49 protein-coding genes and 2 tRNA genes (1 of these 51 running past the window's edge) are annotated in these 57,671 nt (G+C 40.8%); 33 read left to right on the top strand and 18 right to left on the bottom strand.

The annotated features are described in order from the left end of the window. The 4 genes from glnK to AAEY99_RS05635 all read left to right on the top strand — a co-directional run. A protein-coding gene (gene glnK / locus AAEY99_RS05650; protein WP_011636110.1) for a P-II family nitrogen regulator crosses the window boundary here: on the top strand, positions 1-16 show its 3' end. It extends 323 nt beyond the left edge of the window; the window shows 16 of its 339 coding nt (coding positions 324-339); the start codon falls outside the window, past its left edge; its stop codon occupies positions 14-16. 10 nt (positions 17-26) lie between these two features. Beyond that, positions 27-1,277 carry an ammonium transporter AmtB gene (locus AAEY99_RS05645; RefSeq protein ID WP_101085306.1) on the top strand — a complete coding sequence of 417 codons (1,251 nt, stop codon included), beginning with the start codon at positions 27-29 and terminating at the stop codon, positions 1,275-1,277. Between the two features lie 152 nt (positions 1,278-1,429). Continuing rightward, positions 1,430-1,762 carry a hypothetical protein gene (locus AAEY99_RS05640; protein ID WP_392341409.1) on the top strand — a complete coding sequence of 111 codons (333 nt, stop codon included), beginning with the start codon at positions 1,430-1,432 and terminating at the stop codon, positions 1,760-1,762. 202 nt (positions 1,763-1,964) lie between these two features. Further along, positions 1,965-3,080: a tetratricopeptide repeat protein gene (locus tag AAEY99_RS05635; RefSeq protein ID WP_392341436.1), complete on the top strand. Its 1,116-nt coding sequence runs from the start codon at positions 1,965-1,967 to the stop codon at positions 3,078-3,080. 5 nt (positions 3,081-3,085) lie between these two features. On the opposite strand, the gene AAEY99_RS05630 is transcribed toward AAEY99_RS05635, so the two are convergent. Further along, entirely contained in the window at positions 3,086-3,928 is an 843-nt protein-coding gene (locus AAEY99_RS05630) for a substrate-binding periplasmic protein (RefSeq protein WP_351009586.1), read from the bottom strand. 429 nt (positions 3,929-4,357) lie between these two features. Between AAEY99_RS05630 and aroG the strand changes: the two genes are divergently transcribed. Continuing rightward, complete coding sequence (gene aroG / locus AAEY99_RS05625; protein ID WP_350999047.1) at positions 4,358-5,413, top strand: 3-deoxy-7-phosphoheptulonate synthase AroG; 1,056 nt, start codon at positions 4,358-4,360, stop codon at positions 5,411-5,413. A gap of 44 nt (positions 5,414-5,457) precedes the next feature. Here the strand turns inward: aroG and AAEY99_RS05620 are convergent, their stop codons facing one another. Further along, positions 5,458-5,634, bottom strand: a complete 177-nt coding sequence (locus tag AAEY99_RS05620) for a hypothetical protein (RefSeq protein ID WP_011636116.1) — start codon at positions 5,632-5,634, stop codon at positions 5,458-5,460. A 351-nt stretch (positions 5,635-5,985) separates the two neighbouring features. Here AAEY99_RS05620 and AAEY99_RS05615 point away from each other — a divergent pair, with 351 nt between their 5' ends. Then, entirely contained in the window at positions 5,986-7,779 is a 1,794-nt protein-coding gene (locus AAEY99_RS05615) for an ABCB family ABC transporter ATP-binding protein/permease (protein ID WP_350979028.1), read from the top strand. Between the two features lie 281 nt (positions 7,780-8,060). Next, a complete protein-coding gene (locus AAEY99_RS05610; protein WP_101085312.1) occupies positions 8,061-8,309 on the top strand; it encodes a hypothetical protein in 249 nt (82 codons plus the stop codon). 205 nt (positions 8,310-8,514) lie between these two features. On the opposite strand, the gene AAEY99_RS05605 is transcribed toward AAEY99_RS05610, so the two are convergent. Both AAEY99_RS05605 and AAEY99_RS05600 read right to left on the bottom strand, forming a co-directional pair. Next, positions 8,515-8,706 (bottom strand): hypothetical protein, encoded by a 192-nt coding sequence (locus tag AAEY99_RS05605; RefSeq protein WP_101085370.1) that lies wholly within the window; start codon positions 8,704-8,706, stop codon positions 8,515-8,517. A gap of 171 nt (positions 8,707-8,877) precedes the next feature. Continuing rightward, positions 8,878-10,365 (bottom strand): FMN-binding glutamate synthase family protein, encoded by a 1,488-nt coding sequence (locus AAEY99_RS05600; RefSeq protein WP_351009583.1) that lies wholly within the window; start codon positions 10,363-10,365, stop codon positions 8,878-8,880. A 214-nt stretch (positions 10,366-10,579) separates the two neighbouring features. On the opposite strand from AAEY99_RS05600, the gene AAEY99_RS05595 reads away from it, so the two are divergent. The 6 genes from AAEY99_RS05595 (at position 10,580) to AAEY99_RS05570 (ending at position 17,511) form a co-directional block, all read left to right on the top strand. Next, a complete protein-coding gene (locus AAEY99_RS05595; RefSeq protein ID WP_162023830.1) occupies positions 10,580-11,197 on the top strand; it encodes a DUF5610 domain-containing protein in 618 nt (205 codons plus the stop codon). A 142-nt stretch (positions 11,198-11,339) separates the two neighbouring features. Continuing rightward, complete coding sequence (locus tag AAEY99_RS05590; RefSeq protein WP_335690944.1) at positions 11,340-12,089, top strand: ferredoxin--NADP reductase; 750 nt, start codon at positions 11,340-11,342, stop codon at positions 12,087-12,089. Between the two features lie 215 nt (positions 12,090-12,304). After that, entirely contained in the window at positions 12,305-13,312 is a 1,008-nt protein-coding gene (locus AAEY99_RS05585; protein WP_162023827.1) for a Fe(3+) ABC transporter substrate-binding protein, read from the top strand. Positions 13,313-13,430: 118 nt separating this feature from the next. Further along, the gene (locus tag AAEY99_RS05580; protein WP_351009580.1) at positions 13,431-15,062 is read left to right on the top strand and encodes an ABC transporter permease; all 1,632 of its coding nucleotides are present in this window, start codon (positions 13,431-13,433) and stop codon (positions 15,060-15,062) included. Next, positions 15,062-16,096 carry an ATP-binding cassette domain-containing protein gene (locus AAEY99_RS05575; RefSeq protein WP_192114245.1) on the top strand — a complete coding sequence of 345 codons (1,035 nt, stop codon included), beginning with the start codon at positions 15,062-15,064 and terminating at the stop codon, positions 16,094-16,096. The genes AAEY99_RS05580 and AAEY99_RS05575 overlap by 1 nt, the downstream gene beginning before the upstream one ends. Before the next feature lie 476 nt (positions 16,097-16,572). Next, positions 16,573-17,511, top strand: coding sequence for a Dyp-type peroxidase (locus AAEY99_RS05570; RefSeq protein WP_101085318.1), 939 nt, complete (start codon positions 16,573-16,575; stop codon positions 17,509-17,511). 62 nt (positions 17,512-17,573) lie between these two features. On the opposite strand, the gene argR is transcribed toward AAEY99_RS05570, so the two are convergent. Together argR and AAEY99_RS05560 are read right to left on the bottom strand one after the other, a co-directional pair. Then, positions 17,574-18,044: a transcriptional regulator ArgR gene (gene argR / locus AAEY99_RS05565; RefSeq protein WP_011636127.1), complete on the bottom strand. Its 471-nt coding sequence runs from the start codon at positions 18,042-18,044 to the stop codon at positions 17,574-17,576. Positions 18,045-18,210: 166 nt separating this feature from the next. Continuing rightward, positions 18,211-18,636: an META domain-containing protein gene (locus tag AAEY99_RS05560; RefSeq protein ID WP_101085319.1), complete on the bottom strand. Its 426-nt coding sequence runs from the start codon at positions 18,634-18,636 to the stop codon at positions 18,211-18,213. 122 nt (positions 18,637-18,758) lie between these two features. Between AAEY99_RS05560 and AAEY99_RS05555 the strand changes: the two genes are divergently transcribed. Genes AAEY99_RS05555 through AAEY99_RS05545 form a run of 3 tightly spaced genes read left to right on the top strand, consistent with a single transcriptional unit; the run spans position 18,759 to position 19,934 of the window. Continuing rightward, positions 18,759-18,977 (top strand): hypothetical protein, encoded by a 219-nt coding sequence (locus AAEY99_RS05555; RefSeq protein WP_101085320.1) that lies wholly within the window; start codon positions 18,759-18,761, stop codon positions 18,975-18,977. 3 nt (positions 18,978-18,980) lie between these two features. Continuing rightward, entirely contained in the window at positions 18,981-19,529 is a 549-nt protein-coding gene (locus tag AAEY99_RS05550) for a GNAT family N-acetyltransferase (protein WP_101085321.1), read from the top strand. A 48-nt stretch (positions 19,530-19,577) separates the two neighbouring features. Continuing rightward, positions 19,578-19,934 carry a hypothetical protein gene (locus AAEY99_RS05545; protein ID WP_351009578.1) on the top strand — a complete coding sequence of 119 codons (357 nt, stop codon included), beginning with the start codon at positions 19,578-19,580 and terminating at the stop codon, positions 19,932-19,934. Positions 19,935-20,096: 162 nt separating this feature from the next. Here the strand turns inward: AAEY99_RS05545 and AAEY99_RS05540 are convergent, their stop codons facing one another. Next, entirely contained in the window at positions 20,097-20,684 is a 588-nt protein-coding gene (locus AAEY99_RS05540) for a GNAT family N-acetyltransferase (protein WP_351009576.1), read from the bottom strand. Positions 20,685-20,845: 161 nt separating this feature from the next. Further along, the gene (gene metK / locus AAEY99_RS05535) at positions 20,846-21,997 is read right to left on the bottom strand and encodes a methionine adenosyltransferase (protein WP_162023823.1); all 1,152 of its coding nucleotides are present in this window, start codon (positions 21,995-21,997) and stop codon (positions 20,846-20,848) included. A 532-nt stretch (positions 21,998-22,529) separates the two neighbouring features. Here metK and tkt point away from each other — a divergent pair. The 9 genes from tkt to AAEY99_RS05490 all read left to right on the top strand — a co-directional run bounded on the left by tkt (position 22,530) and on the right by AAEY99_RS05490 (position 34,047). Beyond that, a complete protein-coding gene (gene tkt, locus AAEY99_RS05530; protein ID WP_101085325.1) occupies positions 22,530-24,524 on the top strand; it encodes a transketolase in 1,995 nt (664 codons plus the stop codon). Between the two features lie 189 nt (positions 24,525-24,713). Continuing rightward, the gene (gene epd, locus AAEY99_RS05525) at positions 24,714-25,733 is read left to right on the top strand and encodes an erythrose-4-phosphate dehydrogenase (protein WP_101085326.1); all 1,020 of its coding nucleotides are present in this window, start codon (positions 24,714-24,716) and stop codon (positions 25,731-25,733) included. A 79-nt stretch (positions 25,734-25,812) separates the two neighbouring features. Continuing rightward, positions 25,813-26,988: a phosphoglycerate kinase gene (locus AAEY99_RS05520; RefSeq protein WP_101085327.1), complete on the top strand. Its 1,176-nt coding sequence runs from the start codon at positions 25,813-25,815 to the stop codon at positions 26,986-26,988. Between the two features lie 155 nt (positions 26,989-27,143). After that, complete coding sequence (fba, locus tag AAEY99_RS05515) at positions 27,144-28,208, top strand: class II fructose-bisphosphate aldolase (protein WP_101085328.1); 1,065 nt, start codon at positions 27,144-27,146, stop codon at positions 28,206-28,208. Between the two features lie 194 nt (positions 28,209-28,402). Further along, on the top strand, positions 28,403-29,743 hold the full coding sequence (locus AAEY99_RS05510; protein WP_162023822.1) for an MATE family efflux transporter: 1,341 nt from the start codon (positions 28,403-28,405) through the stop codon (positions 29,741-29,743). 116 nt (positions 29,744-29,859) lie between these two features. Next, on the top strand, positions 29,860-30,600 hold the full coding sequence (locus tag AAEY99_RS05505) for a DUF481 domain-containing protein (protein ID WP_101085330.1): 741 nt from the start codon (positions 29,860-29,862) through the stop codon (positions 30,598-30,600). Between the two features lie 588 nt (positions 30,601-31,188). Continuing rightward, positions 31,189-31,935 (top strand): hypothetical protein, encoded by a 747-nt coding sequence (locus tag AAEY99_RS05500; RefSeq protein ID WP_351009572.1) that lies wholly within the window; start codon positions 31,189-31,191, stop codon positions 31,933-31,935. Further along, on the top strand, positions 31,928-32,515 hold the full coding sequence (locus AAEY99_RS05495) for a hypothetical protein (RefSeq protein ID WP_350979036.1): 588 nt from the start codon (positions 31,928-31,930) through the stop codon (positions 32,513-32,515). The genes AAEY99_RS05500 and AAEY99_RS05495 overlap by 8 nt, the downstream gene beginning before the upstream one ends. An 89-nt stretch (positions 32,516-32,604) precedes the next feature. Further along, positions 32,605-34,047, top strand: a complete 1,443-nt coding sequence (locus AAEY99_RS05490; protein ID WP_101085333.1) for a hypothetical protein — start codon at positions 32,605-32,607, stop codon at positions 34,045-34,047. 172 nt (positions 34,048-34,219) lie between these two features. Here AAEY99_RS05490 and AAEY99_RS05485 read toward each other — a convergent pair whose 3' ends face one another. The 6 genes from AAEY99_RS05485 to AAEY99_RS05460 form a co-directional block, all read right to left on the bottom strand. After that, positions 34,220-36,469, bottom strand: coding sequence for a PAS domain-containing protein (locus tag AAEY99_RS05485; RefSeq protein ID WP_350979037.1), 2,250 nt, complete (start codon positions 36,467-36,469; stop codon positions 34,220-34,222). Between the two features lie 90 nt (positions 36,470-36,559). After that, a complete protein-coding gene (locus AAEY99_RS05480; protein WP_101085335.1) occupies positions 36,560-37,192 on the bottom strand; it encodes a TatD family nuclease-associated radical SAM protein in 633 nt (210 codons plus the stop codon). A 143-nt stretch (positions 37,193-37,335) separates the two neighbouring features. Continuing rightward, entirely contained in the window at positions 37,336-40,488 is a 3,153-nt protein-coding gene (locus AAEY99_RS05475) for an efflux RND transporter permease subunit (RefSeq protein ID WP_351009569.1), read from the bottom strand. 2 nt (positions 40,489-40,490) lie between these two features. After that, on the bottom strand, positions 40,491-41,690 hold the full coding sequence (locus tag AAEY99_RS05470; RefSeq protein ID WP_101085337.1) for an efflux RND transporter periplasmic adaptor subunit: 1,200 nt from the start codon (positions 41,688-41,690) through the stop codon (positions 40,491-40,493). Positions 41,691-42,143: 453 nt separating this feature from the next. After that, positions 42,144-43,364 (bottom strand): ATP-dependent RNA helicase SrmB, encoded by a 1,221-nt coding sequence (gene srmB / locus AAEY99_RS05465; RefSeq protein ID WP_101085338.1) that lies wholly within the window; start codon positions 43,362-43,364, stop codon positions 42,144-42,146. A 53-nt stretch (positions 43,365-43,417) separates the two neighbouring features. After that, the gene (locus tag AAEY99_RS05460; RefSeq protein ID WP_101085339.1) at positions 43,418-44,173 is read right to left on the bottom strand and encodes a tRNA1(Val) (adenine(37)-N6)-methyltransferase; all 756 of its coding nucleotides are present in this window, start codon (positions 44,171-44,173) and stop codon (positions 43,418-43,420) included. 481 nt (positions 44,174-44,654) lie between these two features. Here AAEY99_RS05460 and brnQ point away from each other — a divergent pair, with 481 nt between their 5' ends. The 4 genes from brnQ to recJ all read left to right on the top strand — a co-directional run bounded on the left by brnQ (position 44,655) and on the right by recJ (position 49,707). Further along, entirely contained in the window at positions 44,655-45,986 is a 1,332-nt protein-coding gene (brnQ, locus tag AAEY99_RS05455; RefSeq protein WP_192114239.1) for a branched-chain amino acid transport system II carrier protein, read from the top strand. A 103-nt stretch (positions 45,987-46,089) separates the two neighbouring features. Continuing rightward, a complete protein-coding gene (gene xerD, locus AAEY99_RS05450; RefSeq protein WP_101085341.1) occupies positions 46,090-46,995 on the top strand; it encodes a site-specific tyrosine recombinase XerD in 906 nt (301 codons plus the stop codon). 144 nt (positions 46,996-47,139) lie between these two features. Then, positions 47,140-47,868: a bifunctional protein-disulfide isomerase/oxidoreductase DsbC gene (gene dsbC / locus AAEY99_RS05445; protein WP_101085342.1), complete on the top strand. Its 729-nt coding sequence runs from the start codon at positions 47,140-47,142 to the stop codon at positions 47,866-47,868. Positions 47,869-47,982: 114 nt separating this feature from the next. Then, positions 47,983-49,707: a single-stranded-DNA-specific exonuclease RecJ gene (gene recJ, locus AAEY99_RS05440; protein WP_162023797.1), complete on the top strand. Its 1,725-nt coding sequence runs from the start codon at positions 47,983-47,985 to the stop codon at positions 49,705-49,707. Between the two features lie 284 nt (positions 49,708-49,991). Here recJ and AAEY99_RS05435 read toward each other — a convergent pair. The 3 genes from AAEY99_RS05435 to AAEY99_RS05425 all read right to left on the bottom strand — a co-directional run bounded on the left by AAEY99_RS05435 (position 49,992) and on the right by AAEY99_RS05425 (position 51,303). Then, a tRNA-Leu gene (locus AAEY99_RS05435) sits at positions 49,992-50,078 on the bottom strand. A gap of 59 nt (positions 50,079-50,137) precedes the next feature. Next, positions 50,138-50,213 (bottom strand) — tRNA-Phe (locus AAEY99_RS05430). 328 nt (positions 50,214-50,541) lie between these two features. Next, on the bottom strand, positions 50,542-51,303 hold the full coding sequence (locus AAEY99_RS05425; protein WP_101085344.1) for an outer membrane protein assembly factor BamD: 762 nt from the start codon (positions 51,301-51,303) through the stop codon (positions 50,542-50,544). 123 nt (positions 51,304-51,426) lie between these two features. Between AAEY99_RS05425 and rluD the strand changes: the two genes are divergently transcribed. The 3 genes from rluD to clpB all read left to right on the top strand — a co-directional run bounded on the left by rluD (position 51,427) and on the right by clpB (position 55,867). After that, the gene (rluD, locus tag AAEY99_RS05420) at positions 51,427-52,401 is read left to right on the top strand and encodes a 23S rRNA pseudouridine(1911/1915/1917) synthase RluD (RefSeq protein ID WP_059746300.1); all 975 of its coding nucleotides are present in this window, start codon (positions 51,427-51,429) and stop codon (positions 52,399-52,401) included. Continuing rightward, positions 52,401-53,129, top strand: a complete 729-nt coding sequence (gene pgeF, locus AAEY99_RS05415) for a peptidoglycan editing factor PgeF (RefSeq protein WP_351009567.1) — start codon at positions 52,401-52,403, stop codon at positions 53,127-53,129. Before rluD ends, pgeF begins: the two co-directional genes overlap by 1 nt. Before the next feature lie 164 nt (positions 53,130-53,293). Further along, on the top strand, positions 53,294-55,867 hold the full coding sequence (gene clpB / locus AAEY99_RS05410; protein WP_101085346.1) for an ATP-dependent chaperone ClpB: 2,574 nt from the start codon (positions 53,294-53,296) through the stop codon (positions 55,865-55,867). A gap of 60 nt (positions 55,868-55,927) precedes the next feature. Here clpB and AAEY99_RS05405 read toward each other — a convergent pair whose 3' ends face one another. Then, positions 55,928-56,371 carry a DUF4124 domain-containing protein gene (locus tag AAEY99_RS05405; protein ID WP_351009565.1) on the bottom strand — a complete coding sequence of 148 codons (444 nt, stop codon included), beginning with the start codon at positions 56,369-56,371 and terminating at the stop codon, positions 55,928-55,930. Positions 56,372-56,470: 99 nt separating this feature from the next. On the opposite strand from AAEY99_RS05405, the gene pssA reads away from it, so the two are divergent. Beyond that, positions 56,471-57,304: a CDP-diacylglycerol--serine O-phosphatidyltransferase gene (gene pssA / locus AAEY99_RS05400; RefSeq protein ID WP_350979042.1), complete on the top strand. Its 834-nt coding sequence runs from the start codon at positions 56,471-56,473 to the stop codon at positions 57,302-57,304. Positions 57,305-57,671 lie beyond the last annotated feature (367 nt).

Raw genomic sequence — 57,671 nt, 5'->3', positions numbered from 1 at the left:
TAACGAAGCATTATAAGGTGGCTGCTATGGAAGAATTAACTCAATTAGGCCTGACGGTAACTGAACTACGTTTTGCATTAGACACGTTCTATTTCCTCATTTCAGGTGCGTTAGTTATGTGGATGGCAGCGGGTTTTGCCATGTTAGAAGCCGGCTTAGTTCGCTCAAAAAACACCACTGAAATATTAACTAAAAACGTGTGTTTATATTCAATTGCATGTGTGATGTTTTTATTCGTCGGATACAACATCATGTATGTCGACAATGTAGAAGGTGGTTTTATTCCTTCTTTTGGTTCGTTAATCGGTTCGCAAGCCGATGGTGCAGACCATGCTTTGGAATCAGACTTTTTCTTCCAAGTCGTGTTTGTTGCTACGGCAATGTCGATAGTATCTGGTGCTGTGGCTGAACGGATGAAGTTATGGTCTTTCTTAGCTTTTTCGGTCGTCATGACCGCGGTCATTTATCCTATTGAAGGTTACTGGACATGGGGTGGTGGATTCCTCTCTGAAGCTGGTTTTGTTGACTTTGCTGGTAGTGGCATTGTGCACATGGCTGGTGCTGCAGCTGCAGTATCTGGTGTGCTGCTTCTTGGTGCTCGTAAAGGTAAATATGGTGAAAATGGCCAAGTTCATCCTATTCCAGGCTCTAACTTACCAATGGCTACTTTAGGTATGTTCATTTTATGGATGGGTTGGTTTGGTTTCAACGGTGGTTCACAGCTGTTGGTTTCTGATGCTGAAAACGCCAGTGCTGTCGCTAAAATCTTTGTAAACACTAACTCTGCCGCCGCATTTGGTGCAATCTCAGCGCTTATTGTGTGTAAAGTTGTTTGGGGTAAAGCTGATTTAACCATGATTTTAAACGGTGCGTTAGCGGGTTTAGTGGCAATTACTGCTGATCCTTTATCACCTTCGTTGTTAATGGCCGGTGTAATTGGTTTGGTTGCTGGTGCAGTTGTTATCTTCTCAGTGATTGCATTTGACCGAATTAAAATTGATGATCCAGTCGGTGCCATTTCGGTGCACGGTGTTGCGGGATTCCTTGGACTAATGTTAGTACCATTATCAAATGCCGATGCTAGTTTTGGCAGTCAGCTATACGGTGCTGCGGTTATCTTCATTTGGGTATTTACCACATCGTTACTGGTATGGTTTGTATTAAAAATGACTATGGGTATCCGTGTGACAGAAGAAGAAGAGTACAACGGTATGGATGCTTCTGACTGTGGAGTAGATGCTTACCCTGAGTTTGTGAGTGTGAAAACCGCTGGCTAATGAGTTAATTAGCTAACATAGAAAACAGAACCTTAGGGTTCTGTTTTTTTTTGTAGATTAATAACGTTATTACTGACTCAATTGAGGTAAATAAAGGGCCATGTGCCAGCTTAACGTATACACTATTAGATGATGAAATCTGTGATGAGGTGATGATGAAACCAATACTGATAAATTTATTAATGGGATCTTTGTTATTAAGCGCAGCAAGCTATGCTGGCACCGTTGTGGTGCGCCAGTCATCAACGCCTTTTGATGCTTTTGCTGTTCGCGACAGTGTATTACAACAGCACGAATGGCAAGAGTTGTTAAGACAGCAACAGCAGATAATGATTTTGCAATCACTGCCTATTGGTTGTTTAGCCGTGACGTCACCATTTCATTATTTTAGCTGTGGCAATCAATTTTATCGTCCCTACGAATATCAAGACACACAACTTTTTATCCAAATAGATCCTCCTGTTAGTGTAAATCCTCCTCAGTAGCTAATAAGCCATTACAAACTTGTAGTGGTTGTTTTGGCCTAATGGGCATCTATTGACTATGCTTTTAGATAGCGTATTCCTATCTGAGGGCTGAATAATGTTTACTCATCACCCAAAAAAGACAGAGGTTAATTCCTTTGCCAAGGATGACCACTTACGACTTCAATGGACCCATCTACTGCTTATTGTTTTACTTTTCAGCATGAGCGCTTGTCAATCAACTCAGCCCCAAAACAAAGCAATCAAGATTACTGACCTATTTCATGATGAAATGTTCATGCCTGTTGAGACTGTGGCTATTGATGATATTTATCGTTTACCTGATAAGTTTGTCGCACAATTTAGGCGACAGTTTCAAGCAGATAGTACTCTTCGCAGTCAAAATATTCTGGCTAATGAATGGTTGGCTCAATATATAGGCGCACAAGATGGTGGTTTTGAGTATCGTGATAATGTTACCCGCTCAGCCAGTGAAACGGTGCTTAATCGTCAAGGTAATTGTATGTCTTTGGTTGTGTTATCGGCGGCGTTGGCTGATGCGTTAAATGTGCCCGTGGAGTTTAATGACATAGATGTAGAACCCGTTTGGGATAGGCGAGGTGGTTTTTATTTAGTTAATGGTCACGTTAATTTACGTTTGTTACCTCCAAGGGCTAATAACACTGTGTTATTTAGAGGTACTGATGTTCTAGTGGACTTTTTGCCTGAACGCTCTGTGCGTGCGTATCATAAAAAAACAGTTAATAAGCGCCAGCTAACCGCGATGTTTTATAATAATATTGCAGCAGAAGCGTTAATTAAAACTGATTTTGATGCGGCTTATGCACTGGTTAAAAAAAGCATTCAATTGGATCCGCAATATGTGGCGGCCATCAATACTCTAGCGGTTATTTATCGACATAAGGGCTACGAAGTTGAGGCTGAATATGCATATCGTTTAGCGTTACAAATTGACTCGCAAGATTTAACCACATTATACAATTTGGCGTTGATTTTAGGTGAACAAGGGCGTTTAGATGAATGGGCGCAAATACATAAAGTGCTTGAACTCGCGAGAATAAATAATCCGTTTTACTATTTTGACATGGCTCAACAAGCGTATTTTGATAAGCAATATCAAGATGCACTCATATGGTATAAACGAGCAGTTGATAAAGCGGATTATCGTCATGAATTTTATTTTGGGTTGTCTAGGGCTTATTGGGCAACAGGTGAAGAGCGTCTGGCTGAGAAAAACCTTAAACGTGCGTTAGCCTTAAGTGATAGCAATAATAAGCAACGTTACCAAATTAAGCTGCAAGCGTTTAAACAAAATTAGTACCTTTAAGGTATTTGATACTGCGGTTGATAATTGTTTTGTTCAGCTAGATCGAGTATCTCTTGGTAGCGATATGACTGTTTGAGTGTAGTAATGGCACTATCTACTCGGTTAGTCGTTTTTTGATCATAACAGGCAATTTTACGTTGAGCAGGGTCAAAGAGTGCCACTTCTGTTACTGGTATGCTGGTATCGAGTTTTGATTTGAGTAAATGACGATAATATTCAAATATTCGTCTTTCTAAAACAATGACCTCCACATATCCATTAAATAACATCACCACTTGGCTTTTCTGATTGGTGATTTCACTGTAGTTAGGGTTGGCATTCGCGATGTCTTTAAACTCATCACCTAAGTATTGTTTTGAATTTTGGAATCCTAAAATAGACAATGCGCTAAGATCGGTAATTTTTTCAATCTTAAGGTTATTTCTAGATAAGTAAAACACGCTATTTTGATATTCAAGCAAGCTCTGTGTATAAAATAGTCCTGCCACGTTATCGGGTGCATTGATCATGCAGTCTATTTTATTGGTTTTGACTAGGCGCTGCGCACGCAAATTAGGCGCATGCACAATCTCTTTTATGTCTATATTTTCACTGTCCAGAGCAGCCTTCAGAAGGTCATACTGCACACCAGTGTTTTCATCGGTAAAGAAGTAGGGTGCAATACTGTTACTGGTAGAGAAACTGATGCTATTAATGATCGGAATCAACGTTGTATGGTAATTTTGCGAGTGGAGTTCGACTAATTCGTGCGTATCATCGATGGGATCTACTGACGTGGCAATCGCAGGATTGCAAAGAGTTAACAATGAACCTAATAAATAAATATTAAAATATTTCAATCTGTTATCCTCCTCTGGATAGCTTGCCAAGTATTAAGTTACTCATCTTCCTTGTGTTGAGTTAATGATGTTAATCATTAAAGTAAAGCATATTAATATCATCAGAGTGTCTTTTTTATAAGACAGTTTATGTTAGTGATATTTGGTGCTAAAAAATCAATGTATAAGTGTATTTCATACTCGGTTTACGGGGTAGCCAAGTGAGCTCAGTTGCTATTGCTTCCTATTACGTATTCCCAATCACATACTGATAGTCACTACTATCGGCACTGATGAATAATACTTGATTGATTTGTCGATAGATACTGGTTAAATTGATGATTCATGTTCATTTTTTCGATGGTTTTTTATCATTTTTAATGAATCGTATCAGCTGATTTATTTTATTGAATCAGACTCATAAGACGTTTTGCCGGAGTTGTAACCACTATGCATTATCAAAATGACGATATTCGTATCGATGAAATAAAAGAATTGCTTCCACCCATTGCGATTCTAGAACGATTTCCGGCAACCGAACATGCATCATCAACTGTTTTCAATGCGCGTAACAGTATTCATCAAATTCTAGCCCGTAAAGATGATCGCTTATTAGTGGTGATTGGCCCTTGTTCAATTCATGATCCTGTTGCCGCCTTAGAGTATGGTCAACGCTTAGTTAAATTGCGGGAACAGTATAAAAATCAGCTTGAAATTGTCATGCGAGTGTATTTTGAAAAGCCGAGAACGACAGTAGGTTGGAAAGGGTTAATTAATGATCCGTATATGGATAACAGTTTTCAATTAAATGATGGTTTACGGACCGCTCGTAAATTACTCGTTGATTTAAATGACTCTGGTATACCAACAGCAGGTGAGTTTTTAGATATGATCACGCCTCAATATGTTGCTGACATGATGTGTTGGGGCGCTATTGGTGCACGTACTACCGAATCTCAAGTACACCGTGAACTATCATCGGGGCTATCTTGTCCAGTAGGATTTAAAAATGGTACCGATGGAACCATTAAAGTGGCTATTGATGCCATTGGAGCTGCGAGCGCTCCACATCATTTCTTGTCGGTCACTAAGTTTGGTCATTCAGCCATAGTGTCAACCAAAGGGAATCCAGATTGTCATATTATTTTACGTGGAGGTCGGGCGCCTAATTATAGTGCCGAACACGTGTCCGATATTGCCAAGCAGCTGGCTAAATCTGGTTTGATAGATAATATTATGATTGATTTTAGCCATGCTAATAGTAGTAAAGATTACAAGAAGCAGATGATGGTTGCCGATGATGTTGCAGGGCAAATATCTCAAGGTAATCATGCTATTTTTGGTGTGATGGTTGAAAGTCATTTAGTTGAAGGACGCCAAGACCTTATTGAAGGTAGTGCATTGTGTTATGGACAGAGCGTAACAGATGCTTGTATCGGCTGGGATGATACAGAGTCACTTTTAGCAACACTAAATAAGAGTGTACTTGACCGTCGTAAAGCTTGATATTTGATTAGTTACACCTAAAAAAATAAGGCGCACAATGCGCCTTATTTTTTTATATGTTGTACTAAGTATTCATTGGCCTTAGCTAAACTGCCAAACGCTGAAATAAGATTATCACGCCCTTTATCTTGCAGTTCAGGGTTACCTGATTCAATCATCATCCATACCCATGTTTGTATTAGTTGTAATGGTGGGTATTGAATTTTCGAGCTATCCAACATAAAGCATCCTTTAAACTAGTAAATCGTTGTTTGTTTATTATCAAACAGGCGTTTATCTGTGCTTGAAGAGTAACAAATTCTGCCAACAGAAATAACTCTATTTAGCTTAAAAAAGCATAAAATGACTAAAAAAATTTAAAAAGTAGTATTTTAGTCTGTGTAATTTTATTCATTGATAGTTCTAAAGTACTATTTGCCTGGCGCTCAAATAGCCCTTTTATGATAAACATGAGTGTGGACTTAATCCATAGTAATGTGACCGATGTCTGATTAGAAAATGACATATAATAAGACAATCAATATTAGGTCGTGGCGAACTGCCTATAGCAGTGGTAATTAATTGGAGCATAAATGAGACCTTCTGCGTATTTCGAAGGCCCGGTAGGGAAGTTAAATTGGCATGTTTTAAGATTATTATGGCCATATTTATTAGAATTTAAAGCACGAGTGTTGTTAGCAATGATTTGCTTAATCGTTGCTAAAATTGCGAGTGTTGCACTGCCATTTATTCTGAAAGAATTAGTCGATACGCTTGATAAGCAATCTTCAGCCCAGCTCATCGCAGTTCCTGTTGGATTGGTGCTAGCTTACGGCATGGTACGTTTGCTGAATGTTATAATTGGCGAGATAAGAGATACGTTATTTGGCCGTGTTACCGAACGCGCTATTCGCCGCCTTGGAAGAGCCGTTTTTGAACATTTACATCGGCTCGATCTTGATTTTCATTTAGATCGCCGTACTGGCGGCCTGTCTCGTGATATTGAACGCGGCACAAGTGGCGTCAGTTTTTTAATGCGCTTTATGGTATTTAATATTGTGCCAACCCTGCTTGAGATTGCCTTAGTGATCGGTATTTTCTTTTATAACTATGGCGCCAGTTTTGCACTGATCACTTTATTTTCTGTGGTGGCCTATATTGGTTATTCAATTGTGGCGACAGAGTGGCGCACGGGTTATGTGCGCGATGCTGCGAGAGCTGACTCGCTGGCTAATACGCGTTCAATCGATAGCTTGTTAAATTATGAAACTGTAAAATATTTTAACAATGAAGAATTTGAGTCACAACGGTATGATTCCGCACTTGAACAATGGGAAGTTGCAAAGCGAAAAAACCGTTTATCATTGTTTGCTCTTAACGGTGGACAAGCATTAATTATTGCTGTTGCGATGACGGCTATGATGGCGCTGGCGGCTTATGAAGTGAGCCAAGGCTCGATGACAATTGGTGACTTTGTTCTCATTAATGCTTTTATGATGCAGCTGTTCATTCCATTAAATTTTTTAGGCTTTGTTTACCGTGAGATCCGTGGAGCATTAGCCAATATTGAGCGTATGTTTGATATTTTAGACAAACAACCACAAGTGTTAGACCGCGTCGATGCTATTGAAGCCAGTCCAACTGTCGGGGCAATAAAGTTTACTGATGTGAGCTTTCATTACGACCAACGCGCTATTTTAAACAGCGTTAGTTTTGATGTGCCAGCAGGGAAAAAAATTGCCGTAGTGGGCGACAGTGGCGCAGGTAAGTCAACTATCATTAAACTGTTATTCCGCTTTTATGATGTTGACCGTGGGTCTATCACTATTGATGGTATTGATGTGCGTCAACTTAGCCAACAGGCCTTACGAAGAGCCATCGCAGTAGTACCGCAAGATACTGTGTTATTTAATGATTCTATTTATGAAAATATTAGGTATGGCCGCTCAAATGCTACCCATGATGAGATTCTCGCGGCGATTAAATTGGCTCATTTGAGTGACTTTATTGAATCATTGCCGGATAAAGGTAACACCAAGGTCGGTGAGCGAGGATTAAAGCTCTCCGGCGGCGAAAAGCAACGAGTTGCTATTGCACGCGCGGTGTTGAAAGGAGCGCCTATTTTAGTGTTCGATGAAGCCACATCTTCATTAGACTCACGCTCAGAGCAAGCCATTTTGAGCGCCTTGCGAGATGCAGCCAAAGGCCATACAAGTTTAGTCGTCGCCCATCGTTTATCGACCATTATTGATGCTGACCAAATCGTTGTATTGAGTAAAGGTAAGATTGTTGAACATGGAACTCATACCAGTTTGTTAGCTCAACAAGGGCTTTATGCTCGGCTTTGGCATATTCAACATGAACAAAAAGATCTGCCAAATGATTAAGGATTGGTCAATGGATATCGCGCTATGATGTTGTCGGGTAAAATACTGTCGTTGCCACAAATAAAAATCTCTATAGCGTAAACACTCAGTATCTGACTACTTTAACAGCGCTGAGTGGTGTTTAAATCGTCTGGATATATTTAACGCGAATGAATCTTTTGACGACAGTGATCAACGCAGTTAATCTATAGCCTAACTTGTGGGTTATTTATTCCAGATAACTTTATTTTTCACTCAATTGGATTTTATCAAAGGTGCGAATTCGTGTATGGAGGTGACTTGTGCATAATATTGCGTTAATTGCGGCGCTAGAAGGCACCCGACATCAAGTGACAACCGATTGGTTTGCTATTATGGCAATGCTTAAAACGCGTAACATGTCTGATGATGCTATTAAAATAGTTTATAATGACTTATGTGCCGGTTTGAGAGTAACGACTCGAGGACTCACTTTAGCTAAAGCAATGAACAAAGACCTTGATAAAAACATTATTAAACAAAGTGATGATCCGCAGGACATGCTTTCTTAGTTTACATCGCGTTAATCAACTTATGTTGGTTCATTGATTTGCATATTATGCAGATAAAGTGATATCAACGGATGTATTTTGACATGTTCAAATGACTTTAGTCGTTAGTATTTGGCTGGTTTACGGTATCAAATACTTGGAAGAAGATAGGAGTTATAGTGAGTTGATTCAATGGTAACGAGTGCTGCTACTAATGATCAAAAGCTTACTTTTTCTGCCAACCAATACAGACCATTTTTATGAGTGCAGCTGGAGAAGGATCTAAAGTTAAGCGTTTGATTTTTCCTTGTTCAAAACACACAAATTCACCTTCGATTTCTGTCATTCGATTACAGTTTTTACAGCTTAAACTTAAGCTTTTGACATTTAGATCTGCTGCATTCGTTTTTATGTTCAACACGAAATCCCCTGAATTGATGCCTCTTTAAAATCACATTAATACTGCTTATTGTGATCGATATCAAAGTATATTGTACACCTATTCTTAAATTCGGCAAAGTAATCCGCTGAGTGCACCTCAGTAATCCGCTCAGCGCACCCCAGTTATTCACTGGGGTTGAGGTTTAATTTATTGCATATGTCGGTAATGTTTATCGAGAGTGACCGCTACACCCGTTGATTGCACTATTCGGGCATGATGGCGAGTTAAGTATCTTGGGTCGGTTACACCACATGAATGTGCGATCATGTTTAAATCGTAATGTAAGAAATGATTGTAGTTTGCGACGCGTGCAGATTTATCTTTTGGATCCAAGCCTTTTTGCAATCGTATATTATGGGTCGTTATACCGGTTGGGCAGGTGTCTCGGTTGCACTGTAACGATTGAATGCAGCCCAAGGCAAACATGTTTCCGCGAGCTGAAGCAATAAAGTCGGCGCCAGTGGCTAATGCCCATGCCACGTATGACGGCATGATCATTTTACCGGTCGCAATCACTTTAATGCGTTGTTTAAAGCCGCGTTCATTAAGTAAATCAACCAGTAACGGTAAACTTTGGCGCAATGGTAAGCCGACATTATCCATTAAGGCTTGTGGTGCCGCGCCCGTACCACCATCTGAACTGTCTAAGGTAAAAAAGTCTGGCGCATATTCAATACCACGACGTTCAATTTCATCTAGAAATTCAGTAACCCATGACATGTCACCTAATACCGCTTTAATACCGGTTGGTTTACCGCTGATATCTCTTACTTGATTGATCATATCGACAATGTCAGCAACATTATGTAATTCAATGTGGCCATTGGGGCTTATGGAGTCTTGTCCTGCTGGGATACCGCGAATAGCTGCGATTTCTTCGGTGACTTTTATCGCCGGTAAAATACCACCTTTGCCAGGCTTAGCACCTTGGCTTAATTTAATTTCGAACATTTTTACTTCAGGATGAGCGGCAATATCGGTCAGTTTTTGTGGGTCTAAATGACCATGCTCGTTACGCACACCATATTTAGCGGTACCTATCTGAAACACTAAATCACAATGTCCTTTTAGATGATAAGGACTTAACCCACCTTCGCCAGTATTGAGCCAACAGCCTGCTTTTGCTGCACCATGGGATAGTGCTGTAATGGCTGGGCGAGACAAGGCACCAAAGCTCATGGCCGAGATATGGCAAATTTTATCGGTTGTGTAAGGGTGTTTACATTCAGGACCAATGATTACCGCGATGTTTTGGTGAGTGTCATGATCACTGACGGGGAATGCTGAGTTCATGAACATTACCGCACCCGGTTTATCCAGAACTTGTGTCGACCCAAACGCAATTGTCCTGTCAACATTTTTAGCTGCGCGATATACCCAACTACGTTCGGCTCGATTAAACGGCAGTTCTTCGCGATCTTGAGAAAAAAAGTATTGTCTAAAAAACTCACCTTGTTTTTCAAATATATATCGAAATCGACCGATAACAGGGTAGTTGTGTCGAATGGCTTGTTTGGTTTGCAATTTATCAGCGATAAACATGTAAATTACAGCGATCAGTAATAACCAAAATAACACTAAGAAAAGACCAGAAAAAATATCTATTCCCCACATGAACCAATGTTGTTGCGGCATGTTGTTATTCCTATTTGGCTATCAATCTGATTACCATATTACCATATTAGCAGATGTTCATTTGGGCAAGTTAAATTGATGATGTTAATCAACAGGCTATTCTTTAGTAAAATTGATATAAATAAATTTCTCTTAATTGTTTTAATTTATGACTTTAGAAATGAGTTTTTTGGTCGATAATTAAGCTATCGGTCATTGTATGCGAGCTAATATCATGGAAATTAAACAATCAAATAGCAGTAATGCCAGTCCACTGCGTGACAATAAAACAGTTAATACATCGCAAACTTCATCAAGCCACCAAGCTGAGAAAAATTCCCCGGTTGAGCCTAAGTTAACCAGCAATCAGCTAAGTCGACAAATGATGAATAATTCGATTTTAGCGGCGCAAGAAGAAGTCAGTATTGCTGCGGGTGATAAGTCTATGGCATTACTTTACCGTGCCGCGATTGAAGCTATTAATGAAGAGCTTGCGCCAACACTGGGGGAGAACTCAGTTCAAAAGAGTATTGAAAGTGGAGTGGATTACTCTCCTGAAGCGACAGCCGATCGTATTGTCAGCTTTGCGACAAATTTCTTCTCGGTACATCAACAACAAAATAAATCCATGGGGTTTGATGAGCAAGTTAGCAGTTTTATGGTGAAAATTGGTGATGCTATTGATCAAGGTTTTAAAGAGGCTAGCGATATCTTATCTGGGCTCAAGGTATTAGAAGGCGATATTGCAGCAGGAGTCGATCAAACCTATGAGCTCATACAGCAAAAACTTGCTCAGTTTCAACAAGACCGCCTAGATGCCCATTCAGCTAAGCAAGATTCATCAACTACGTAAACTTAGCTCTGTTCTTTTAAGTGAGTTAATCGCGTGTGATTATTCACTATAGATATAAATCGGGGAGGCTTTTAATTAAGCAAATATCTGTATAGATTGGTATTATAATAAATACATACGCCAGTCTAAAAGGAACAAAGTCATGTGGATTACCGGTACCGTGCTAAAACGCATTGATTGGAATGATAAATTATTCTCGTTGCGTATCAAAGCCGATGTCGAACCTTTTATCGCAGGTCAGTTTATTAAGCTCAGCCAAATGCGTGATGATAAACGTGTAGCGCGTGCGTATTCGCTTGTAAATCCCCCCGGGACTGATTATGTCGAGGTGCTGGCTGTTGCGGTAGAGGATGGTCAGTTATCTCCAGATCTAAAAGCATTAAGCCCAGGTGATACCATTCAAATCACGCCCAAAGCGACCGGTTTTATGACCTTAGATGAGGTACCTAAAGGGGCATTGCAAGGTAAACACTTATGGCTGTTATCAACAGGCACTGCAGTGGGGCCTTTTATCTCTATGCTTGCAACCGATGAGCCTTGGCAACGCTTTGAAAAAGTCGTGCTAGTTTATGGTGTAAGACTTGGTGAAGATTTAGCTTATTTAGAAACGATTAAACAGTTTATTAGTCAATATCCTCAGCAGTTTGTGTTTATTCCCATTGTGACCCGTGAAGATTATCCCGAAGGCTTATCATGTCGTATTCCTGATGGCATTAGCAGCGGATTAATTGAACAGAAAGCAGGCTTAGGGATTAATGCGGAACATTCTCAAGTGATGATTTGTGGTAACCCAGGAATGATAAATGATGCGCAAACCGCTTTAGTTGAAAAAGGCTTAGTAAAAAATCTTCGACGAACGCCTGGACAAATTACGGTCGAAAAATACTGGTAGTGTTTTGGTCAATCATAATTCCATGATAGTGGCTTAAGCTTGCCATATTGGCTTACAGCATAACAATTTGATGTTTTAGCCTTGGCGTTTTAACCGCTGAATGTGAAACAGCACTTGCTCCTTTTGATATGATCACTTACCCTGTTGCAATTGATAACCATTATCAATTGCGCCGGTGGCGGCGGAATATTGATTCAGTTAAGGAGCGTTGATTAATGAAATTGCTAAAAAGTGTCGCATTATTAGGCTTGGCTTGTGTTGCTTCTTCTGTGAGTGCTGCAGATGCATTAACGGTTTATTCTTATCGCCAAGCTTTCCTGATTGAACCTATTCTAGAAAAGTTTACCGAGCAAAGTGGTGTCGACGTAAAGGTTGTTTTTGCTAAAGATGGCATTGCAGAACGTATGGTGCGTGAAGGTCGCCTATCTCCCGCTGACGTGGTGTTAACATCTGACTTCTCTCGCTTAATGGAATTAGTGGAAAAAGATCTTGTTTCTCCCGTCGACAGTGCGGTGATTAATAGCAATATTCCCCCTCAATATCGGTCACAACAGAACAATTGGTATGCGCTGACGATGCGTGTTCGTAATCTGTATTCTTCAAAAGAGCGTAGCGGTAAAATTGACATCGATTACGAAGACTTAGCTTCAGCAGAATACAAAGGTAAAATTTGTACCCGCAGCGGTAAACACCCTTATAACGTCGCATTAGTGGCGTCGATGATTGCCCATGACGGTGAAGCGAAAACGAAAACCTGGTTAGAAGGGGTAAAAGCTAATTTAGCTCGTAAGCCTCAAGGCAATGATCGTGATCAAGTATTAGCAGTTAAAGAAGGCATGTGTGACATTGCTATCGGTAACAGCTACTACTACGGCAACATGCTGATGGATAAAAATCAGAAAAGCTGGGCTGAAGCGGTTGAAATTAACTTTCCTAATCAACAGAACCGTGGTGCTCATGTAAACGTATCAGGTATGGCATTAGCCAAACATTCACCGCATAAAGATAATGCGATTAAGCTAATGGAATTTCTTACTTCAAACGTTGCACAGAAAATGTATGCTGAAGTTAATATGGAATATCCGGTAAAGGCTGATGTCGAACCGTCTGAATTAGTGGCGTCATGGGGTGATTTTAAAGCCGATAGTTTGCCTATCTATAAGTTGGCTGAATATCATCAAGACGCTGTAAAACTGCTTGATGAAGTGAAATTTGATCTTTAATTGAAGCTTGTTTAAACATTATCAGCGCATTATCGATATGATTGATAGATTGATAGATTGATAGATTGATAGATTGATAGATTTATTGATGGTGCGCTAAGTTAACTCGGTATTATTTATGATTTTAGGTTTAACCAGAAGCTGGTCGCTTGCTGGTTATTTTATTACGGCAATATTAATCTTGCCACTGATTGCCTTAATTGTGCAGTCCACTCTTCCTGATCAAGCTGTATTTAGCCATTTATTCAATACAGTGCTACCGACATACATAGTCAATAGTTTATTGCTCATGTTGTTGGTTGGACTCGGAAGCCTACTTTTAGCGATTCCTGCTGCTTGGTTAATTGCCCGTTGTGACTTTCCCTTTCGCCGTTACTTTCAATGGCTACTCCTTCTCCCGTTAGCGATGCCAGCCTACATTGTGGCTTATGTTTATACCGACATGCTTGATTATGCAGGTCCGGTGCAACGTGTATTGAGGGCTTGGTTTGACTGGCAATCTCCCCACGACTATTACTTTCCCGCGATACGCAGTCTTGGCGGAGCAGCGATAATATTATCGTTAGTATTGTTTCCTTATATTTATTTATTAGCGCGTACTGCGTTTATGGAGCAGTCTTCCAGTTTGTTATACGCATCGCGTGTTATGGGATGTAGTCCGTGGCGCAGTTTTTGGCGTCTTGCGCTGCCAATGGCAAGACCCGCTTTGGCTGTCGGCGTTGCACTTGTGGCAATGGAAACCGCAGCAGACTTTGCCACCGTGAGTTATTTTGCTGTACCGACATTAACCACAGCAGTTTACGACACGTGGCTCGGCTATGGCAGTTTAACCGCGGCAGCAAAGCTGTCAGCCATTATGCTGTTAGTGGTATTTTCTATGATTGGGGTTGAGCGTTTTGCCCGTCGGAAACAACAATTATTTCAAAAACAATCTTCTCTTAATGAAGCTGACAGATATGTGTTGTCACCAAAAATGGCTTGGGTCGCATTAGGCTATTGCTCTGTTTTGTTATTTACAGCCTTTTTATTACCTTTCATTGTGTTGTGTGGATATGCTATCGATTATTTCAATGAAAGTTGGGATGTTCGATTTTGGCAGTATAGCCTAAACAGTTTATATATTGCCGCTATTGTCAGTGGTGTGTGCGTAGTCCTATCATTGATATTAATGTTTGTACGCCGTGTGAGTCCGCGACAAAGTGATCAGCTTCCCGCAAGATTGAGCAGTACTGGTTATGCTTTACCGGGAACGGTGTTGGCGATTGGTGTATTAGTACCTCTGACGCTTATCGACTTTGCGATTAACGATATTTACGATTGGTTTGGCGCCCAAGGCCCAGGTTTATTGCTGACTGGCAGCGTGTTTGCACTGATTTTTGCTTTTTGTGTTCGTTTTATTGCTATATCCATCGGCAGTTTAGAAAACAGTTATAAACGTATTTCCCCTTCTTTAGACATGGCGTGTATTACCTTAGGACGAACGCCTACTCAGCTACTATGGCGAGTACATTTGCCTTTATTACGCAAAGGGATTTTTGCCGGTGCTTTGTTAGTGTTTATTGAAAGCATGAAAGAATTACCCGCAGCGTTATTATTGCGTCCTATAGGATTTGAAAACTTGGCGACTTATGTTTTCCAATTTGTCTCAGATGAAAAACTAGAACATGGCGCATTGGCCGCTATTGTGATTGTGTTAGTTGGGCTTGTACCCTTGATTTATCTTAATCGCTCTTTGGAGCAACAAGGCTAATTATGTCAACCTTAACCATTGAAAATGTTTGCAGCGATTATCACGGTCAAGTGGTGTTGCGCCATTTAGATCTTACCTTGGCGCAAGGTGAAATTGTCGCATTATTAGGCCCCAGTGGCTGCGGCAAGACAACACTGCTGCGCGCGATTGCGGGCTTACAAGCCATTAGCCAAGGTTGCATCAGCATCAATGGGCAAACGCTGAGTGGTGATGGTGTGTTTGTTGCGAGCGAGCAACGTGGTGTGGGAATGATTTTTCAAGACTATGCCTTATTTCCGCACTTAACCGTGGCAGACAATATCTTATTTGGGGTTAACGAACTCAATCGTACTGCGCGGTTAGCTCGATTAGAAGAAATGCTCGAGTTGGTTAAATTAACCGGGTTGGCATCGCGTTACCCGCATGAATTATCAGGCGGTCAACAGCAACGAGTGTCGATTGCACGTGCATTGGCATATCAACCAGAATTATTATTGCTAGATGAACCTTTTTCCAATATCGATGCGCAAGTTCGTAACGATATGATGTTAGAAATTCGCGCCATATTGAAACAACGTAATGTCAGTGCCGTGTTTGTGACTCACAGTAAAGATGAAGCATTTGTGTTTGCAGATAAACTGGCTTTATTTAAGGATGGCGCCATTATTCAGCATGGTAAAGCCGAAACCTTATACAGTGCACCAACTGATCGCTACGTTGCCGACTTTTTAGGCGCAGGTAATTATTTACCTGTTACGGTCACCTCCAGCCATCAAGTGCACTATTCCTTGGGCGATCTTAGCAGCACAGAAGCATTGTCTTTACCTGTTGGCAGCCAAGGGCAATTATTATTGAGACCACAGCAAATTGAGTTACATCCTTGTATCAATGGCCGAGGATGCATTGTCGAAAGGCATTTCCTTGGTACGGTATGTCATTATCAGGTCCAAATTGGCGATGATATTTTGGACGTCAGTAGCCAATCAACGACGTTAATGCCCGGTCAACGAGTGGACATAAATATTACAGCGCATCCACTGGTGATTTTTAATTAACTATCAATGCTGTAATTTTAATTGTCCAGCCTGCAGTGAACCTTAGTTCGGGGAAAGTGGTTATCAAATTACCCTTTGTTTGCTAAAAGTGTTGCTAACAGTACGTTATTAACTTGTAATAACGCTGCTTTAAACACCCCAGCAATAAGATACTTACCTCATGCTTGCAAAATAATTGCTAATTTTACGATGACATAGGCTAAATATCTGATTTAGGGCTTACTTTTTGGCCCTTAACTCTAGTGAGTTCGTTAACAATTGTAATGAATGATCAAGCTGTTATCTGCACGAATATGAATACAATATGTATTACAAACGGGCTAAATGTGAGTACACTTCAAGTAATTTAAATTTGATTAAGTTAATCTAATGATTAGCTTAACTGGTAAGAGATGTTAATCGCCGTCGAATAACATCAAAACGTTAAATTATCACCGTTTAGGCCGACATTTAGTATTAAGATGGATGAAGTTAATATGGGTAACCAAGTTATGCCTCGTGAACAGTTAGGAATTTGCGCAGAAGGGAATTTACACAGTGTGTACTTGATGTTTAATGCCAACGATGGTGTTGAAGATCAGTTACGCCCATCTATTGCTAATGTAGCGCAGTATATTTATGAACTCACGGATCAATATGCCGACAGTGCTTTTAATGGCTTTGTGGGTATTGGGGCTAATTTTTGGGATACCTTTTATCCAGAATCTCGCCCTGCATTATTAAAACCTTTTCCGGCCATGAGTGAAGGTAACCGTGATGCACCTGCAATGGAATATGATCTGTTTATTCATATCCGTTGTGATCGCTATGATATTTTGCATCTTGTCGCCAATGAAATTAACCAAATGTTTGAAGATTTGGTCGAGTTAGTCGATGAGGAACGTGGCTTTCGCTTTATGGACAGTCGTGACTTAACTGGTTTTGTTGATGGTACTGAAAACCCTAAAGGACGCCATCGTCAACAAGTTGCACTTGTCGGTGATGAAGATCAAGAATTTGTCTCTGGTAGTTATGTTCATGTTCAAAAATACATGCATAACTTAAGTAAGTGGCATCGTTTACCGCTTAAAAAACAAGAAGATATTTTTGGTCGTACCAAAGTTGATGATATTGAGTATGAATCAGAAGATAAGCCATTAACCAGCCACACAAAACGAGTTAACTTAAAAGATCCACACGGTAACGCATTAGAAATTTTACGTCAAAGCATGCCATATGGTTCGATTAGAGAACAAGGATTGATGTTTATTTCAGTATGTCGTACACCGGATCACTTCGAACAAATGCTCCGCAGTATGGTGCACGGTGATGGTCACGGGAATCATGATCATTTGATGTTGTTTACTAAAGCGCTGACTGGGTCGTCTTTCTTTGTGCCATCATTGGATTTTTTAACTCAATTTGATGATGCGTAAACGCCAGTTTTAGGTAATAAAAAAGCAATGCCATGGCATTGCTTTTTTATTGAAATGGTTTTTTATTCACTATAGTTGAATAAAGATCTAACCGTTTCTAATGTCTCATCAATGGTTTTAATACTTGCTGGACAGATGAAAATAGTATCATCACCGGCAATAGTACCTAATATCCCTTCTGGTTTGCCTATTGAATCGAGCAAACGAGCGATTAATTGCGCAGCACCAGGGCTAGTTCTTACCACGATCATGGCTTGGTTATGATCGACATCCAATACCAAATTTTTAACTGGGCTACCCGCAGTAGGTACGCCTAGCTCGGCAGGGAGGCAATACACCATCTCTTGCTTAGCGTTGCGAGTGCGTACAGCACCAAATTTGCTGAGCATACGTGATACTTTAGATTGATTAATATTACCGAATCCTTCGGCTTGAAGCGCATTAACAATCTCGCTTTGGCTTCCAAAACGTTCTTCTTTGAGAATCGCTTTAAAAGTGCGTACGAGCTCATCCTGATTTCTTGTCGCTGGCATAGTGATAATTCATCTTATAGTTGTTATTCAAAAATCTAGCACATTTTGAATAGATTGACTTATTAAGTCAAGAAAGAATCAGATTTATTGAATAAAAATTCATTTTTTAATGGAACTTTAAACTGACACTAATAACTAATCCGGCGACTCATTTAAACCATAGGCTTTAGGATAAGGGTAACGATTGTTTTGTCAGTACCAATAGCGTATCACCATTTATAGACAATAGATTGAGTTTTCCTTTAGAGAAATCAACTTGTTCTACCAATGAAATCGCTTGCATCAGTTCAGCTTCTTGGGTGATTAAACTATCGATACAGGCTTTCATAGTCGAACCTGATGGTGCAAGTTGAAGCAAGTGACCTTGTTGGGCGTAACGACCAAAAAATTGATTACAGCTATTATTACCTGTCAGTTCACCGTTTGGAGCAAAAACTAAATTTGCTGGGCTATTATTAATGGTAGGAGTGTCGAGGACGACTTCTACATGCCAAGTACCAATTAATTGTTCATTTGAGACAATTTGAGTGTGGCTTTGACAAGCACTAAGGCCTAAAAATATAACAGTGGCGCCGAGAATATGCTTTATCATGTTGAGAGATTTCCATATACCAAAAAATTGCCGTTATTCTACTACTTGAGTGTGAATAAGAGCGTAAATAATTGTAATGTTTTGGATTAATGAACATTATTTAACGTATTAAAGAGTCGCAAATGATCAAATTAGTTAAAGTGTTACATTTCGTCGGTTTAATCATGTTGTTGGTGGGTGTCGGCTTATATTGGCAAAGTGATATCGGTCAACAAGTCAGTGGGATGTTGGTCATTGCTTCACTCATTGGCGTGGGAACACTAATTATGTCTCCGCTGCCCGTTGCGCTAGTGATAGAATGGGCTAAGAAACAATCTCCCAATTCAGGGTCAAAGGAATAATCATTGTCATTTATTATCCGTAAGGCGTTATTAACCGATGTTGCTGCTATTGTGCAGTTAGAACGAGCCCATGTTGATGATGAGTTGGTAGGTTCAAATAGCCAACTTCATGCTCATTCATTTACCAAAGCAGAGGTGAGCCAGTTGATAAATCAACATTGGTTTATCGTAGCTGAAGAGCAAGGGGTGATCATTGGATATGTGATGGCGGCAAAATGGTCATTTTTTTCCTCGCAACCATTGTACCGACATATTATTCAAAAACTTAAGTTTGCCGATTTAAATGGACAAGCTTTATCGACGACTAACACGTGCCAATATGGACCCGTTTGGATACAAGAATCAAAACGCGGCCAGGGAGTTTTTTCGGCGCTGGTTACCGAATTAAAAAAACAAGTGGCAGATACCTTTCCATTTATGGTGACGTATGTTGCCGCTGACAATGCGCGTTCGTTGGCAGCACATCAACAAAAAGCCGCAATGACAGAGATTGATCAATTTCGTTTTGAACAACGTGATTATTGTTTACTGGCCACAGCTAATATTACGTGATCGTTATACTAAGGGGTGTTGATAAAGTGGTTATTTATGAGGAATATTATGAGTACTAACTTTGAAGCACTCTTTTCACCCTATTTGGATTTAAGATTATCTGCATTTGACAATATGAAGCTAATAGCCGCGGTGTTGGCTGACGCGACAGAGTTGTATGAGTGTGTTGAAGCCGATTTACAAAATCCAGATGATCGGCAATTGCAGCAATCGGGGTATTTTGTGCGCTGGCAAGACATGTGGCTATTTTGTGGCGTAACCAATAATTATCAAGCAGCGATTACGCTATTTACCGATGTCGAGCGGATTAACTTAGCTTCTATCAGTGTTAAAGTAGTGCCCGTAATGACAATGCAACAAGTGTCGTTTATGTGTATTGAAAGTTCACATTTCGATCATTGTTAACGAGTTCGATCACCTTGTACTTATGCTGACTTAGTTTGATTACGCTTAAGTCTATTTGGGCTAAATTTATTGGTGTGCAATAGCCTTGAGAGGCTTTAATACGATCTAGATTTTGTCTGAGTTTGGCTCATTGATCTTATTGAGTTAGATTGTTAATCTAGATTATTTATCGGGATCATTGAGCTGCATCAACACTAGTGGTCGTTGTTCACTGTGATAGCGACGATACAACTGAGTGATGTCTGCTGGTATCGCTGATAAATCATTTTGACCTATCACGTCATTTTGATCTATAACGATAAAGTGCTGCTGTTGATATAAGCCAATTAACCACGGATGAGCAAACAAGAAGCAATTTTTAGCGGTTAATTTGGGCGCGATAAATTTCAATAACTGAGTTGAAAGCTGTTGTCCACGGTAGTCAGGGTGAACCAATAATCCATTGATTAATTGATATTGGCCAATAGGTTTAACTCTTACCGCAGCGATTATTTTTTGCTGGCTTATATCAACTTCATCAGTAGCTGGTGGGCTTAGATGATGAATGACAGCCACAGACTCTTTCTGAGCTAATCGAGCATAAGGCATATGTTGACGATAGAATAACTTGATTGCAGACCACTGTTTAATGGCTGGCAAGTTAATGGCTGGAATGTTAGTAACAGGGCTGTTTATCGCACAGGGGTTAGTTGCCGTTGATGGCTGGTGGTTTGCTGTTATCTTTGTGTTTAGCCAAGTGGGTTGATACATAATCTGAGCCATTGTTGATATTAAATGTTGAGATTAAATGTTGAGATCAAATCATTGTATTGCCAATGATAGATAAAATAAAACCGCCAGTTGGCGGTTTTATTTTTTATCGTGTTAGCTTAATACAGACACTAGCTTAAGACGATAATTATGCTGGCTGATTATAAACCTGCATCTGCACGAAGTGCTTCAGCTTTATCAGTCGCTTCCCAAGGGAAGATATCTCGGCCAAAGTGGCCATAAGCAGCAGTTTGCTGATAGATTGGGCGTGCCAAATCTAGCATTGCTGTTAAGCCGTATGGACGTAATTCGAAGTGTTGACGTATTAATTTAATCAATACTTCTTCTGATACTTTACCGGTACCGAATGTTTCAATACTAATAGACGTTGGCTCTGCAACACCAATAGCATATGACACTTGTAGCTCACAACGGTCAGCTAGACCAGCTGCAACGATATTTTTAGCTACATAACGTGCAGCATAAGCCGCGCTACGGTCTACTTTTGATGGGTCTTTACCAGAGAAAGCACCACCACCGTGACGAGCCATACCGCCGTAGGTATCTACAATAATTTTACGACCTGTTAAACCACAATCACCAACAGGGCCACCAATCACAAAGCGACCAGTAGGGTTGATAAAGTATTTAGTGTCTTTGTTTAACCATTGAGCAGGTAATACCGGCTTGATGATAGTTTCCATTACCGCTTCAATTAAATCAGCTTGACTCACGTCTTCACGATGTTGAGTAGATAATACAATCGCATCAATACCGATGATTTTGCCATCATCATAAGCAAACGTTACCTGGCTTTTAGCATCTGGGCGTAACCAAGGTAGTGTGCCGTCTTTGCGTACTTCAGACTGGCGCTTAACTAATTTGTGCGCGTAAGTAATCGGTGCAGGCATTAATACATCAGTTTCATTGCTGGCATAACCAAACATTAAACCCTGATCACCAGCACCTTGCTCTGCAGGGTCTGAACGATCAACACCTTGATTGATGTCTGGTGACTGTTTGCCTATGGCATTAAGTACCGCACATGAATCAGCATCAAAACCCATATCTGAATTGGTGTAACCGATTTCGCGTACGGTTTTACGGGTAATTTCTTCAATGTCTACCCAAGCAGAAGTGGTGACTTCACCGCCCACTAATACCATACCGGTTTTGACATACGTTTCGCACGCAACACGAGCCTTTGGATCTTGCTCAAGTATTGCGTCTAATACCGCATCAGAAATCTGATCGGCGATTTTATCTGGATGACCTTCTGAGACAGACTCAGAGGTAAACAAGTGCTTTGCCATAATAGGAGAATCTCGTTGGTTGCATTTGAATATACGTCTAGACGTCTATTTTAGTCGAAATCTAATTTGATAACACCCCTTTGTACGAATTTAACTGGAGAATTGTGCAATGGAGCATAATTTTTTTTGTTAATCATAGATATGTTTATACTGGTGAAAAATCAAGTGTTTGATTCATATTGCTTTATTTAAATGCTCATCGACTTGCGCGGTGTATTTATCATAAAAATAGACAATGTTTTTGATAGATTAGAGATTATATTGCCTAATCAGAGCCATAGCTCTGCCAATCACGATACTTTTTATTTATAAGTGGCAATAAATAATTACTCTGTATTTATCTCATGTTATGGTCATGATGACCATTTTGTGCTGTATTTACGATGTTTATTTATTGGCATTGTATGAAATCACCGTTTATTTAACGGTTAAAAAGAAACCCGAAAAATTTTAATTTGCGTCACATCGCCTTGTAGGGGAAAATATGGCTTCACAATTGCCCGTTAGACCTTACAAACAAGCAGGAGAGAGCATGTCATCTCGTAAAGTACTCGCTAACGCTATTCGCGCCCTAAGTATGGATGCGGTTCAAAAAGCTAACTCTGGTCATCCAGGTGCCCCAATGGGGATGGCAGATATCGCCGAAGTGCTATGGAATGATTTTCTAAAGCACAATCCAACTAATCCTAACTGGGTCGATCGCGATCGTTTTGTTCTGTCAAACGGTCATGGCTCTATGCTTATATACTCTTTATTGCATTTAACTGGCTATGAATTGCCTATTGAAGAGCTAAAGCAATTCCGTCAGCTGCATTCAAAAACGCCTGGTCATCCTGAATATGGTTATACCCCTGGTGTTGAAACTACAACCGGTCCTTTAGGCGCTGGTTTGAGTAATGCTGTTGGTATGGCTATTGCGGAAAAAACCTTGGCGGCTCAGTTTAACCGTCCAGGCCACGACATCGTCGATCACTTCACCTACTGTTTCTTAGGTGATGGCTGTTTAATGGAAGGTATTTCTCACGAAGTCAGTTCATTAGCCGGAACATTAGGCCTTGGAAAGTTAGTCGCATTTTGGGATGACAACGGTATTTCTATCGATGGTCATGTTGAAGGCTGGTTCACTGATGACACTCCTAAGCGTTTTGAAGCCTATGGCTGGCACGTTATTGCCGATGTAGATGGTCATAATCCTGATGCTATCCGCGCCGCGATTGAACAAGCTAAATCTGTAACAGATAAGCCATCGATGATTTGCTGTAAAACCATTATTGGTTTTGGTTCGCCTAACAAGTCGGGTAGCCATGATTGTCATGGTGCACCATTAGGTGATGCTGAAATTGCAGCAGCTCGTGAGTTCTTAAACTGGCCACACGCTCCTTTTGAAATCCCATCTGATGTGTATGCTGGTTGGGATGCTAAACATAAAGGTGTTGCTAACGAGTCATTATGGAATGACAAGTTTGCTGCTTACCAAGTTGCGTTCCCTGAACTGGCTGCAGAATATGAACGTCGCGTATTAAAAGGTGACTTACCTGCAGATTTTGAAGCAAAAGCACAAGCCTTTATCCAAGAAAGCCAAGATAAAGCCGAAGGTATTGCGAGTCGTAAAGCGTCTCAAAATTCAATTGGTTTCTTTGGTGCTATGTTGCCTGAATTACTTGGCGGTAGCGCTGACTTAGCCGGTTCTAATTTAACGCTTTGGTCTGGTTCAAAAGGTATTCAAGACGATCCTGCCGGTAACTACATCTATTACGGTGTACGTGAATTCGGTATGAGCGGTATTATGAACGGCGCGTCGTTACATGGTGGTTTTATTAACTATGGCGCAACTTTCATGATGTTCATGGAGTACGCACGTAACGCGGTACGTATGTCAGCATTAATGGGCATTCAAAACATTTTCGTTTATACCCATGATTCAATCGGTCAAGGCGAAGATGGCCCAACTCACCAACCGGTTGAGCAATTAGCTAACTTACGTTTAACGCCTAATATGGCTGTTTGGCGTCCATGTGATGCTGCGGAAACGGCAGTATCTTGGAAGGCGGCGATTGAACGTCGTGATGCACCAACTTCATTAATCTTTAGCCGTCAGGGTCTTAAGGCACAAGCGCGTACTGCTGAGCAATTAGCTAACGTAGCTAAAGGTGGTTATGTACTGTCTGATTGCCAAGGCACTGCTGATGTGATTTTGATTGCCACAGGTTCAGAAGTGCAGTTGGCGATGGATTCTGCCGCAGAGCTCACCAAACTAGGTCAAAAAGTGCGAGTAGTTTCTATGCCTTCTACGACTGAGTTTGATAAGCAAGATGCTGCTTACAAAGAATCTGTACTACCAAAAGGCGTCACTAAACGTGTTGCGGTTGAAGCGGCACATACTGACTTCTGGTACAAATATATTGGTTTTGATGGTGCTGTAGTGGGTATGACCACCTTTGGTGAGTCTGCTCCTGGTGGTGATTTACTTAAACATTTCGGCTTCACTGTTGATAATGTAGTAAAAACTGTCCAATCTTTAGGATAATCATCTGAGATTAAACACTTATCTATTAGGTGTTTAATCTGTATAATAACGGCCTGCAATACTATTGTAGGCCGTTTTTTTATCTCTTTAATTCACGTGAAATAATATATGCTAAGTCACTTATTAATAGATGTTTTTATCATAATTTGTTGAATAATAAGTGCTTCGGATAATTACTCTGGACCCTAAATGATTCGAGTTGCAATTAATGGTTATGGCCGGATTGGCCGCTCAATACTTCGTGCATTGTACGAATCTGGAAAACGTCAACAAATCCAAATTGTGGCGATCAATGAGTTGGCAAAGCCAGAAGCCATATGTCATTTAACTCAATATGACACGACTCATGGTCGTTTCAAGCATACCGTTAAGCTAAATGGTGATCAGTTGCTTATTGGTGATGACAGCATTTTATTACTCAATCAACCCGATGCTAATTTATTGCCTTGGGCTGAACTTGATATCGATATCGTTTATGAAGCCACCGGCAGCTTAATTGATCGTCAAGCTTGCGAAGCACATATTCATGCAGGTGCTAAGCAAGTGCTGATAAGCCATCCTTCTTCTGCAGATGTTGATGAGACCATTGTATATGGTGTTAATCATGATTTGTTGCGCGCAGAGCATACCGTTATTTCTAACGCATCTTGCACTACCAATTGTATTGTTCCGGTTATCGATGTATTGGATAAGCATTTTGAAGTCAAGAGTGGCGCCATTACCACGATTCACTCGGCGATGAACGATCAACAAGTGATCGATGCTTATCATGATGATTTACGTCGAACTCGTGCTGCTGGTCAATCTATTATTCCGGTAGACACAAAATTAGCGCGAGGCATTGAGCGTATTTTGCCGCATATGAAAGATAAGTTTGAAGCGATTTCTGTTAGGGTGCCAACCATAAATGTGACCGCGATCGACTTGTCTGTCACGCTAGAGAAAAAAGTCAATATTGAGCAAATTAACCGTGTGTTACAACTTGCGTCAAACGGCAGTTTTAATGGTATTTTAGGCTATACTGACGAGCCTCTGGTATCGTGTGATTTTAACCACGATCCACGTTCAAGTATTGTAGACGGAACCCAAACGCGTGTCAGTGCTGGCCACTTGGTCAAATTATTATTATGGTGCGACAACGAATGGGGTTTTGCCAACCGCATGCTGGATACTAGCTTAGCGATGATTCAAGCAAAGTTAGATCGATAATATCAACAGATTATGTCGCAATGGGTTAAGCCGGTTGCGCAGCAAGACTTTGTATTAACTTAAAAAGGAACTGCTAATTATGGCAATTATTAACATGACAGATTTAGATCTACAAAATAAGCGTGTGCTTATTCGTGAAGATTTAAACGTACCTGTCAGCGACGGTGTTGTAACAAGTGATGCACGTTTACGCGCATCATTACCTACCATTCAACTCGCATTGAAAAAAGGCGCTGCCGTAATGGTGATGTCTCATTTAGGCCGCCCAACAGAAGGCGAGTTTAACGCTGAATATTCAATGCAGCCGGTAGTCGATTATTTAGCTAAAGCGTTAGACTGCCCAGTGCGCTTAGTGAGTGATTATCTTGATGGCGTTGACGTGAATGTTGGCGAAGTTGTGGTATTTGAAAACGTTCGCTTTAATATTGGCGAAGGTAAAAACGATGAAGCTCTGTCTAAAAAAATGGCAGCATTATGTGATGTGTATGTAATGGACGCATTTGGTACGGCTCATCGTGCCCAAGCATCGACTCATGGTGTAGGTGTTTATGCTCCTATTGCTTGTGCTGGACCATTATTGTCGCAAGAATTAGATGCATTAGGCAAAGCGCTTGATAACCCTGCTCGTCCAATGGTGGCGATAGTAGGTGGTTCTAAAGTGTCGACTAAATTAACTGTGCTTGAAAGCCTATCAACTAAGGTTGACCAGCTTGTTGTGGGTGGCGGTATTGCCAATACCTTTATCGCAGCTGCGGGTTATAACGTCGGTAAATCATTGTATGAAGCTGATTTAGTGGAAGAAGCAAAGCGTCTTGTGGCAAATGCTAGAAGCCGTGGTGGTGATATCCCTGTACCAACAGATGTTGTTGTAGCAAGCGAATTTAGCCCAACTGCAACTGCAACATTAAAGTCAGTAGCAGACGTGACCGACAGCGATATGATTTTTGATATCGGCCCAGATAGCGCAGAAGCACTGGCTAAAATTATTGAACAAGCAGGGACGATCGTCTGGAATGGTCCTGTTGGCGTGTTTGAGTTTGATCAATTCGGCGAAGGTACTAAGCGTATTGCCCAAGCCATTGCTAATTCTAAAGCGTTTTCTATTGCTGGCGGTGGTGACACGCTAGCGGCAGTCGATAAGTATAACATTGCTGACAAAGTGTCTTATATTTCAACCGGCGGTGGTGCTTTCCTTGAGTTTTTAGAAGGTAAAGAATTACCCGCTGTAGCAATGCTTGAAAAGCGTGGCGCTTAGATCACATATCAAGTATTTGTACCGTAAAACCTAATAATAATTATTATAAAAAAATGCTCTGTCATAACCTACAGGATGTAGGTTGTGCCAGAGTTTAAAATCCGTCCAAACGATAGCGACCTAGGTGAGTAATCACCCTATTAATGGAGAACAAAATGGCTCTTATCTCTCTACGACAACTGCTTGATCATGCTGCAGAGCATGGTTATGGCGTCCCTGCATTTAACGTGAACAACCTTGAACAAATGCGTGCAATTATGCAAGCGGCTGAAGCAACTGACAGCCCTGTTATTGTGCAAGCATCTGCTGGTGCACGTAAATATGCTCGCCCACAGTTTTTAAAATATCTTATGGCTGCTGCGCTTGAGCAGTATCCAGATATTCCGGTATGTATTCATCAAGATCACGGTACTGATCCTGACATTTGTCAGCGCTCAATCCAGTTAGGCATGTCATCAGTCATGATGGATGGCTCGTTGATGGCCGATGGTAAAACACCCGCGTCATACGAGTATAACGTGGATGTGACTCGTCGTACTGTGGCTTTTGCTCATGCATGTGGTGTGTCAGTTGAAGGTGAAATCGGTTGTTTAGGCAGTTTAGAAACTGGCCAAGCAGGCGAAGAAGATGGTGTGGGTGCTGCGGGTATTCTCAGCATGGACCAAATGCTAACAACTCCAGAAGAAGCAGCGCGTTTTGTTGCCGATACTCATGTTGATGCATTAGCTATTGCGATTGGTACCAGCCATGGAGCGTACAAGTTTAGCCGTAAACCTACTGGTGATGTATTACGTATAGACCGTATTAAAGAAATTCATGCGCGTATCCCTAACACGCATTTAGTGATGCACGGTTCATCTTCTGTACCGCAAGAGTGGCTGAAAATCATCAACCAGTATGGTGGTGAAATTCCAGAAACTTACGGCGTACCATTAGAAGAAATCGTTGAAGGTATTAAGCACGGTGTGCGTAAAGTGAACATTGATACCGATTTACGTTTGGCATCAACGGGTGCAGTGCGTAAATTCTTAGCTGAACATCCTGCAGAATTTGATCCGCGTAAATTCTTAAAAGCATCAATGGAAGCGATGGCTGACATTTGTACTACTCGTTATGAAGCATTTGGTTGTGCGGGTATGGCCTCTAAAATTAAGCCTAAGTCACTACAAGCAATGTATAAAGCTTATCAATCTGGTGAACTTGACCCTAAAATCATGTAAACCTTTTTTACGTTAAAACAGCAAATCAGCTCATTTTTTGAATGAGCTGATTTTTTTGTAAATTAATAACGAAAAACGTTGTTTTTTTAAACGCTATCTAGCATCATCCTCGCCTTAAAAATTGACGCAAAAACGTCATCATTTATTGATATAACCTTATTCCGTTAGCCATCTTTAATAGTTGAACTCATTATATGCTTGTTAAGCCGAATGCACCTTTATCCTTATTTTCACTGACCTGGCCATTGTTCGTCGACTTTGCTTTGCACTTTTTAACGGCAGCAATTAATACTTTTATGATAAGCCATGTGTCGTATCAAGGTGTAGCGGCGCTGTCGGTTGGTAATATGGTGTTTGAACTGGCCATTACGTTATTTAGTTTCGTCAGTATTGGCGCTAGTGTTGTCATTACTCAGTATTTAGGGGCTAATAATAAAGCTGCAGCCAGTGCCGTAGTGTATTCATCTATCGGATTCAATTTTTTAGTTGGTTTGGTCGCAGCGGTAGGTATTTTAACCGGCTCAACCATGATGTTGAATCTAATGAACTTACCTGCGGAGCTTATGGCCGATGGTAAATTGTATTTACAAATTGTCGGTTTGTGTTTAATTCCCGAAGCGATGGCCATGTGCTTAGCGGCCGGAATGCGGGCTCATGGTTTTACCCAGCAAGCTATGTGGGTAACATTATCGATGAATGTGATCACCTTTATCGGCAACTTATTATTGCTCTATGGTTGGTTTGGTTTGCCACAAATGGGTGTAGCAGGGGTTGCGATTAGTACTGTTGTTGGGCGACTAGTGGGTGTGAGCATTATGATGGTGTTGTTTGTACGCTATACCAAAATACCATTACACATTCCGAGTATTTTGCGTCCAGATAAAGTCATGCTAAAAAAAGTGTTTCACATTGGTTTACCTGCCGCCGGCGAAAACGTCTCGTGGATGCTGCAATTTATGGTCGTCACTTCATTTGTTGGCTTAATGGGTGATAAAGCCTTAGCGGCGCAGTCATTATATTTTCAAATTTGTATGTTTATCTTATTGTTCGGGCTATCGATAGGCATAGGTAACGAAATTATTATTGGTCATATGGTGGGTGCTAAGCAATTAAAAGCTGCAGAGCATCAAATGTATCGCGCATTAAAATTGGGTTTGATTGTTACCAGTGTTGTGGCTTTATTCGTTGCAATATGGGGACCTAACCTTGTCGGTCTGTTTACTGATGAACAGGACATTATTGTCCTTGTGGGGCAATTATTTGTACTCACGTTAGTTATGGAGCCCGGTAGAACTTTTAATTTAGTGGTGATTAATGCGTTAAGAGCTAGCGGCGATGCCAAGTTTCCGTTTTTTATGGGCTTATTTTCAATGTGGTGTATCGCGGTACCAGGTGCTTATTATCTCGGGATCCATTTAGAGTATGGTTTATTGGGTATTTGGGCTGCCTTAGCGCTTGATGAGTGGGTTAGAGGGTTGGCGATGTTGTGGCGTTGGCGCAGTGGCCGTTGGCAGGCTAAGAGCCTTGTTGCTTAACGCTTAAGGGGATGACTATTTTTCAATTCTGCGATCAAAGTGTTAGTATGCGTGGGAATTTTAAGCGCATGACCCCCCATTAGATTTTGTAAATCGTAAATAAAGGACGAAATGACATGAAAAAACTGCTACTTACTGCAGCTATTACACTAACCATGCCATTTGCAGCACATGCTGGAAGTGAGTTTGTTGAAGGTGATGCCACTCTTGCTGGTGAAGCAGAATTAGGTGCGACTTTAACCACAGGTAATACCGATACTTCTTCGTTTAAAGCGCGCCTAGCGTTGAAACAAGAATTAGGTGACTGGGAAAACGAGTATGTGTTTGAAGGATTATACAAAGAAGATACCGAAGAAGTGACTGCAAAGCGTTATTTTCTTGGTGTGCAAGGTGACTATCAAATTAATGATTTGAGCTATTTGTTTGCTAACACTAACTATGAAGTTGATCCATTCACTGGTTATGATTTCACTTCAACGACGTCAGCTGGTTATGGTTACCGTTTTATTGATACCGACAGAATGTCTTTAAAAGCGGAGGCGGGTCCTGGTTATATTTACCAACAACTTGATGAAGAATCAGCACTGGCAGAAGGTTATGATAGCGACGACAGCGTTGTTGCTCACGCGGTGATTGATTTCCAAACCAAGATCAGTGATTCATCTAAGTTCCAACAGAAATTTATTGCCGATTGGGGTAGTAAATTAGATGCGCGTTCTGAAACTTCATTAACTGCCAATATCGTAGGTGCTCTAGCGATGAAATTTGCCGTTATTGTGCGTTATAACAGTGAACCGCTTGATGACAAAGAAAGCACTGATACTGAAACAAACATGACATTACTTTACGCATTTTAAGTGACTAATCTAAAGCCTAGTTCACTTGAGTGTAAGTAACAGAAAGCTGGCTTTGCCAGCTTTTTTTATGGGCTGTTAGCTGTAATATTGTCTTACCTATATACCAAAAACACTGACTATTGAGCCATTGTGAAGCCGTAACTTACTTATTCAATCGGTAGTACACTAAGGCATCCACTCGCTTGTCAATATACATCCAACCGTTATTCATCGCTAATTAGGTTGATTTTACTTTTAATCAGCTTGCTATTGATGGCTCAATTTCTGCTATTGCCAGCGCGATCACCAGCAATAATATTAGCTCTGTATTGACCATGGTCTTAACCTTTCCCATTTTAAACCTGGGCGAATCAACAATAATATGAATCAATAATAATATGAATTAACAATAATATGAATTAACAATAAGATTAATTAGCAATTTCTATATTCAATATCATGCAATTATACCTTGCGCAAATAATCGCTATATTCGCGGACTGGTTCACGAATTAGCAATATTATCCGGAGGATAGCTGGCTTAACATCCATTAAACTCTCACTTTGAGAGTATACTTTTTGAATCAGTCGATACACTGAGACAGGGCGATGCAAATAGGATGTTGTTGGTTCGACAATACACAACGTTTGTTGGTCGATCAGACCACGGCAGCCCAGTGGCATTTAAATGATCACGAGTATTGGATTCTGAGCCAGTTAGTCCTGCATCGTGGTCAAGTCGTTCCCTTATCTATGCTTGAAACAGTGGCCATTTCAGGCGACTGTCCTCATCAATTATCTCATGCTGAACTACTCGATATTATCGGCAAAATTATTAATTACATGTGTAAGCGCCATACCAACCTTATTGAATATGTACCTGAACAGGGGGTGATTTTATATTCAACTGCAACCGCTAAGCGTACTAAAATCTTGGAATTACCTGAACGGCTATTATCTTTAGGTCAGTATCTGTTTATTATTGTTATTCTACTATGTGTATTATTATTTGTTTACTCTAAGCTTAACCCTCCAGAGTTTGCTCAAGCCGATGTATTGCGACAAGTGCTAAGCCCTGATGGACGTATTGTTCAGTTGTTTGTGTTTGACAATAATAATCAGCAAGATGCCATTTTGCATGCGGACTGCTTATCATCGCAACTACGCCTTTGTCACAATATTCGCTGGGATTCCATTCACGTTGCTTTGTCGGCCAATCAAGATTATATGAGTTTCACTTTAACCGACTCCAGTGAAGCGACACCATTAATTAATAGTATCAAAGTCAGTATCGATAATATGGGTACGCCATTTATCACCCAGCAATGGCTACAAAAGGTACACATTTGTGGCTAGATTAAGAACCCTATTATTACATATTAAAATACGCCGATTACTACAGTCAAAACGCGGCAAACTTTTTTTTGTATTAAGTTTTCTATTCATTATATTCATTGCTACCAGTGTGCTTAATCGCATTGCAAATACCCATAATGTTTGGTATTTCAATTGCCATGCCGATGGTTATTTCAGTCAACAAGGAGAGTCGTCGTTAACGGTTGATAAAAGCAATTTATGGTTAATGCTAGATATTGATCACCATCAAGCTCAGCTGACTTATAAACTCGAGTCCGCAACCGACGTTACCGAAATTGCTCAACTATTAGGTAAGGTTAAACATGTTGATATTGGCTCATTTACTTATCATTTAGCGTTAACACTGCAACCTATCAGTTGGCAACAAAACAGTCGGCTGCAACCATATTTACGAAATGAATATGGTGTTTCTGCTCACCACTTAATGGCTGGTTCTAGCGTATCTCAGCAGATTCAGGTAATTGACTTAGATAATACATTGACGAGAGCAACGTTAAAATTTCTGCCAAGTAATAACATCTGGTCCTGTCAGTTACTATCAGCCAATACTTCCGATTGATTTTGATTGAAAAAATTAACTTTTAGCTTAATATTCCCATTGCGGTATAGTAGTTATGTGTCAATTTTAAAAGGTGTGTGAAATATATAGTGGCAAAAGTTAAAGTAAAACAAGAAGAAGCGTTATCAATAAAGTTCAGTCATCAAATGGGCCCTGGTGATCAACGGGTATTTGATCTGTATTTTTATTTGCCAACAGAAATGGGTATTGGTTCGCATACCTTAGATGAAGAGGATTATTATCACAGTAGTATTCTTGGGCGTCGTTCTTATTATTCTAAAGGGCTGCATTTACCCTTAGTTCAGTCCCGTTTCGTCAGTTTAAATAAACGCACCTTAGAAGAGTTTCGTTTATACCTCAATTTATTCGCTTATCAATTTGCTGTCGCCATTGAAACTGACGTTAAAGAGTTGCACCAAAAACTAGAATTAAATGAATTTTATCCTGCTTTAGATGAGCTTTGTGATGTGGTTGCGCAACTATTGAAAAAGTTTCGACGCAATGAACCGAATGATCCTAAGTGGAAATCTTATTTTGAGCATGCCGATAATTACTTGTCTTGGTTTTGTGAGCAGCAGTTATTAAAGACATTGGCACGTAGTCCTAGAAGTGCTGACTATAGTGATGTTAAAGAAAAAGTGCTCAATTTATGCCGTAACGAGAATCACTACCGCGAGCAAGTATGCAAATATAACTCTATGCAAACCCAGCAAGACGCTAACCGTATTTCAAATAAGATGTTGCTATTGCGTCGACTCATTCAACAAGGCGTAGTATTAAAAGAAGAATTAAAACCGCTTGGAGTAGGGTTAAAGAAATTTGTTACTGGCGTCGCCACTGGGTTGGTGATGTTGGTGGTATCGGCATTGATTATAAAAGCCCAAGGTTTCTTTAATGGCTTAACCTTGACCTTGTTGCTGACGTTAGCGGTTATTTATGGTTTCAGGGAAATCTTTAAAGAGGATTTTCGTAATGCGATGTGGCGGCTTATCCAACGCGGTCGTCCAAGATGGAGCCGTATTTTACGGGATACCACGACTCAAACCGTGGTGGCTAAGCAGTTAGTTTGGCTCGAATTCATGCGCAGCCAAGATATTCCCAAAACGGTGGCAGATATTATGAGGCAACGCCACAGCCAGAATAAAGTGGATTCGGAAGTACTGCATTATCGTATTGCGACTAAGGTGGCAAATAAGCCTTTTGAGGCTGATTATTCACAAATTCAAGAACAAGTGAACTTCAGTTTAGTGCCTTTTGCCCGCCATTTAGAGCGAGGAAAAGCTAAAATATACTCAGAAAGTGAAGGTAATATTAGTAATGAGTCTGTAGAACGTCGTTATCAAGTCAATTTGGTTGCGGTGTTACGTGACGGAAAGCAACAACCTGAATATGCTCGCTTTAAAGTGACCATGAATCGTTCAAGCATTGTTGAAATTACTGAAAGTAAACTACCTGATAATGTTCAGCCTTTCAGGCTCGAATCAGATGAGATCCTTCCTGAAGTGGTGAGTCATCCGAAACCACACGCTTAAGATTAGGTTGGACACCATAATAGTATGTTGATGTTCATCGAGTAGCCCAATGAATGGGCATTATCCATTCATTAAACAACCGTGCAAATTGAATATCACCTGACGTTACACAATACTGCGTCAGGTGATTTAATCTATCAATTTTACGGCGGTTATTACTTTAATTGTTACTTTAAGTGCTACTTTGTTTATTCGTAGGACGAGTAAAGGCTTGGCAAATGTTCTGGTCAACAGATTGTTTAGCTCTTTTTAAGGCTATTTCAGCGTTAGCAAGGTATGTATCCAAACTTTGTGGCTGCAAATAGCTGGCGATACCAATGTTAATCCCTTCACCTAAATTCTTTTCTTCAAGACTTTGAAGCATATTAATCGCATATTGATGTGCAGAGTTTGCATTTGTTTCGGTCAGTAAGATAACGAGCTTTCCGAGCTGCCATTGTGCTATTTGGTAATTAAGCGGTAACTCAATCAATAATTGTAGCTCAATGTCTTTTTGGCGCTTTTCAAGCTGGCTCATGTTACCCATGTTACTGAAAATCCCTTCTGGGTTAATGTCCATTACCAGTAAGCTTGAATGTTCTTTAGTGAGCTCGCTAAGTTTGAAAAAATAATTTTCTAGCTCATTTAAACGTAACACTATGGCACTTCTATGGCCAATGACGTTGCTACTACTTTGGGCCGACACCGTTGGGGTTGTCTGTTCAAATGTGCAAATAAGGTATTCAATATCACCTTCAAATGTCAGCTGGCCTGCTAGCGTCGTTTTTAAACAATGCTCATAACGACTGTGGTTAAATGGCATAATTTGCGCAGTCCACTCTCCTTGCAAGCTAATTTGTGCACTAATATTTTGCCATTGATTTTTCAACTCATCGCCGAGTAATTCAGTGATCGAAATATTGGTGTCTCCGTGTAAAGACATCAGGTTATCAAATTGGTTATTACATTTTACTATTAATCCATTTGCATCGGTGAGTGCCGTAGCAACCGCTCCGCTACTCATTAATTGATAGAGATAGGCTTGGCGCTGGCTTTCAAATAATGCGGTAATGTCTTCAAATGTCACTAACCAATAATGCTCATTACTGTTAGGGCATTTTTTACTGCGAATATGGGTTTGCAACATACTACTATTAAGCGTTTCTAAACTGATCTCACCATGCCATTGCTTATTCTCAATTAACGTCTCTTTAATGTGATTGAAGCGATCATCATCAAGGTGTAACACTCGTTGTAAACTGCGGTCTTTAAGAGCGTCAACTGGCAAAGATAATGCCGCAGCTGCTTTGGCATTAATGCTCTGGATTCGACCGTTATCATTAACGATTAAGCAGCTTAATTCGCTGTTAAACAAACCGTTGCTCAATTGAACGCTATTTTGCTTTGCGCGTCGCTCGAGTACAAATCGATGTCTTAGTATAATCAATAAACTGGCTAACAGTGCGATGAGACATCCAGCGATAATGACTACAATTCGCCATTGTGCATAACGAGTGGCAATGTCGTCATGGCGAATATAAGACAATAAAAAGTATTCTCTTTTAGTCTCATATTGACTGGTTAACTCGACTTTTAAATACACGAAAGTGGCATCATGGCTGTGAAACTGGCCAAAGTTATTCATAGCCATCACTCGCCACAATTCTGGGTAAGACTGCTTTAAACTTGCTCCAAGTGCATCGGGCATATTGTCTAGTGGTGCAGGTTGGTTGGCTCCTGCATAGAGGAAGCCTTGAGTATCCAGCATGAGCAATGGTGAATTTTGATTAAAAAAAGCCGGTTTTATAGTTTCAAGTAATTTAACGATCGAATTGTAAGTGACTAAATACCCTTTGATACTTTGGTCTGGATTTTCTATCCATGATAACTGATAAAAATAGGGCTCTAAGATGCCATCAATGGGAGTAAATGCCATGGGTGAAGTGTAAATGTCGTCGCCGCCCATATTTCTGCCCGAGCCTAATAATGCCGCGGGAAGTTGCATGTTATTGAAACTACCGGTGGTGGAAAACTGGAGTTGTCCTTGAGGGTTAAACAATGCCAACCCAAGCAGTTCTGGAATATTGTTAGTTAATGAATCCCAGTTTTCGATGGTTTTTAATTGCAGCTTTTCTGATGGGTTTTGCAGATATTGGCGCAGTAACTCACCTTTGGCGATGATTTGGGTTCTAAACTGCAAAAATGACACTTTGTCAGACGCTAAGGACGCGACAGTTTGTAATTCACTATAGCGTTGGTCTGCCCAATCTTCTTGTAGGCGACGCTCGCCTAAATTGACCACCATACTAGTGACAATAAACACTGCTATTAATAAAATAATCAATTGGCTTAGCAGCGAAAGAATATGCTGTTGCGACCAATGAGTTGCCTGTGAAGAAATTAATAACGAGTTTGAAGAACTCACTGCTTTGTGTTTAGACATGGTGCCACTTTTTTAGCATTCTCTTGGTGGCAATACTAGCATGAAGCCGGCAGTGGCGAAAACGTCTAGCTGCGATTAGGCGCTATTTGTTTAACCAATGTTATCAAGTTCTCGTTGTTTAAATACTACGCCATTTTGTTGTGCGATATCGCGGCAGCGGTCAATGTTGACATTTGCGAGTCCGTTAATGGCACTTACTTGAACGAGAGGGATGTAATGAGGTGCAAGCTTAATAAAATCCAGTAATGCAGTGTACGAATTGGCAAGCTTAGGGCGGCAATGCTGTTGGTAGCTTTCAGGTGTATCGGCGTTAAGCGAAATAGACAAACTGTCGATGCATTGACTGAGCTCTGGCAAAATATTGCGTCGATGAAAGTGATTACCCAGGCCATCAGTGTTTAGGCGTACTTTACCGCCTTGTGCTTTTATTGCATGAGCAACTTGCAGTAAGCAGTCAAGGTTTAGAGTTGGTTCACCAAAGCCGCAAAAGACATATTCTTCAACCTCATGAACATCGCCTAACAAGGGCAACAGGTCCTCTGCAGTAATACGTCGGGTGAGTGATAAGTCATAGTCGTGTACTTGATTTGAGCCATTATGTTTGGGGCAAAATTGGCATCTTAAAGTGCACCTGGCGGTAATGTTGAGATAACGGTGCTTGCCGATATCGTAAACTAAGGTTGGTATAGGTGAGGTGGGTATCGGTAAAGTTGTGTCGCTCATGTCAGGCTTTTTTCATAGAGATTATAGCGGTCATTTTAGCTGAATTTTAATGGTGACTATGTTGCTCAGCTCGCAGATTTTACTGCAAAAAAAACAGAGCTGAGTTAGCTCTGTTTTTTTGTTAACAATTGGGATTAATTCAATTAATGGTGCTCGTCAGATCTGAATTCACTTTCAGCAGGTTTAGGTTGCCACCACCAATTGAAAAATCGTTGCCACAAGCGTTTTATATCATCCAAAATGATGTACAAAATTGGCACCAAAATTAACGTCACTACGGTCGAAAATAAAATACCAAATGCGAGCGATGTGGCCATTGGGATAACAATTTTAGCCTGTAAGCTTTTTTCCATAATAATCGGCACTAAGCCAACAAAGGTGGTGAGCGAGGTTAATATAATGGCTCTAAAACGGTAACAACCAGAATCGATAGCCGATTGCATTATCGATTTGCCCTCTTCGCGAGCGCGGTTAACAAAGTCGACCAAAATCAACGAGTCATTTACCACAACCCCCGCTAACGCCACAATTCCGCACAAACTTAACACGCTCATGGATAAACCAAGAATATAGTGGCCAAACAAGGCGCCAATCATGCCAAACGGAATCACCGACATAATGATTAACGGTTGTGTGTACGATTTTAAAGGGATAGCCATTAAAGCATAAATGGTGAACATGGCAAAAAAGAAGCCTTGGGCTAAACCCAGCATGGCATTTTGCTCATCTAAACTGCCACCATCTAAAGCTGAAGCCACTTTTGGGAAGCGCGCGGTGAGTTCAGGTAAAAAGTCTTCCTGAATTTCGGCGACCACTTTAGATGGCTCAACATTGTTTTTATTCACATTGGCACTAATGGTAATTGCTCGGCGACCATCAACTCGGGTGATCGATGCATATGACTCACCCAGTTCGATATTGGCTACCGTTGAAAACGGTACCGCTGCGCCTGACGGGGTGCGGATAAGCATGTTTTCAAGATCGCCCACAGTGCGGCGCTGCTCAAGTGGGTAACGTACCATGACTTTCACTTCTTCTTTATTACGCAAAATACGTTGGGCTTCATAACCATAAAAGCCGTAACGGACTTGGCGAGCTAAATCTGACAGTGTTAATCCTTGCGCTTCGGCTTCTGGACGAATGTTTAAGCGGATCTCGTGTGAACCCGATGAGAAGTTATCGGTAATATCATACACGCCTTCGTAAGTGGCTAGTTTTGCTTTAAGTACCTTAGCGGCCTCAGATAACTGGTCTAAGTCGGTTGCGGTTAAGCGAAACGATAAATCGCCACCGGCATCGTTGGTACTGGCATTGATGTTAAGCTTTTTAACTGACAATAACTCAGGTAATTGATTACGCCACTCTTCCGCAATTGCGACGCCGTCGATTTCACGGTCTTCGCCTTTAGTCAGTTCAGTAAACACAAACGCACTGCTGCGTGAACTAAGTTCGATATAGCTGTGTTTTACCATTGGGTAACCGTATTGCTCTTCAAGCTTGGCGTTCATCTTATATAACGCATCCTCAACTTGTTGCAGTACTTTTAGGGTGTTCTGCTCAGAGCTACCTTCTTCCATTTCAAGCTGGACTTGAATAAAATCTGATGGAATATCAGGGAAGAAAACCCAGCGTACTTTGCCACTTTGCACTAATGCAAGCGACAAAATTAGTACCCCAATAAACACCGCCACCACGCTATATCGTCGCGTAATACAACGTTCTAAAAAGTGACGATAGGTATTATGAATAAAGTGTTGTAACCATTCATTAAGGGCAAATTTAAAGCGCGAGAAAATGTTAGTCGGTGTAGTGCGTTTTTTGATTTTCATGTGGGCCAAATGCGCAGGTAGAATCAGTTTTGATTCGATCAGCGAAAACGCTAAACACAAAATCACCACCATACCGATGGATTTCCAAATAATCCCCATGGGCCCAGACACCATAATCATCGGGATAAAGGCCGCAATAGTGGTGAGTACCCCAAACGTGGCGGGCATGGCTACTTTTTGCACACCTTTTACGACGTTATCCAACGAGTGGCCGTTTTCTTCTAATTCGGTATAGGCACTTTCGCCGATGACAATGGCATCGTCGACGACTATCCCCAGCACCAGAATAAACGCGAATAAGGTCAACATGTTAATCGACATGTTAAACGGTTCAATTGGCATTAATAACATGGTGCCCAAAAAGCACACCGGTAAGCCCATCATTACCCAAAAAGCGAGTTTAAGGTCTAAGAACAAAGCCAGAATAATAAACACCAGCAGGGCGCCATAAAACATGTTCGACAACATCATGTTTAAACGACCTTGCAAGTAGTGAGTTAAATCACCCCAGGTATCAAGTTTAATATTGCTTGGTAAGCTTTTTTTACGTTCAGCAACGTAGGCTTTAACTTGAGATGAAATATCTAACGCATTTTGATCATCAATACTGGTAATTTCAATGACGGCAGCAGGTTTACCGTTAAAACGGGTGTACTCTAAACGCTCTTCAAAATCATCATTAATGGTAGCGACTTGCGGTAACATAATTCGGCTGCCATCTGCGCGAGTCTCTACCACAATTTGGGCAAAGTCATCAGCAGTATAAGCTTGGCCTTTAGTACGCAGTAAGATGTCACCGTCTTGGGCCCGAATAGAACCGCCGGGTAAATCAATCGATGAGTTTTGTACCGCTAAAGCGACTTGAGTAAATGTAATGCCATATTCGCGTAACTTGTCTTCAGACAGTTCAATGCCAATTTCATAGTCTCGAACACCAGTGACTTTTGCACGAGTGACGGCAGGTAAATCGGTGATGTCGTCTCTGATCGCTTTAGCCATTTCTTTCATGTCATGTAGCGTCATGTCGCCATATACAGACACCCAAATGACATTGTTTTCTGGCTTTATTTGATAAATGTTGGGTTTTTCGATGTTATCAGGGAAGGTCGCAATGGCATCAATACGCAGTTTTGCTTCATCTAGTACTTGCTGCACTTCGTAGCCGTCTTCGACTTCAATCGTCACCGAGCCAACACTATCACTGGCAACAGACGTCACTTTTTTAATGCCGCTAATATCTTGAATAGCTTCTTCTATTTTTATATTAATCCCTTCTTCAATTTCTTGTGGCGCAGCGCCAGGATAGGCCACATTGATATTGATGAGATTTAATTCAAACGTTGGAAAAATTTCTTTATTAATAAGCACAGCACTAAACAAACCGCCAATAAGCAAGGCTGCCATCAGTAAGTTGGCGGCGACACTGTTGCGAGCAAACCAGGCGATAATTCCTTTATTAGTATCCATTATTATTCACCTGCAGTCGTAGCGGCTTGGGTGTCAGTATCGACTGGTTCAGTTTTGGTTTCTTCACCAAGAACTTTAATGGCTTGTCCAGAGTTTAAGCTGTTGATGCTAGTGGTTGATACGCGCTCATTCGCTTTGAAACTGCCTTGAATATAAATGGAGTCAACGTCTGAACGAATAATATTCACTGGGCGTATTTCGATAATATTGTCGGCACTTACTACAGCAACCTGACCATTTCGTACTACATGGCGAGGCAGTTTTACCACATCATTAACGGTTCGACCTGTGATCACGGCATTAACAAAACTGCCATATTTTAAAGGTAGTTGGCCTTCGGTTTTGTTGTTACGCAAATAGGGATCATGAATTTCTGCTACCAAATAGACCATGCGAGTTTGTTCGTCGATGACATTTTCGCTGCGCACTATATTGCCTTGCCAAGAGACTTGTTTACCCGCCAGCAATGCTGTGAGTGTGACTGCTGTTTCAGGATTATCGACCGACTCTAAATAAGCGAGATCTTCATTTGCTAACGGCAATCTGATTTCAGCGATACTGGTGTCGTATAGTTCACCTAAATTTGTGCCTAACGTGACATATTGGCCTAAGTCGACATTGCGGGCCTTAATGATGCCGTCAAATGGTGCGCGAATAACGGTGCGGGCTAAGTTACGTTGTGCTCGGGCTAATGCCGCTTCTGCATACTTGACGTTGGCTTGTTCTTTTTTCAGTTGTGGGATACGTAACCCAAGTTCTGGCGGTAAGCCTTTACCAAAATCTTTAAATTCAATTTTAGCCACAACACCGCGGGCTTTCTCTTCATTTAATGCTGCAGTGGCCTGTGCGACAGTCGCTTCAGCCTGAATAAGGTCAGCTTCGTAATCAGATGGTTCGATAATGGCTAGTTGCTCGCCTTTTTTAACTACGCCACCGGCAACAAAATTGGCTGAAATACTTAGCATGCGCCCTTGAACTTCGGTGACAAGTTGAGTTTTATATTTAGGGTTAACCACACCATAGGAGGGTAAGTTAAGCGATAAGGTTTGCGGCGTAACGGTTTGCACATCAATTATCGGTACACTGATGGCTTCATCTTTTTGCTCGGGTGTCTCTTGGGTGCTAATAAGTGCCAGGGCTAGCCCAACAAATACAATAATGATCAAGAGTGGTGACAATCTTCTTAGTATGATTTTTATCATTTCTTTTGCGTATCCATGCTGAAATAATGCTAAAGACAGTTAACTTCGTTGGCTAACATGTTCATTCAGATTCATTTTATTACTCATTGCATCTAAATTAACAGAGTATGACGTTTATCTAAATAGCCTGATGTAAATAAAATGTTTCAAAAAATTGTGTTTTTTATGATTCTACGATTAACGCTTAATAAGTTGGTTTTTTTGATATGTTTTAGCAAGAATAAAATACAGTATGAAAGTATTAATCCATAGCCATTAATGGTTTAGAGTCTATTTTGTTGGTGGGTGTTTTTTGTGCATAAATTGACATATCTTGACACTTTGTGGCGGTATTCGGTCTAGTTAATGATGATATATAGCGCTTTAGGGATAAAAAAAGCGAATCACTGAGTAATTCGCTTTAATACTAGTTGGTCAATGTGTTTTAGGACACTGCAAAAAGCTGCCTAAAAGTTACTTTTTCTTATATTTTTTCGATTTAACTCGAGCATCTTTTGCATTGGCTTTTTTCTTACCAGGCACTTTAGCTTCTTTGTGTTTAGGACGAAGTTCTTCAATCACACGACGTTTCAGTGGGATCTCAATGTATCGTTCAATTTTAGACACAATACGCATATCGTGCGCTTCAACTAGTGATATTGCGGTTCCTTTTGCGCCAGCGCGAGCGGTACGGCCAATTCGATGAACATAGGCGTCAGCAGAACGTGGCATGTCAAAGTTAATCACATGAGTAATGTCATCAACATCGATTCCTCGAGCTGCAACATCTGTCGCCAAAAGTACATTAACTTCGCCTTTAGAAAAACGACCCAATGCTTGGAAACGTTTTTTCTGTTCCATATCGCCGCGCATAAATGCACATGGGATATTGGCTTTTAGTAATAAGCCTTCAAGGCTGGCGACCATTTCGCGAGTTTTAACAAACACAATGGTGCGCGTAACATTTTCTTGTTGAAGAATATGGCATAACAATGCAAATTTATGTGCTTGATCGTCGGCCAAGTGAACCCATTGGTGTACTTTAGCTTTTTCACTGCGTGGCGCTTCAACATCGACCATTACGGGATCGGTTAATAAGTCGCGAGCGAAACGGTTAACCCCATTACCTTCAAGCGTGGCAGAAAACAGCATGTTCTGTTTGCGGCCTTGAGCTTCAATGGCAATTGATTGCACTACTGATGAGAAACCCATATCAAGCATGCGGTCAGCTTCATCAATAATTAAAATTTCAACTTCAGTGGCGTCAAATTTGTCTTTATCTAGGTATTCCATTAATCGACCTGGGGTGGCGATTAATAAATCAACATTGTCTGCAAGTGCTTCTTCTTGTGGGCCATATGGAACACCACCAGTAATAATGACGATATTAAGCTCAAGCCCAGTGGCTAAATGACTTGCATAACGATGAATTTGACTGGCTAATTCACGCGTTGGCGTTAGCACCAAAATACGTGCTTGGCCTTCAAAACGACGAGGGAAGTCAATAAGGTGCTGTAAAGCAGGCAGTAAAAAACTGGCCGTCTTACCGGTGCCAGTTGGCGCACGCGCTAAAATATCCCGCTGATCCATGGCCAATGGAATAGTTTGCTGCTGAATGGTGGTAGGGGTGTTGTGTCCCATGGCCTTGAGTGACTCTAATAAGCTAGGGTCGAGCTGGAAATCTTCAAATTGCATGCGCTGGTCTCGCTGAAAAATAGTTGAGTATTATAGCTGACCTATTGAGCAGGCTAAAGCTTTAAGTAGAATGGGCGGCATAAATCTATCATCGTTTCGCTATATCGCTCTTGTTTGTCGCGGATCGTCATTTGATGATACTGAGTTTCAACAGCAGGATGAGTGAGTGTTTGTGGTTCAGTTGTTGTTGGGTAGTGCTGGATTGCCAATATTGATCGGTTAGCTACCTTTCCTTCAATGCTAATGATATCAAGCTGCTTAGCAACGAATAGACCATAAGTGTTAAGTTGTTGAGTAAAACTGGCTAGACTTTGCAGTGGCAAAATAACACTTGCCGTGCCTTGCGGAGCAAGTAATTGGCTAATCACACTCTGCAATTCGGCAAAGGGCAAAGTATTAGTATGCCTGGCGTCAGCTCGTGCGCTATTTTTGGCTTGTGTGCCCTGCTCAAAGTAGGGTGGATTACAAATAATATGGTCGAATAATGGCTCATCATTCTTTTTGTGCAGTTGTTGAAAGTCTTGAATAGCACCGTGAAAGAGTTGCACCGTCTCTGACCAAGGGCTTTGTTTAATATTAAATTGGCAAGCCTTTGCGGCTGCATTGTCTATTTCTACTGCAATAATACTCGTGTGGCGAGGACTACGTTGTGCTGCCATTAAACTGAGCAAACCGCTTCCTGCACCAATATCCAGAATATGCCTTGATTGAGTTAGTTCAGCCCAAGCACCGAGTAAAACTGCATCAGTACTGACGGCCATACCACACTGTTGATCATCGATATGAAATTGCTTAAACGTAAAAGACATAGATAATTGATTACTCTTTCGATTGTATGAACTACTCGAATAAGATCATAACCGCTTTGATTTTTACTGTCGCGTGTTAATTCCCTCTGACCTGTACCGTTGACTTTTTGTTACGAAAAATTAACTTTAAAATCATAGATGTGGTGGATATGTACACAAGTCTTGCCATAAATCGTAACTAAATAGTTTTTTTTAATTGTTTAGGGGGCTGGAGCTTGAGTATTAAGGCGATATTTGATATTAGTTTGCGCGCTTTTTTACTCGTAAAATCGAGTAAAAAGTCTAATTAAGGCTATTTGACAGGGATGTTATGCTGAATAATGAGCTAGCGAGTCATTTTCGTTACTCTCTTAACAAAGTTTACTATTTTCTAAGTGTATTTTTAACTTTACAATTTATTGTTCGTTCAGCTCAGCAGTAGCTAATTATGGCGTAATCAATTAGGTTTGTTAAAAAACATAACAATAAAACGAGGCTAGTAGTGCAAACAACTAAAATGAGTGTGACTGATACGCTAGGGTTAGGGTTTATGACCTTTGCGTTTTTTTTAGGTGCGGGTAACTTAATTTTCCCACCTTTTGCTGGCATGCTTGCTGGCGAGAATATGTCTTTTGCGATGTTCGGTTTCTTAATTACCGCAGTGGGTATGCCACTGATAGGGTTAATTGCCGTTGCGAAAGCTAACGGTAAAGTGATGGCGCTATTACCTGCGTTTGCTGCCACATCATTAGCCATTGCGATTTATATTATCATTGGCCCAGCATTTGCGGCCCCACGTACTGCGCTGGTGGCGTTCGAAATTGGCGCGAGACCTTTTATTAGTAATCCAGATGCGTTAATGATGCTTGGCGGCAAAGAGTTTAGTATTGCGCAACTTATTTATACTTTGGTGTTTTTCTCCATTGTGATGTTTTTATCTTTATTTCCTGGAAAATTACTCGATAGCGTAGGTAAAATACTTACGCCAGTATTGATTTTACTCTTGGTGGGGTTAGCCAGTTCAGTGATTATTCTTCCTGGCGCAGAGGTGAACCTTCCGGTCGGTGAATATATTAATAGTCCATTAACCAAAGGAATTATTGAAGGTTATAACACCATGGATACCTTGGCATCATTGATGTTTGGTATGTTAATCATCGATTTGTTACGCAAAAAAGGCGTTAACGATGCCGCCGATCAAACTAAGTATTTAGTTCGTGCAGCATTTATTGCTGCTGGTGGGTTAGCGTTTGTGTATGTGTCGTTGTTTTATCTTGGTGCTTCAGCAGGCGATTTTGCTATTGGTGCAGACAATGGCGGCCAAATTTTAACAAACTATGTGACTCATCATTTTGGTAATATTGGTACCTTAATGCTGTCAACGGTTGTAACGCTTGCTTGCTTAACGACGGCCGTTGGCTTAGTTACAGCCTGCTCTGAATTCTTCAATGAATTAATGCCAAAATTATCGTACCAGTTACTAGTGGTTTTATTAAGTGTGATATGTGCCACTGTCGCTAACGTAGGTTTATCGCAATTAATAAGCATCAGTATTCCTGTGTTAATGACTATTTACCCCGTTGCGATAGCATTGGTATTGGTAACCTTTTTGACAGAACGCTTTGCTAGACCTGCTTTTTCGCATCGAGTCGTGCTGAGTGTTGCACTGTTTTTCGGTATCTTTGATGGGTTACAAACGGCAGGCATGGACATGAGCTTCCTTGACTTTATGCCACTGCATGCAGAGGGGATGGCTTGGTTGCTACCTACTGCGTTAACAGCAATTGTGTGTTTGTTTTTACCTCAAAATCAGGCTCAAAAAGCGGATGCTTAATTGTTAAATAGATCATAATTAACAGATCAATATAACGACGTTATGATAGATTATCTAACGTCGTTTTTTATTATTTATTTTTTATTATTTATTGGATACCGCTTTGGCCAAACCTGCTTATCAACCCGATCCCTTAATTAACCAGTTTCTTGATGACTTGTGGTCAACTAACGGGCTAAGTGATAATACCTTGGTATCTTATCGTACAGATTTACAAAATGCTGAACGTTATGTTTTGACCAAAGGTAAGGATTTGCTGCAAGTTGACCAGGCCTTACTGCGTGACTATCTTGCTGAACGTTTTGATAAACAATTTGCTAAAAGTAGCACAGCGAGACTTCTCAGTAGTTTACGACGTTTTTATGCTTACTTATTAGTTAAACAGAAAATAAGCCAAGACCCTACAGCATTAATCAAGTCGCCCAAGTTAGTTCGTCAATTACCGGATACATTGTCTGAGGCGCAAATAGATAATTTATTATCAGAGCCAAATATTGATGATCCTATCGAGTACCGAGATAAAGCCATGTTAGAGCTGTTGTATGCTACAGGGCTGCGGGTAACCGAATTGGTGAGTTTAACGATGGAGCAAATTAGTTTACGCCAAGGTTTGGTGAGGGTGATGGGTAAAGGAGGCAAAGAGCGTTTGGTCCCTTTAGGTGAGCTGGCCATTACAGCTGTTGAACAGTACATCAAGTTTGCTCGTGCCGAGCTATTAAGTATGAAGCAGTCAGATGTATTGTTTCCCTCACGTCGTGGGCAAATGATGACCAGACAAACCTTTTGGCATCGAATTAAATTGTATGCGGCCAGGGCGGGTATTCAATGTCATTTATCACCACATACGTTACGCCATGCTTTTGCTACCCATTTACTTAACCATGGCGCGGATTTGCGTGTGGTACAATTATTACTCGGTCACAGTGATTTATCGACCACTCAAATTTATACACATGTTGCTAAAGTGCGCTTACAGCAACTGCATAGCCAACATCATCCACGCGGTTAGCTTAGTGTGATTTGTATCTGTGTAGGTTTCAAATCCTTACATTTAAGATTATGAGTATTTGTTGCGCTAGCGAAATTAAATCTGTAAGTTTTGCTTACGAAGTCGGGTCTATTGATTATGAACCCGTGTAATATAGGAATTACCATGAAGTTAACTAAAGCATTCGCCCTTGTTGCCAGCCTTATTATTGCCCCTATTGTGTCAGCGGCACCTGCGACCGATGTGTCCAATGAATCAGCGTTAAAGCAAAAACTCACTGAAACCTTGGGTGTCAACGTGATGCTCATTCAACAATCTCCAATCGACGGTTTATATCAAGCACTAACAGACCGCGGTGTATTATACGTCACCAAAGATGGCACAAAACTCATTCATGGCAATTTGTATGACATGGATAAAGGCATGAAAAACTTAACCGAGGCTGCATTGGCTGGACCTCGTATAGAGTTACTTAAGCCATTTGAAGATGAGATGTTGGTTTACAAAGCGAAAAATGAGAAACATGTTGTCACGGTATTTACCGATGTAGACTGTGGTTATTGCCGCAAGCTACACAATCAAATGCAAGGCTATAATGATTTAGGTATCACTATTCGTTATTTAGCTTATCCTCGTGCAGGTATTCCTTCTGCTAATGCAGACGAGATGCAAGCGGTATGGTGTGCTAAAGATCCTTTAAAAGCGATGTCAGAAGCTAAAGCGGGTGGTAATGTTAAAGCGGCAAGTTGTGATATTGATATTGCGGCCCAGTATAAATTAGGTATGTCGTTCGGGATTAACGGTACACCGGCACTGATTTTAGAAAATGGTGTGATGGTACCTGGCTATCAAGCTCCGGCTGATTTATTACGTACGATTGAATCGAATTTATAAATCAGACTAGTAAATCAACGTCGTAAAGTGTGTGCTAAAAACGTAAAATCAAGGTGAGCTTAGGCTCACCTTTTTGTTATGCTCTATTCTCTAATTACCCGTTAAGGTTGCCTTTTGTCTCATAAAATAGTCCGTCGTCCTCAGGTTGATGATAGTCATTTACCCGCTTCTTTATCGCCATTATTGAAACAGCTCTATGCTCGCCGTGGCGTCAATGAAGATAACTGCGAATTAATGCTAAGTAAGTTATTACGCCCAGATAGTATGAAAGGGCTAGCAGAAGCCGCCGTGATTATTGCGGATGCTATTGCTGCGCAGCAATCAATTTTGATTGTTGGGGATTTTGATGCTGATGGTGCTACGTCGACTAGTGTATGTATGCTGGCGCTGAAAATGATGGGGGCAAAACATGTTGATTACCTTATTCCTAATCGGTTTGATTATGGTTATGGCTTAAGCCCTGAAATTGTTGCGGTGGCTTTTACTAAAAATGCTGATGTACTCATTACCGTTGATAATGGAATATCTTCAATTGAAGGGGTGGCAGCTGCAAAATTGTTAGGAATGACTGTTGTCGTGACAGATCATCATTTACCTGGCAGCACTTTGCCCAATGCTGATGTTATTGTTAATCCAAATCAGCCCGGTTGTCAGTTTGCCAGTAAGTCTATTGCCGGTGTTGGAGTGGCGTTTTATCTAATGTCTGCTTTACGTGCGCAATTAAGGCAGCGTAATTGGTATCAACAACAGCAAATCACTGAGCCTAATCTGGGCATATTGCTTGATATTGTCGCTTTAGGTACTGTCGCTGATGTTGTGTCGTTAGACACTAATAACCGTATTCTCGTTAATGCTGGTTTGCAGCGAGTCAGAAGTGGCCGCTGTCGTGTTGGCATTACTGCATTGCTTGAGGTGGCGAAACGGAGTCCTGAAAAAATTGTTGCTGCTGATTTTGGTTTTGCGGTAGGGCCTCGACTCAATGCAGCTGGGCGTTTAGATGAAATGGCGCTAGGGGTTGAAACCTTACTGTGTGAAGACATCATGTTAGCCAGAAGAATGGCAGCGGAATTAGATGGATTAAACCAAGAGCGCCGCGAACTTGAAACGGGCATGCAACAAGAGGCATTAAAAAGTTTATCGAAAGTGTCACTCAATGAAGCTGATTTACCGTGGGGCATCGCCATTTTTCAGGATGATTGGCATCAAGGTGTTATTGGTATTTTGGCCTCACGGATTAAGGATCGTTATCATCGTCCGGTTATTGCTTTTGCCGATGCGGGTGATGGTGTAATAAAAGGTTCTGCCCGTTCGATTAAAGGCCTGCATATGCGAGATTTACTCGAACGCATTAATGGTCGCTTTCCTGGAATGATAACCAAGTTTGGTGGTCACGCTATGGCAGCAGGACTATCGTTAAAAGCAAATGTGTTTGAGCAGTTTAAGCAAGCTTATGATGATGCGGTAAGAGAAGTATTAGATTATGAACAGCTGACGGGGGAGCTACTCTCTGATGGTGAGTTATCGAGCCAGTTAATGACGCTTGATACTGCCTTTTTATTACGAAATGCAGGGCCATGGGGGCAGTCGTTTGAAGAACCACTATTTGATGGTGTATTCAAGGTAATACAGCAGCGTATAGTGGGTGAAAAACACTTAAAATTATTACTTGAAACGGAATGTGGCAACGCGATGTTAGACGGTATTGCTTTTAATGTGGATTTAGCAATATGGCCTGATGCAACCATTAAACATGCTCGTGTGGTCTATAAGCTTGATGTGAACGAGTTTAGAGGTAATCAAACTGTGCAGTTAATGGTGGATTATATTGAGCCGATGTAATCGCTGTTTTATGTTGTCGCAGATTTTTCTGGCGAGTTGATAGACTCGTCAGTGAACAAACTGTTTGATAGAGCGTAACGAGATAGCGATATTGTAGCGTTAACGTTCAACTGATTTTATAGCCAACGAGCTGAACATTAACTATACAGTAGAGTAATCCAGTTGATAGGCTACCTGAGCCGCTAAATAATATGTGGCTTTAACACTCGTCAAAGTGATACCGGCAACAAAAACAAAAAGGCCTCGCAATGCGAGGCCTTTTTGTTAAAACGGATAAAGTTATTTGGTACAGGTGAGAGGACTTGAACCTCCACGCCCTTACGAGCATCAGCACCTGAAGCTGACGTGTCTACCAATTCCACCACACCTGCAAAACATGTATCGAGAAATAACTTTATTCTATTAGTCGCTGTCGCCACCAATATAAATATGGTGCCCGAACCCGGAATCGAACCAGGGACACGAGGATTTTCAATCCTCTGCTCTACCGACTGAGCTATTCGGGCGACGGACGCAATTTAAAGGATTTTGACCCATTGAGTCAACCTGTTTTTTATATTTATATCAAAAATCGATTTGTTTGGATGTATTTTGGGCGTATCGAATGTTATTCAGCCGAAGTACCATAGTGTAATAAATACTTCACTCCTATGATGGTAACTAGAGTAAATGGTGTTATGGTGCCTCTTTTACTGGTGTGGTTACCATAACAAGTAAAAAATATTGAATATATAGAGACTCAAATTGCCAAGGCAGATAAATCAGGTATAAAAAACGCTCCAAGGAGCGTTTAATGTGAAACAATAATTAACAGTCGTAGAGTATGAATGATGACTAGTTAGATAATATTTCATTAGCTGGAAAGTTTGCTTTCATTACAGTTTTAACGTTTTGCTGTAATTTTTCCTGACCTAATTCGTCATACGCTTTAGCCATAATTTCTAATGCCCGTTCAGTTGAAGGTGTTCCTGGAAACTTCTCCATAACTGATTGAGCACGAACAGCAGCTGCACTCCATGCGTTCATTTTGATATAATATTCTGCAACTTGGATTGAATATTTAGCCAAACGGTTCTTTAAGAACTGCATACGTTGTTGTGCATCAGCAGAATACTTGCTATTTGGATACGATTTAATCAATCGATCAAAATCTTTAAATGCATCTTGAGCATTTTTGGGATCACGATCGGTACGATCAATATTCATTAAATCGTGAAATAAGTAATTATCTGCCTGCATATTGGTTAAACCACGCATATAATAGACGTAATCTATATTAGGATGCGTTGGATTGAGGCGTAAAAAGCGATCAATATTGGCAACTCCTGAGGCAGCATCATCCATTTTGTAATACGCATAAATCAAGTCTAATTGAACTTGAGTTTTGTGCGGACCAAATGGAAAACGAGAGTCCAATGCTTCAAGTGAACGAACGGCTTTAGAGTAATTACCTAATTCCATTGACGTTCTTGCTTGAGAGTACAGGACATCAGGTGATGCTTTACTGGCAACATCATCGTCTTCTGGACTGCTACTACAGGCTGTTATAGCCAGTGAAAGTAATACTAGGGCGGCACCTTGGGCAATTTTATACATACTTGAATTCAATTCTTTTTAAGTTGTTGTTAAGAATTTTTCCATTTCACGGTAAAATAGAAAACATCCGATTGTAACAGATAGCACATTCACTTTGGACCCCTAAACTGGGGTACGGTTCCTATGACACAAGAGATTAATCTAAAAAGCGAGATCACAGCAACACAAACCGGTCTGAGATTAGACCAAGCATTAGCTGGTTTGTTCCCTGACTACTCGCGTACACGCATCAAGGAATGGATCCTATCTGGTGCAATTACTATTGACGGTATCACAGTCGACAAGCCACGGGAAAAGGTTTTCGAGTCTCAGTTGATAGAAGTGACGGCAACACTTGAAGAAGAAGTGAGTGCTAAAGCGCAAAATATCGACTTAAATATTATTTATGAAGACGACCATATTATTGTCATTAACAAGCAAGCTGGTTTAGTTGTTCATCCTGGCGCTGGTAATGCAGACGGTACGTTGATGAATGCTTTATTATACCATTGTCCAGATATTGAACATGTACCAAGAGCAGGTATTGTTCATCGTTTAGATAAAGACACTACAGGGCTAATGGTTGTTGCTAAAACAGTTGAAGCACAAACGCATTTGGTTGCCGCATTACAGGCTCGTGATATTGTTCGCGAGTATGAAGCGATTGTATTAGGCACGATGACGGCAGGTGGCACGGTTGATGAACCTATTGAACGTCACGCAACTAGACGTACTCAAATGGCCGTTATCCATGGTGGTCGCCCATCGGTGACTCATTATCGTGTGTCTGAAAAGTTCCGAGCTCATACGCGTTTACGTTTGCGTCTGGAATCTGGTCGTACTCACCAAATTCGTGTTCATATGGCGCATATTGGTCATGAGTTAGTTGGCGATCCGGTTTATGGTGGTCGTCCTCGTCCGCCTAAATCAGCGAGCCCAGAGTTTTTTGAATTACTCAAAAACTTTAAGCGCCAAGCTTTACATGCAGTGCGTTTAGAACTTGCTCATCCATTTACCTGTGAAATCATGACTTGGCATGCGCCGATCCCTGATGACATGGTTGAGCTGACAAAAGCACTACGAGTCGATACTGAGCTTAATCCGATAGTGTATTTATAATGCTTGAGCACGATTGGCCAATACCTGTTAACGTTGCCATAGCGATGACAAATCGTTTTGGTGGCGTCAGTGTTAGCCCGTTTGATAGTTTAAATTTAGGGCTACATGTTGGTGATAAGCCTCAAGATGTATTCGCTAATCGTGCAATATTAACTCAGCAATTATCATTACCTGCTGAGCCAATCTGGCTTGAGCAAGTTCATGGTACTAAGGTTGTTGATGTACAAACATTGATGCCAGGTAGCGCGATAGCATTAGCTGATGGTAGTTACAGTAATCAGTTTGGCCATGTATGTACGGTAATGACGGCCGATTGCTTACCAATATTATTATGTAATCAACAAGGCACTGAAGTTGCCGCCGTTCATGCCGGGTGGCGCGGTTTGTGTGAGGGCATCATCGAGCAAGCATTGGCGATGTTTCATTCTCCACCGTCAGCATTAATCGCATACTTAGGGCCTGCAATAGGTCCTTGTGCATTTGAAGTTGGTAGTGAAGTTCGTGATACTTTTATCAATAAAAATCCGCAGGCTGCAACACATTTTGTTCAGAATAATGCTAAATATTTAGCTGATCTAGTCGGCTTAGCTAAGTTGCGTTTGTCTGCAGCAGGCGTTATTCAAATCTATAGTGCAGATGTGTGTACCTTTTCTGAACCTGATTACTTTTCTTACCGTCGTGACAAGCAAACGGGTCGAATGGCTTCTCTCATTTGGCTTAAATCTTAAGTTATTATCGTTAATAACCTTCAAGTATAAAAAATCAACAATTTTTTGATCCAGATTAAGTTTTAACCTTGAGTTTACATTAAATGCCCCCATCTTTAAGTTAACAAATTATTCATTTCTGAATTAATTTCCCATTCCACATGTATCAGATCCTAGGAGGTTGTATGAGACTCGATCGTATGACTAATAAGTTTCAAATTGCCATTTCTGATGCCCAATCATTAGCATTGGGACGCGATCATCAATTTATTGAACCTATTCATTTAATGATGGCGCTGTTAAATCAAGATTCTGGTTCTATTCATTCTTTACTTACACAAGCGGGCATTCGTGTTAGCGCGCTTCGTTCCGCGGTTAGCCAAGAGTTAGAGCGTTTACCGCAAGTTGAAGGTACTGGTGGTGATGTTCAGTTATCACAAGGGTTAATTCGTTTACTAAACCTATGCGATAAATTAGCGCAAAAGCGCAAAGACAAATACATTTCATCTGAATTGTTTGTCTTGGCGGCATTAGAAAATAATGACCCCCTTGCCAAAGCATTAAAAGATTCTGGTGCAAGCAAAGAGTTAATGGAAAAAACCATTGAAGACATGCGTGGCGGGCAGAAAGTTGATGATCCCAATGCTGAAGATCAACGCCAAGCATTGAAAAAATTTACCGTAGATTTAACCGAGCGCGCAGAGCAAGGTAAGTTAGACCCTGTTATTGGTCGTGATGAGGAAATTCGTCGCACGATTCAAGTGCTTCAACGCCGTACTAAAAATAATCCGGTATTAATTGGTGAACCTGGTGTTGGTAAAACCGCCATTGTTGAAGGTTTAGCTCAGCGTATTGTGAATGGTGAAGTCCCTGAAGGGATTAAAAATAAACGGGTATTGTCATTAGACATGGGCTCGTTAATTGCGGGAGCCAAATATCGTGGTGAGTTTGAAGAACGGTTAAAAGCAGTATTGAATGAGCTATCCCAAGAGGAAGGTCAGGTCATTCTGTTTATTGATGAGCTGCATACCATGGTCGGCGCAGGTAAGGGCGAGGGCGCAATGGATGCTGGTAATATGCTTAAGCCTGCTTTAGCACGTGGTGATTTGCATTGTGTCGGCGCAACAACACTTGATGAATATCGTCAATATATTGAGAAAGATGCTGCACTTGAACGCCGTTTTCAAAAAGTAATTGTTGATGAACCGAGCGTTGAAGACACCATTGCCATTTTACGTGGTCTAAAAGAGCGTTACGAATTACATCATCATGTTGAAATAACTGATCCTGCAATAGTTGCAGCAGCAACCATGTCGCATCGTTATATTTCAGACCGTAAATTGCCGGACAAAGCTATCGACTTAATCGATGAAGCGGCATCTAGTATCAGAATGCAGATTGATTCTAAGCCAGAAGTACTTGACCGCTTAGAACGCCGCGCTATTCAGCTTAAGCTGGAAGAACAAGCGTTAAGTAAAGAGTCAGACGAGGCCAGTCGTAAACGTCTTGAGTTTTTACAACATGAACTGAGGGATGTCGAAAGTAAAGCTTCTGAGATGAATGAGATTTGGCATACCGAGAAAGCAGCATTAGCAGGCACACAACATATTAAAGCCGATCTCGAACAGGCGAGAATGGATTTAGAAGTAGCTCGTCGTGCGGGTGACTTAACGCGGATGTCTGAATTACAGTATGGGCGTATTCCTGAGCTCGAAAAGCAACTAGATTTAGCATCGCAAGCAGAAATGCAAGATATGACACTGTTACGTAATAAAGTGACTGAGGTCGAGATTGCTGAAGTACTATCAAAAGCCACCGGTATCCCTGTTTCAAAAATGCTCGAAGGTGAGCGTGAAAAACTATTGCATATGGAAGATGCATTGCATGAGCGTGTAATCGGCCAAAATGAGGCTGTAGAGGCAGTATCTAATGCAATTCGTCGTAGTCGGGCAGGTCTTGCCGATCCACAACGTCCAATAGGTTCGTTCTTGTTCCTTGGGCCTACCGGTGTGGGTAAAACTGAGCTGTGTAAATCGCTAGCTAAGTTTTTGTTTGATTCAGAATCAGCTCTTGTGCGCATAGACATGTCTGAATTTATGGAAAAACACACCGTTTCGCGTTTAGTTGGTGCCCCTCCCGGATATGTGGGTTATGAAGAAGGCGGTTACTTAACTGAGGCGGTTCGCCGTAAGCCCTATTCAGTTATCTTGTTAGACGAAGTTGAGAAAGCTCATCCAGATGTATTTAATGTGTTGCTGCAAGTATTAGATGATGGCCGTTTAACTGATGGTCAAGGCAGAACGGTTGATTTTAAAAACACTGTCATCATCATGACCTCTAACCTTGGCTCAGATATTATCCAAGAGGGCTTTGGTCATACGAGTTATGAAGATATGAAAGCTGGAGTCATGAATGTTGTGACGCAAAGCTTCCGTCCAGAGTTTTTAAATCGAATTGATGAGTCTGTGGTATTCCATCCCTTAGACGCCGAAAATATCAAACACATTGCCAGTATTCAATTTGAATTATTGCGCAAACGTTTGATCGAGAAAGAGTTCGATATTGAATTATCTGATGAGGCTTTATCATTAATTGCTGAAGCTGGATTCGATCCTGTTTATGGTGCAAGACCCTTAAAACGAGCATTGCAGCAAGAAGTAGAGAATCCTTTAGCCCAAAAATTGCTGCGAGGTCAATTATTGCCAGGTAAAATGATTAAAGTCGTAGTAGAAGATGGCAAGCTAGCCTTCAATCAATAATGTTATCTAGCATTATCAGCTAACGTTTTTGAACAAAGGGAGCATTAGCTCCCTTTGTTATTATTTATTTTGACAAAATAACCTGACCCGTTCGGTATTTTCAGTAATAGCTGCTTGTCTCTGTTCTTCTGTCATTGAGACAGTTTCACCAGTAGTTTTATCTTGTTGATTTAATTTGCTGTGAGTGTTCAATACACTAAGGCTGTGCTTAGCACTTTCACAGATGTCTTTTGCTTGTTGTTTGTCTTTTTCATTAATGATTTTTGCTGATTGTTCTAATTCAGATTCCACGTTAACAGCGATTTTTTTTTGTGGTGTGTAAGTGCCAATTTTAGCGGGTTCCATATCCTCACTATAAATCTTGCTTGCATCTACATTTAGGGGCTGTTGTTGGCTGTAATGTACAACGCCAGCATCATCCACCCAAGTGTAAATGGTCGCGGCAAATAAACATGTACTAAATGCAAAAGTGGCTAAGCCAAAAACTAAACGCGTAATTCCCATGTGAGTTTCCCAGAGCTAATTGACGTTATGCTTGGATATTTCAAAATATGCTATCTTTGAGTATAAATCCAACAACTAAAACGATAATGTGTAAAGTGTATGCAAAATTCACCTAATCACCCAGTAAAAAATAAAGGTATTTACCTATTACCTAACTTATTTACTACCGCAGGGCTATTTTCTGGTTTTTATGCTGTCATTTCATCAATGAACGGTCATTTTGAGTTAGCGTCAATTGCTATCTTTATCGCTATGATTTGTGACGGACTAGATGGCAGAGTCGCAAGGTTAACCAATACTCAAAGTGATTTTGGGGCTGAATATGATAGTTTGGCCGATATGGTTTCTTTTGGCATGGCTCCAGCGATCCTTGCTTATAATTGGGCATTGCAAGATTTAGGTAAAGTAGGCTGGTTAGCTGCTTTTATCTACTGTGCTTGTGCAGCATTGAGATTAGCTCGTTTCAATACCCAAGTTGGTGTTGCCGATAAACGTTATTTTCAAGGTTTAGCTAGTCCCGCTGCAGCAGCCTTAATCGCTGGAAGTATTTGGAGCGGTTCTAAATATGAGCTTGACCCTACCGATATAAATTACCTTGCCGCATTGATTACTGCATTAACAGGACTACTCATGGTCAGTAACTTTCGCTATCACTCCTTTAAGGAAGTCGATTGGCGAGGGAAAGTAAATTTCGTGGTGATGTTATTGCTCGTAGGTGTGTTCGTTATTATTTCTGTAGAACCAGCCATCATTCTTTGTCTTGGTTTCTACATATATGCACTATCTGGACCTGTTATCACGATTAAAGCTATTAAGAAGTTAAAAGTGGCCCACATCGTTGGCGATGAATTGAATAAAACAGAGACACAACAACACTCAACCATCGATGACATCAATAATACTGATATTACCAACGAGAAAAATGAAAGTTAACTATAGAGTGATTTTCTTCAATAGCATCTAACAATAGAGTTTACGTAGTTAGTTCCTTTACTATATAGATAGCTGAGGTAATCGTTGTGACTTGCCAACATATTCATTAAATCATATCTTTTTTATCTAAATCTTAAATATGTACTATAATTCTTATCCGGTTTTATATTAGTTAATCTACTCCTTTGTATTATCTGAAGCTTAATTGAGCAAAATCGAACGCGGTTGTGTGTTTTTAGTACCGAGTTGTTTGATTAGTATTCGGTTGATTGCTTTTTTGCTAAAAGCTTTAAAAAAGGCCTTGCGCAAAACCGTGTGGTGCCTATAATGCGCATCCACTGACACGGCAGACAGCGCAAGCGGTTAC

The sequence above is a fragment of the Shewanella sp. S1-58-MNA-CIBAN-0166 genome, from assembly GCF_040310085.1.
Lineage (GTDB): Bacteria > Pseudomonadota > Gammaproteobacteria > Enterobacterales > Shewanellaceae > Shewanella.
The sequence above is the reverse complement of the archived record's forward strand: the minus strand, read 5'-3'. Positions and strand labels throughout refer to the sequence as shown.

Bases quoted from the DNA above. Each gene is read 5' to 3' on its own strand.
- AAEY99_RS05645 (WP_101085306.1), top strand. From the start codon at position 27: ATGGAAGAATTAACTCAATTAGGCCTGACGGTAACTGAACTACGTTTT.
- AAEY99_RS05640 (WP_392341409.1), top strand. From the start codon at position 1,430: ATGATGAAACCAATACTGATAAATTTATTAATGGGATCTTTGTTATTA.
- AAEY99_RS05635 (WP_392341436.1), top strand. From the start codon at position 1,965: ATGAGCGCTTGTCAATCAACTCAGCCCCAAAACAAAGCAATCAAGATT.
- aroG (WP_350999047.1), top strand. From the start codon at position 4,358: ATGCATTATCAAAATGACGATATTCGTATCGATGAAATAAAAGAATTG.
- AAEY99_RS05620 (WP_011636116.1), bottom strand. From the start codon at position 5,634: ATGTTGGATAGCTCGAAAATTCAATACCCACCATTACAACTAATACAA.
- AAEY99_RS05615 (WP_350979028.1), top strand. From the start codon at position 5,986: ATGAGACCTTCTGCGTATTTCGAAGGCCCGGTAGGGAAGTTAAATTGG.
- AAEY99_RS05600 (WP_351009583.1), bottom strand. From the start codon at position 10,365: ATGCCGCAACAACATTGGTTCATGTGGGGAATAGATATTTTTTCTGGT.
- AAEY99_RS05595 (WP_162023830.1), top strand. From the start codon at position 10,580: ATGGAAATTAAACAATCAAATAGCAGTAATGCCAGTCCACTGCGTGAC.
- AAEY99_RS05590 (WP_335690944.1), top strand. From the start codon at position 11,340: ATGTGGATTACCGGTACCGTGCTAAAACGCATTGATTGGAATGATAAA.
- AAEY99_RS05585 (WP_162023827.1), top strand. From the start codon at position 12,305: ATGAAATTGCTAAAAAGTGTCGCATTATTAGGCTTGGCTTGTGTTGCT.
- AAEY99_RS05580 (WP_351009580.1), top strand. From the start codon at position 13,431: ATGATTTTAGGTTTAACCAGAAGCTGGTCGCTTGCTGGTTATTTTATT.
- AAEY99_RS05570 (WP_101085318.1), top strand. From the start codon at position 16,573: ATGGGTAACCAAGTTATGCCTCGTGAACAGTTAGGAATTTGCGCAGAA.
- argR (WP_011636127.1), bottom strand. From the start codon at position 18,044: ATGCCAGCGACAAGAAATCAGGATGAGCTCGTACGCACTTTTAAAGCG.
- AAEY99_RS05560 (WP_101085319.1), bottom strand. From the start codon at position 18,636: ATGATAAAGCATATTCTCGGCGCCACTGTTATATTTTTAGGCCTTAGT.
- AAEY99_RS05555 (WP_101085320.1), top strand. From the start codon at position 18,759: ATGATCAAATTAGTTAAAGTGTTACATTTCGTCGGTTTAATCATGTTG.
- AAEY99_RS05545 (WP_351009578.1), top strand. From the start codon at position 19,578: ATGAGTACTAACTTTGAAGCACTCTTTTCACCCTATTTGGATTTAAGA.
- AAEY99_RS05540 (WP_351009576.1), bottom strand. From the start codon at position 20,684: ATGTATCAACCCACTTGGCTAAACACAAAGATAACAGCAAACCACCAG.
- metK (WP_162023823.1), bottom strand. From the start codon at position 21,997: ATGGCAAAGCACTTGTTTACCTCTGAGTCTGTCTCAGAAGGTCATCCA.
- tkt (WP_101085325.1), top strand. From the start codon at position 22,530: ATGTCATCTCGTAAAGTACTCGCTAACGCTATTCGCGCCCTAAGTATG.
- epd (WP_101085326.1), top strand. From the start codon at position 24,714: ATGATTCGAGTTGCAATTAATGGTTATGGCCGGATTGGCCGCTCAATA.
- AAEY99_RS05520 (WP_101085327.1), top strand. From the start codon at position 25,813: ATGGCAATTATTAACATGACAGATTTAGATCTACAAAATAAGCGTGTG.
- fba (WP_101085328.1), top strand. From the start codon at position 27,144: ATGGCTCTTATCTCTCTACGACAACTGCTTGATCATGCTGCAGAGCAT.
- AAEY99_RS05510 (WP_162023822.1), top strand. From the start codon at position 28,403: ATGCTTGTTAAGCCGAATGCACCTTTATCCTTATTTTCACTGACCTGG.
- AAEY99_RS05505 (WP_101085330.1), top strand. From the start codon at position 29,860: ATGAAAAAACTGCTACTTACTGCAGCTATTACACTAACCATGCCATTT.
- AAEY99_RS05500 (WP_351009572.1), top strand. From the start codon at position 31,189: ATGCAAATAGGATGTTGTTGGTTCGACAATACACAACGTTTGTTGGTC.
- AAEY99_RS05485 (WP_350979037.1), bottom strand. From the start codon at position 36,469: ATGTCTAAACACAAAGCAGTGAGTTCTTCAAACTCGTTATTAATTTCT.
- AAEY99_RS05480 (WP_101085335.1), bottom strand. From the start codon at position 37,192: ATGAGCGACACAACTTTACCGATACCCACCTCACCTATACCAACCTTA.
- AAEY99_RS05475 (WP_351009569.1), bottom strand. From the start codon at position 40,488: ATGGATACTAATAAAGGAATTATCGCCTGGTTTGCTCGCAACAGTGTC.
- AAEY99_RS05470 (WP_101085337.1), bottom strand. From the start codon at position 41,690: ATGATAAAAATCATACTAAGAAGATTGTCACCACTCTTGATCATTATT.
- srmB (WP_101085338.1), bottom strand. From the start codon at position 43,364: ATGCAATTTGAAGATTTCCAGCTCGACCCTAGCTTATTAGAGTCACTC.
- AAEY99_RS05460 (WP_101085339.1), bottom strand. From the start codon at position 44,173: ATGTCTTTTACGTTTAAGCAATTTCATATCGATGATCAACAGTGTGGT.
- dsbC (WP_101085342.1), top strand. From the start codon at position 47,140: ATGAAGTTAACTAAAGCATTCGCCCTTGTTGCCAGCCTTATTATTGCC.
- AAEY99_RS05425 (WP_101085344.1), bottom strand. From the start codon at position 51,303: ATGTATAAAATTGCCCAAGGTGCCGCCCTAGTATTACTTTCACTGGCT.
- rluD (WP_059746300.1), top strand. From the start codon at position 51,427: ATGACACAAGAGATTAATCTAAAAAGCGAGATCACAGCAACACAAACC.
- pgeF (WP_351009567.1), top strand. From the start codon at position 52,401: ATGCTTGAGCACGATTGGCCAATACCTGTTAACGTTGCCATAGCGATG.
- clpB (WP_101085346.1), top strand. From the start codon at position 53,294: ATGAGACTCGATCGTATGACTAATAAGTTTCAAATTGCCATTTCTGAT.
- AAEY99_RS05405 (WP_351009565.1), bottom strand. From the start codon at position 56,371: ATGGGAATTACGCGTTTAGTTTTTGGCTTAGCCACTTTTGCATTTAGT.
- pssA (WP_350979042.1), top strand. From the start codon at position 56,471: ATGCAAAATTCACCTAATCACCCAGTAAAAAATAAAGGTATTTACCTA.